The 57,425-nt window shown below is 51.1% G+C and carries 58 protein-coding genes and 1 other annotated feature (2 of these 59 only partly in view); of the genes, 29 read left to right on the forward strand and 29 right to left on the reverse strand.

Translation table 11 applies throughout. From position 1 onward, the window contains the following. Both HV261_RS13555 and trpL read right to left on the reverse strand, forming a co-directional pair. On the reverse strand, positions 1–1,179 hold the 5' portion of the coding sequence (locus tag HV261_RS13555) for an anthranilate synthase component 1 (protein ID WP_202038510.1). The gene continues 384 nt to the left of window position 1, outside the view; the window shows 1,179 of its 1,563 coding nt (coding positions 1–1,179); the start codon lies at positions 1,177–1,179; its stop codon lies off the left edge, out of view. Positions 1,180–1,202: 23 nt separating this feature from the next. After that, positions 1,203–1,297, reverse strand: a sequence feature (Trp leader region). Continuing rightward, a complete protein-coding gene (trpL, locus tag HV261_RS13560; RefSeq protein ID WP_212734703.1) occupies positions 1,274–1,318 on the reverse strand; it encodes a trp operon leader peptide in 45 nt (14 codons plus the stop codon). Its footprint overlaps the feature before it by 24 nt. A 135-nt stretch (positions 1,319–1,453) precedes the next feature. Between trpL and rnm the strand changes: the two genes are divergently transcribed. From rnm to rluB, 3 genes are all read left to right on the forward strand, one after another. Beyond that, the gene (gene rnm / locus HV261_RS13565) at positions 1,454–2,332 is read left to right on the forward strand and encodes an RNase RNM (protein WP_202038511.1); all 879 of its coding nucleotides are present in this window, start codon (positions 1,454–1,456) and stop codon (positions 2,330–2,332) included. Then, the gene (locus HV261_RS13570; RefSeq protein ID WP_202038512.1) at positions 2,329–2,949 is read left to right on the forward strand and encodes an L-threonylcarbamoyladenylate synthase; all 621 of its coding nucleotides are present in this window, start codon (positions 2,329–2,331) and stop codon (positions 2,947–2,949) included. Before rnm ends, HV261_RS13570 begins: the two co-directional genes overlap by 4 nt. A gap of 100 nt (positions 2,950–3,049) precedes the next feature. Further along, complete coding sequence (gene rluB, locus HV261_RS13575) at positions 3,050–3,925, forward strand: 23S rRNA pseudouridine(2605) synthase RluB (RefSeq protein ID WP_202038513.1); 876 nt, start codon at positions 3,050–3,052, stop codon at positions 3,923–3,925. An 81-nt stretch (positions 3,926–4,006) separates the two neighbouring features. On the opposite strand, the gene cobO is transcribed toward rluB, so the two are convergent. Continuing rightward, positions 4,007–4,597 carry a cob(I)yrinic acid a,c-diamide adenosyltransferase gene (cobO, locus tag HV261_RS13580; RefSeq protein WP_137381716.1) on the reverse strand — a complete coding sequence of 197 codons (591 nt, stop codon included), beginning with the start codon at positions 4,595–4,597 and terminating at the stop codon, positions 4,007–4,009. Then, positions 4,594–5,355: a YciK family oxidoreductase gene (locus HV261_RS13585; protein WP_202038514.1), complete on the reverse strand. Its 762-nt coding sequence runs from the start codon at positions 5,353–5,355 to the stop codon at positions 4,594–4,596. Before HV261_RS13585 ends, cobO begins: the two co-directional genes overlap by 4 nt. A gap of 221 nt (positions 5,356–5,576) precedes the next feature. On the opposite strand from HV261_RS13585, the gene sohB reads away from it, so the two are divergent. Next, on the forward strand, positions 5,577–6,623 hold the full coding sequence (gene sohB, locus HV261_RS13590) for a protease SohB (RefSeq protein ID WP_202038515.1): 1,047 nt from the start codon (positions 5,577–5,579) through the stop codon (positions 6,621–6,623). Between the two features lie 108 nt (positions 6,624–6,731). Here sohB and HV261_RS13595 read toward each other — a convergent pair whose 3' ends face one another. Further along, the gene (locus tag HV261_RS13595; RefSeq protein WP_003020616.1) at positions 6,732–6,983 is read right to left on the reverse strand and encodes a YciN family protein; all 252 of its coding nucleotides are present in this window, start codon (positions 6,981–6,983) and stop codon (positions 6,732–6,734) included. Positions 6,984–7,381: 398 nt separating this feature from the next. Between HV261_RS13595 and topA the strand changes: the two genes are divergently transcribed. The 5 genes from topA (at position 7,382) to acnA (ending at position 14,764) form a co-directional block, all read left to right on the forward strand. Beyond that, the gene (topA, locus tag HV261_RS13600; RefSeq protein WP_202038516.1) at positions 7,382–9,979 is read left to right on the forward strand and encodes a type I DNA topoisomerase; all 2,598 of its coding nucleotides are present in this window, start codon (positions 7,382–7,384) and stop codon (positions 9,977–9,979) included. A 208-nt stretch (positions 9,980–10,187) separates the two neighbouring features. Next, positions 10,188–11,162: an HTH-type transcriptional regulator CysB gene (cysB, locus tag HV261_RS13605; protein ID WP_042308079.1), complete on the forward strand. Its 975-nt coding sequence runs from the start codon at positions 10,188–10,190 to the stop codon at positions 11,160–11,162. Between the two features lie 290 nt (positions 11,163–11,452). Then, positions 11,453–11,614 (forward strand): YmiA family putative membrane protein, encoded by a 162-nt coding sequence (locus HV261_RS13610; protein ID WP_202038517.1) that lies wholly within the window; start codon positions 11,453–11,455, stop codon positions 11,612–11,614. 3 nt (positions 11,615–11,617) lie between these two features. Further along, positions 11,618–11,788 (forward strand): YciX family protein, encoded by a 171-nt coding sequence (locus HV261_RS13615; RefSeq protein ID WP_202038518.1) that lies wholly within the window; start codon positions 11,618–11,620, stop codon positions 11,786–11,788. A 300-nt stretch (positions 11,789–12,088) separates the two neighbouring features. After that, complete coding sequence (gene acnA, locus HV261_RS13620) at positions 12,089–14,764, forward strand: aconitate hydratase AcnA (protein ID WP_202038519.1); 2,676 nt, start codon at positions 12,089–12,091, stop codon at positions 14,762–14,764. Between the two features lie 54 nt (positions 14,765–14,818). On the opposite strand, the gene ribA is transcribed toward acnA, so the two are convergent. Next, complete coding sequence (gene ribA / locus HV261_RS13625) at positions 14,819–15,409, reverse strand: GTP cyclohydrolase II (RefSeq protein ID WP_202038520.1); 591 nt, start codon at positions 15,407–15,409, stop codon at positions 14,819–14,821. Positions 15,410–15,605: 196 nt separating this feature from the next. On the opposite strand from ribA, the gene pgpB reads away from it, so the two are divergent. From pgpB to yciH, 5 genes are all read left to right on the forward strand, one after another. Next, complete coding sequence (gene pgpB / locus HV261_RS13630; protein WP_202038521.1) at positions 15,606–16,364, forward strand: phosphatidylglycerophosphatase B; 759 nt, start codon at positions 15,606–15,608, stop codon at positions 16,362–16,364. A 155-nt stretch (positions 16,365–16,519) separates the two neighbouring features. Beyond that, positions 16,520–16,828, forward strand: coding sequence for a LapA family protein (locus HV261_RS13635; RefSeq protein ID WP_005126452.1), 309 nt, complete (start codon positions 16,520–16,522; stop codon positions 16,826–16,828). A gap of 6 nt (positions 16,829–16,834) precedes the next feature. Continuing rightward, complete coding sequence (gene lapB / locus HV261_RS13640) at positions 16,835–18,004, forward strand: lipopolysaccharide assembly protein LapB (RefSeq protein WP_137381724.1); 1,170 nt, start codon at positions 16,835–16,837, stop codon at positions 18,002–18,004. A gap of 189 nt (positions 18,005–18,193) precedes the next feature. Beyond that, positions 18,194–18,931 (forward strand): orotidine-5'-phosphate decarboxylase, encoded by a 738-nt coding sequence (gene pyrF / locus HV261_RS13645; RefSeq protein WP_202038522.1) that lies wholly within the window; start codon positions 18,194–18,196, stop codon positions 18,929–18,931. Further along, the gene (gene yciH, locus HV261_RS13650; RefSeq protein ID WP_202038523.1) at positions 18,932–19,258 is read left to right on the forward strand and encodes a stress response translation initiation inhibitor YciH; all 327 of its coding nucleotides are present in this window, start codon (positions 18,932–18,934) and stop codon (positions 19,256–19,258) included. A gap of 91 nt (positions 19,259–19,349) precedes the next feature. Here yciH and osmB read toward each other — a convergent pair whose 3' ends face one another. The 7 genes from osmB to fabI form a co-directional block, all read right to left on the reverse strand. Further along, on the reverse strand, positions 19,350–19,568 hold the full coding sequence (gene osmB, locus HV261_RS13655; protein ID WP_003020583.1) for an osmotically-inducible lipoprotein OsmB: 219 nt from the start codon (positions 19,566–19,568) through the stop codon (positions 19,350–19,352). 266 nt (positions 19,569–19,834) lie between these two features. Then, positions 19,835–20,587, reverse strand: coding sequence for a DNA-binding transcriptional regulator YciT (gene yciT / locus HV261_RS13660; protein ID WP_005126460.1), 753 nt, complete (start codon positions 20,585–20,587; stop codon positions 19,835–19,837). 96 nt (positions 20,588–20,683) lie between these two features. After that, entirely contained in the window at positions 20,684–20,866 is a 183-nt protein-coding gene (yciZ, locus tag HV261_RS13665) for a YciZ family protein (protein WP_202038524.1), read from the reverse strand. A gap of 194 nt (positions 20,867–21,060) precedes the next feature. Next, positions 21,061–23,052, reverse strand: a complete 1,992-nt coding sequence (gene pdeR / locus HV261_RS13670; RefSeq protein WP_202038525.1) for a cyclic di-GMP phosphodiesterase — start codon at positions 23,050–23,052, stop codon at positions 21,061–21,063. A 261-nt stretch (positions 23,053–23,313) separates the two neighbouring features. Then, a complete protein-coding gene (locus tag HV261_RS13675) occupies positions 23,314–25,248 on the reverse strand; it encodes an exoribonuclease II (RefSeq protein WP_202038526.1) in 1,935 nt (644 codons plus the stop codon). Between the two features lie 89 nt (positions 25,249–25,337). Continuing rightward, the gene (locus HV261_RS13680) at positions 25,338–26,483 is read right to left on the reverse strand and encodes a carboxymuconolactone decarboxylase family protein (protein WP_202038527.1); all 1,146 of its coding nucleotides are present in this window, start codon (positions 26,481–26,483) and stop codon (positions 25,338–25,340) included. A gap of 216 nt (positions 26,484–26,699) precedes the next feature. After that, a complete protein-coding gene (gene fabI, locus HV261_RS13685) occupies positions 26,700–27,488 on the reverse strand; it encodes an enoyl-ACP reductase FabI (protein WP_005126472.1) in 789 nt (262 codons plus the stop codon). Positions 27,489–27,999: 511 nt separating this feature from the next. On the opposite strand from fabI, the gene HV261_RS13690 reads away from it, so the two are divergent. Beyond that, entirely contained in the window at positions 28,000–28,689 is a 690-nt protein-coding gene (locus HV261_RS13690; protein ID WP_202038528.1) for an EAL domain-containing protein, read from the forward strand. A gap of 44 nt (positions 28,690–28,733) precedes the next feature. On the opposite strand, the gene sapF is transcribed toward HV261_RS13690, so the two are convergent. The 5 genes from sapF to sapA are packed head-to-tail and all read right to left on the reverse strand — an operon-like array spanning position 28,734 to position 34,016. Continuing rightward, the gene (sapF, locus tag HV261_RS13695; RefSeq protein ID WP_005126478.1) at positions 28,734–29,540 is read right to left on the reverse strand and encodes a peptide ABC transporter ATP-binding protein SapF; all 807 of its coding nucleotides are present in this window, start codon (positions 29,538–29,540) and stop codon (positions 28,734–28,736) included. A 1-nt stretch (position 29,541) separates the two neighbouring features. Then, positions 29,542–30,534: a peptide ABC transporter ATP-binding protein SapD gene (sapD, locus tag HV261_RS13700; RefSeq protein ID WP_003020556.1), complete on the reverse strand. Its 993-nt coding sequence runs from the start codon at positions 30,532–30,534 to the stop codon at positions 29,542–29,544. Beyond that, complete coding sequence (gene sapC / locus HV261_RS13705; RefSeq protein ID WP_005126480.1) at positions 30,534–31,424, reverse strand: peptide ABC transporter permease SapC; 891 nt, start codon at positions 31,422–31,424, stop codon at positions 30,534–30,536. The genes sapD and sapC overlap by 1 nt, the downstream gene beginning before the upstream one ends. Continuing rightward, positions 31,411–32,376, reverse strand: coding sequence for a peptide ABC transporter permease SapB (gene sapB, locus HV261_RS13710; RefSeq protein ID WP_202038529.1), 966 nt, complete (start codon positions 32,374–32,376; stop codon positions 31,411–31,413). Before sapB ends, sapC begins: the two co-directional genes overlap by 14 nt. After that, positions 32,373–34,016 carry an ABC transporter substrate-binding protein SapA gene (sapA, locus tag HV261_RS13715; RefSeq protein ID WP_202038530.1) on the reverse strand — a complete coding sequence of 548 codons (1,644 nt, stop codon included), beginning with the start codon at positions 34,014–34,016 and terminating at the stop codon, positions 32,373–32,375. The genes sapB and sapA overlap by 4 nt, the downstream gene beginning before the upstream one ends. Positions 34,017–34,561: 545 nt before the next feature. Here sapA and HV261_RS13720 point away from each other — a divergent pair. After that, positions 34,562–35,014, forward strand: a complete 453-nt coding sequence (locus HV261_RS13720) for an SgcJ/EcaC family oxidoreductase (protein WP_202038531.1) — start codon at positions 34,562–34,564, stop codon at positions 35,012–35,014. Between the two features lie 66 nt (positions 35,015–35,080). Here HV261_RS13720 and HV261_RS13725 read toward each other — a convergent pair whose 3' ends face one another. The 7 genes from HV261_RS13725 to pspF form a co-directional block, all read right to left on the reverse strand. Next, positions 35,081–35,725, reverse strand: coding sequence for a quinolone resistance pentapeptide repeat protein QnrB98 (locus tag HV261_RS13725; RefSeq protein ID WP_149691965.1), 645 nt, complete (start codon positions 35,723–35,725; stop codon positions 35,081–35,083). A gap of 75 nt (positions 35,726–35,800) precedes the next feature. Further along, the gene (locus HV261_RS13730) at positions 35,801–36,442 is read right to left on the reverse strand and encodes a helix-turn-helix transcriptional regulator (RefSeq protein WP_202038532.1); all 642 of its coding nucleotides are present in this window, start codon (positions 36,440–36,442) and stop codon (positions 35,801–35,803) included. A gap of 126 nt (positions 36,443–36,568) precedes the next feature. Further along, a complete protein-coding gene (locus HV261_RS13735) occupies positions 36,569–37,537 on the reverse strand; it encodes a threo-3-hydroxy-L-aspartate ammonia-lyase (protein ID WP_202038533.1) in 969 nt (322 codons plus the stop codon). A gap of 26 nt (positions 37,538–37,563) precedes the next feature. Continuing rightward, a complete protein-coding gene (locus tag HV261_RS13740; RefSeq protein WP_202038534.1) occupies positions 37,564–37,959 on the reverse strand; it encodes a RidA family protein in 396 nt (131 codons plus the stop codon). 374 nt (positions 37,960–38,333) lie between these two features. Then, entirely contained in the window at positions 38,334–38,906 is a 573-nt protein-coding gene (locus tag HV261_RS13745) for a TetR/AcrR family transcriptional regulator (protein WP_137381739.1), read from the reverse strand. Between the two features lie 85 nt (positions 38,907–38,991). Continuing rightward, positions 38,992–39,855: an arginase family protein gene (locus HV261_RS13750; protein WP_202038535.1), complete on the reverse strand. Its 864-nt coding sequence runs from the start codon at positions 39,853–39,855 to the stop codon at positions 38,992–38,994. Positions 39,856–40,068: 213 nt separating this feature from the next. Beyond that, positions 40,069–41,058, reverse strand: coding sequence for a phage shock protein operon transcriptional activator (pspF, locus tag HV261_RS13755; protein ID WP_202038536.1), 990 nt, complete (start codon positions 41,056–41,058; stop codon positions 40,069–40,071). Positions 41,059–41,213: 155 nt separating this feature from the next. Here pspF and pspA point away from each other — a divergent pair, with 155 nt between their 5' ends. The 8 genes from pspA (at position 41,214) to tyrR (ending at position 47,435) form a co-directional block, all read left to right on the forward strand. Beyond that, entirely contained in the window at positions 41,214–41,882 is a 669-nt protein-coding gene (gene pspA, locus HV261_RS13760; RefSeq protein WP_003020532.1) for a phage shock protein PspA, read from the forward strand. Positions 41,883–41,936: 54 nt separating this feature from the next. Further along, the gene (pspB, locus tag HV261_RS13765; protein ID WP_048211519.1) at positions 41,937–42,161 is read left to right on the forward strand and encodes an envelope stress response membrane protein PspB; all 225 of its coding nucleotides are present in this window, start codon (positions 41,937–41,939) and stop codon (positions 42,159–42,161) included. Beyond that, positions 42,161–42,520, forward strand: a complete 360-nt coding sequence (gene pspC / locus HV261_RS13770) for an envelope stress response membrane protein PspC (RefSeq protein ID WP_137381742.1) — start codon at positions 42,161–42,163, stop codon at positions 42,518–42,520. Before pspB ends, pspC begins: the two co-directional genes overlap by 1 nt. A gap of 8 nt (positions 42,521–42,528) precedes the next feature. Beyond that, positions 42,529–42,750: a phage shock protein PspD gene (gene pspD, locus HV261_RS13775; RefSeq protein WP_137381743.1), complete on the forward strand. Its 222-nt coding sequence runs from the start codon at positions 42,529–42,531 to the stop codon at positions 42,748–42,750. A gap of 76 nt (positions 42,751–42,826) precedes the next feature. Further along, positions 42,827–43,144 (forward strand): thiosulfate sulfurtransferase PspE, encoded by a 318-nt coding sequence (gene pspE / locus HV261_RS13780; RefSeq protein WP_202038537.1) that lies wholly within the window; start codon positions 42,827–42,829, stop codon positions 43,142–43,144. A gap of 142 nt (positions 43,145–43,286) precedes the next feature. Beyond that, positions 43,287–44,684 carry a YcjX family GTP-binding protein gene (locus HV261_RS13785; RefSeq protein WP_202038538.1) on the forward strand — a complete coding sequence of 466 codons (1,398 nt, stop codon included), beginning with the start codon at positions 43,287–43,289 and terminating at the stop codon, positions 44,682–44,684. Further along, on the forward strand, positions 44,681–45,742 hold the full coding sequence (locus HV261_RS13790) for a TIGR01620 family protein (protein ID WP_202038539.1): 1,062 nt from the start codon (positions 44,681–44,683) through the stop codon (positions 45,740–45,742). Before HV261_RS13785 ends, HV261_RS13790 begins: the two co-directional genes overlap by 4 nt. A gap of 145 nt (positions 45,743–45,887) precedes the next feature. Next, on the forward strand, positions 45,888–47,435 hold the full coding sequence (gene tyrR, locus HV261_RS13795; RefSeq protein ID WP_137381747.1) for a transcriptional regulator TyrR: 1,548 nt from the start codon (positions 45,888–45,890) through the stop codon (positions 47,433–47,435). 788 nt (positions 47,436–48,223) lie between these two features. Here tyrR and tpx read toward each other — a convergent pair. Then, positions 48,224–48,730: a thiol peroxidase gene (gene tpx / locus HV261_RS13800; protein ID WP_202038540.1), complete on the reverse strand. Its 507-nt coding sequence runs from the start codon at positions 48,728–48,730 to the stop codon at positions 48,224–48,226. Between the two features lie 115 nt (positions 48,731–48,845). On the opposite strand from tpx, the gene ycjG reads away from it, so the two are divergent. Further along, a complete protein-coding gene (gene ycjG, locus HV261_RS13805) occupies positions 48,846–49,832 on the forward strand; it encodes an L-Ala-D/L-Glu epimerase (protein WP_137381748.1) in 987 nt (328 codons plus the stop codon). On the opposite strand, the gene mpaA is transcribed toward ycjG, so the two are convergent. Then, positions 49,807–50,514, reverse strand: a complete 708-nt coding sequence (mpaA, locus tag HV261_RS13810) for a murein tripeptide amidase MpaA (RefSeq protein WP_048211525.1) — start codon at positions 50,512–50,514, stop codon at positions 49,807–49,809. The genes ycjG and mpaA overlap by 26 nt on opposite strands. A 183-nt stretch (positions 50,515–50,697) precedes the next feature. On the opposite strand from mpaA, the gene mppA reads away from it, so the two are divergent. Together mppA and HV261_RS13820 are read left to right on the forward strand one after the other, a co-directional pair. Further along, positions 50,698–52,311 carry a murein tripeptide ABC transporter substrate-binding protein MppA gene (gene mppA, locus HV261_RS13815; RefSeq protein ID WP_202038541.1) on the forward strand — a complete coding sequence of 538 codons (1,614 nt, stop codon included), beginning with the start codon at positions 50,698–50,700 and terminating at the stop codon, positions 52,309–52,311. Between the two features lie 428 nt (positions 52,312–52,739). Further along, a complete protein-coding gene (locus HV261_RS13820) occupies positions 52,740–55,235 on the forward strand; it encodes an autotransporter family protein (RefSeq protein WP_202038542.1) in 2,496 nt (831 codons plus the stop codon). A gap of 170 nt (positions 55,236–55,405) precedes the next feature. Here HV261_RS13820 and HV261_RS13825 read toward each other — a convergent pair whose 3' ends face one another. Further along, positions 55,406–55,969 carry a MarR family winged helix-turn-helix transcriptional regulator gene (locus HV261_RS13825; protein ID WP_202038543.1) on the reverse strand — a complete coding sequence of 188 codons (564 nt, stop codon included), beginning with the start codon at positions 55,967–55,969 and terminating at the stop codon, positions 55,406–55,408. A gap of 115 nt (positions 55,970–56,084) precedes the next feature. Here HV261_RS13825 and HV261_RS13830 point away from each other — a divergent pair, with 115 nt between their 5' ends. Together HV261_RS13830 and HV261_RS13835 are read left to right on the forward strand one after the other, a co-directional pair. Continuing rightward, positions 56,085–56,315, forward strand: a complete 231-nt coding sequence (locus HV261_RS13830) for a glutaredoxin family protein (RefSeq protein ID WP_005126617.1) — start codon at positions 56,085–56,087, stop codon at positions 56,313–56,315. A gap of 67 nt (positions 56,316–56,382) precedes the next feature. Next, a complete protein-coding gene (locus tag HV261_RS13835) occupies positions 56,383–56,652 on the forward strand; it encodes a Rho-binding antiterminator (protein ID WP_202038544.1) in 270 nt (89 codons plus the stop codon). A 28-nt stretch (positions 56,653–56,680) separates the two neighbouring features. Here the strand turns inward: HV261_RS13835 and HV261_RS13840 are convergent, their stop codons facing one another. After that, positions 56,681–57,425, reverse strand: partial view of a DeoR/GlpR family DNA-binding transcription regulator gene (locus tag HV261_RS13840; protein WP_202038545.1) — the 3' portion only. 26 nt of this gene lie beyond the right edge of the window; only the last 745 of its 771 coding nucleotides appear in the window; the start codon falls outside the window, past its right edge — the gene reads right to left on this strand; the stop codon is at positions 56,681–56,683.

A 57,425-nucleotide genomic window follows, 5' to 3' on the forward strand; every position in this document is an offset into this window, starting at 1 on the left:
GTAACGGTCGACTTTGGTCAGGTCGGCAACATAGCGGCTACCTGGGGTGCAGATACGTGCGAGATCGTTACGAGCCAGGTCGACCAGCATCAGGTGTTCGGAAAGTTCTTTATGGTCGGTACGCATTTCCAGCTCGATACGACTGTCGAGATCGCGGTCCAGCGAACCGTCCGCACGGCGACCACGCGGGCGGGTCCCGGCAATCGGGTAAATTTCAATCTGACGGCTGGTGGCGTCGTATTTCAACGAGCTCTCTGGCGACGCGCCGAACAGGGTGAAATCGTTATCCTGCATGAAAAACATGTACGGGCTGGGGTTACTTTTCTTTAGCACATAGTAGGCTGCCAGCGGCGACGGGCAGGGCAGCGAGAAACGACGAGATGGAACCACCTGGAAAATTTCACCTGCGCGAATCGCTTTTTGCAGGCCGCGTACCACGGCGCCGAACTCTTCGTCGCTCTGATTGCATTCGCATTGCATCTGCGGGATTTCAGTGACGGGCAGCGGCGGTGCGGGTTCGGTGAGCTGTTGGCTCAACTGTGCCAGGCGGGCGTTCAGTCGCTGTTTTTCCTCGTCATTTGGCGTAAAGATGCTGGCCTGAATGCGGGTGCTTTTTTTCTGGTGGTCGATAACCATCAGTGTTTCTGCCAGATAGAAGCAGTAGTCCGGGCAACGGTTACCCGCTTCAAGCTGGGGTAAATCTTCAAATCCAGCAACCAGGTCGTAGGAAAACAGACCGCCGAAGAACATGGCTTCACGTTCTTGCGCCGGAACATGGACCAGCTCCTGCAACAAACGGAACGCGTCAAATACAGAAAGTGAGCATAAACGGGCGTCTTCATCCAGCAGCGGGCTTACGCTGGGGAAGGTCAACTGACGAACGTTCGGCTGTTTATCGTTGTCAACGCCTGCGGGCAGGGCGGCGTCCAGCAGAGGAAGCAGCGACGCGCCATTTGCCGACAATGCCTGAATGGTGACAGTGTCACCCAGGGCGGTAATACGCAACGCGCTGTCTACCAGCAGCAGGCTCTTGAGATCGTCCTTGCTGTCGATATCGGCGGATTCCAGCAACAACGTTGCCGGTCGTGCGCCACACACCTGATGAAACAGCGCCGTTGGGTTCTCACGGTAGGCGGCATCGCAGGCGAGCAGTTCAAGTGTTGGTTTTTGTGCTTGCATCGTTCTTCTCATTAATTTTGTTCAAAAAAAAGCCCGCTCATGTGGCGGGCCGGGTATCTGGTTGCATAGTGCAGACGTAAGACACTGCCCGAAATCAGGAAGTGCGCCACCAACCGTGCAGAACAAAACGTGCTTTCATCTCAGATACCTTCTTCATGTGAACTTGCGTACTAGTTAACTAGTTCGGTGGGGTAAAGTCAACACCTGATTTCAGTTAATTTGTCGAAACCGCTATGATGATCGTGATACGACATTTATTGAAACGGGAGACGCCTTGAGCGACACGAATTACGCAGTGATTTATGACCTGCACAGCCATACGACAGCCTCCGATGGGCGATTGACGCCAGAGGCCTTAGTACATCGTGCGGTAGAGATGCGAGTCGGTACACTGGCGATCACCGATCATGACACCACGACAGGTATTGCGGCGGCAAGAGAAGAAATTTCACGTTCGGGGCTAGCGCTAAATCTAATCTCGGGTGTAGAAATTTCAACGGTCTGGGAAAACCATGAGATCCATATTGTGGGTCTGAATATTGATACCGCACATCCTATGATGTGTGCGTTTTTGGCACAGCAAACGGAACGCCGCCAGCAGCGCGCGCGCCTGATTGCAGAACGGCTGGACAAAGCGCATATTCCGGGGGCGTGGGAAGGGGCTTTGCGTTTGGCTGACGGCGGGGCCGTCACGCGGGGCCATTTTGCGCGTTTTCTGGTGGAATGCGGAAAAGCCACAACCATGGCGGGTGTCTTTAAAAAATATCTTGCCCGTGGGAAAACCGGTTACGTTCCGCCACAGTGGTGTACAATAGAACAAGCTATTGATGTCATTCATCATTCTGGCGGTAAGGCAGTTCTGGCTCATCCTGGGCGGTACGATCTTAGCGCTAAGTGGCTGAAAAGACTGGTTGCACATTTTGCTGAACATCACGGTGACGCGATGGAAGTGGCACAGTGCCAGCAGTCTCCCAATGAACGCACCCATCTGGCGACGCTTGCGCGCCAGCATCAGTTGTGGGCATCGCAAGGGTCTGATTTTCATCAGCCGTGCCCGTGGATTGAACTGGGGCGCAAACTTTGGTTGCCTGCCGGCGTCGAAGGCGTGTGGCAGCTTTGGGAACAGCCCGAGATCACAGAGAGGAAAGTATGAGCCAGTTTTTTTATATTCATCCCGAAAACCCACAGCAGCGGTTGATCAATCAGGCCGTTGAAATCGTGCGTAAAGGTGGGGTGATTGTCTATCCAACCGATTCCGGCTATGCGTTGGGTTGCAAAATTGAAGATAAAGGCGCGATGGAGCGTATTTGTCGTATCCGTCATCTGCCGGACGGCCACAACTTTACGCTGATGTGCCGCGATTTGTCAGAGCTGTCTACCTATTCATTTGTCGACAACGTGGCCTTTCGTTTAATTAAAAACAATACGCCGGGCAACTATACTTTTATCCTGAAAGGGACGAAAGAAGTTCCACGCCGACTGCTGCAGGAAAAACGTAAGACTATTGGCTTGCGTGTTCCGTCGAATCCCATTGCGCTGGCGCTGCTCGAAGCCCTGGGTGAGCCAATGCTTTCTACTTCACTGATGCTTCCGGGCAGCGAGTTTACCGAGTCCGATCCTGAAGAGATCAAAGATCGTCTGGAGAAGTTGGTCGATCTGATCATTCACGGTGGTTACGTTGGTCAACAACCGACGACGGTCATCGATTTAACCGATGATTCCCCGGTGGTATTGCGCGAAGGTGTTGGTGACGTTAAACCTTTCTTATAAGGGCGCGAACCGCTATACTACGCGGCCTTAAAATGGCGCTGACTGGCGCCGTTGATTCTCCTGTTCGACGCCTGTGAAGGCGACACCTAAAGGAAGCTCTATGAGCGAAAAGTTACAAAAAGTGCTGGCGCGTGCCGGCCACGGTTCTCGCCGTGAAATTGAATCCATTATTGCCACGGGTCGTGTGAGCGTTGATGGCAAAATCGCCACGCTTGGCGATCGCGTTGAAGTGACGCCGGGTCTGAAAATCCGTATCGACGGCCATCTGATTTCGGTGAAAGAATCTGCAGAACAAATCTGCCGCGTTCTGGCTTATTACAAGCCGGAAGGTGAACTGTGTACCCGTAACGACCCGGAAGGTCGTCCAACCGTTTTTGACCGCTTGCCAAAGCTGCGTGACGCGCGCTGGATTGCCGTAGGTCGTCTGGACGTCAATACCTGTGGTCTGCTGCTGTTTACCACCGATGGTGAACTGGCGAATCGTCTGATGCACCCGAGCCGTGAAGTTGAACGCGAGTACGCGGTGCGTGTGTTCGGTCAGGTTGATGATGCTAAACTGCGTGATCTGAGCCGTGGCGTACAGCTGGAAGATGGTCCGGCTGCGTTTAAAACCATCAAGTTCAGCGGTGGTGAAGGGATTAACCAGTGGTATAACGTCACGCTGACTGAAGGCCGCAACCGCGAGGTTCGTCGTCTGTGGGAAGCGGTAGGCGTGCAGGTAAGTCGTCTTATCCGCGTACGTTATGGCGATATTCCATTGCCGAAAGGTCTGCCGCGTGGCGGCTGGACGGAGCTTGATCTTGCACAGACCAACTATCTGCGTGAACTGGTGGAGTTGAAACCGGAAACCACGTCTAAAGTCGCTGTCGAGAAAGACCGTCGTCGCATGAAAGCGAATCAGATCCGCCGTGCGGTGAAACGTCACTCTCAGGTCGGCAGCAGCCGTCGCCCGGGTGGACGCAGCAATAACGGTTAATCGTGAACAGGCCTGATAAGCAAAGCGTTATCAGGCGTTAGTGGAGCCGGATGCGGCGCAAGCGCCTTATCCGGCCTGCTGTTAGTAATCAATCCCCATTTGGGCTTTAATGCCCGCCTCAAAAGCATGCTTGACCGGACGCAACTCGCTGACCGTGTCGGCTAACTCCAGAATATCGCGATGACATCCTCGACCCGTAATAATGACCGTCTGCTGGGCTGGGCGCGCGTTTAAGGCGTTGAGCACCTCTTCAAGCGGGAGGTAGTCGTAGGCCACCATATACGTCAGTTCATCCAGCACAACCATGTCCAGCTCAGGATCGGCCAGCATTCGCTTACCGTGTTCCCATACGGCCAGACAGGCGGCGGTATCAGCTTCACGATTCTGTGTTTCCCAGGTAAACCCGGTCGCCATCACCTGAAACTCTACACCATGAGGTTCGAGCAGGTTTCTTTCGCCGTTTGGCCATGTACCTTTAATGAACTGCACTACACCGACTTTTTTACCGTGGCCCACTGCGCGAGTCGCTGTACCGAACGCAGCGGTAGTTTTACCTTTTCCATTACCGGTAAAAACGATGACAATTCCACGCTCGTCCCTGGCGGCCGCAACACGTGCGTCAACCCGGTCTTTTACGCGCTGTTGGCGCTGCTGATAGCGTTCTTCACTCATTGGGCAATTCCTGGTTTACGGCCCGGCTGGGCATCAAAAGTCATACCGGTTTTACGGCGGCTGTCATCGCCCATCAGCCACAGGTACAGCGGCATAATGTCGGCGGGGGTTTTGAGTTTTTGCGGATCTTCCGTCGGGAATGCGCTGGCACGCATGCCGGTACGCGTGCCGCCTGGATTAATGCAATTTACGCGCAGATGGCGATTCTGGTATTCGTCTGCCAGGACCTGCATCATCCCTTCGGTAGCAAATTTCGAGGTGGCATACGCTCCCCAGTTAGCCCGTCCCTGGCGACCAACGCTTGAAGAAGTAAAGACCAGCGATCCTGAATCTGATTTGAGTAACAGCGGCAGCAATGCCTGAGTCAACATAAACGTCGCGTTGACATTGACCTGCATGACATCCTGCCATACCTGCGGATTTTGTTCGCTCATCGGGCAGATATCGCCGAGCAGCCCGGCGTTATGCAACACCCCATCCAGACGCGGATAATGTGCAGCGAGGCGTTGCGCCAACTGGTGGCACTCTTCGGAGGTACAGGTCAGCAGATCCAGTGTAAACCATTGTGGTTGTGCTCCGTTTTCATCGGCGACGGTCTGGGCAACCTGACGCAATTTTTCTTCATTACGTCCAAGCAGGATAACGGTCGCACCGTAGCGTGCGTAGGTAAGCGCGGCTTCACGCCCGATGCCATCACTGGCACCGGTGACCAGAATAATGCGATCCTGTAACAGGTCTTGTTTAGGTTGGTAATGCACGGCTACTCCTCGGCGACGCTTTGGCCATCTCGTTCGCGATAACTTTTCGGCTTTATGCCTTAAACACTGGTGTTTTTCAATCAGCCAAAGGCAATAACACCGCAAAATGAACACTTTGTCATGCTTTTTGCCGATTCAGCATCGGATGGATGAAGCAAGACGGGTTTACACGCCTGTTGTACACTGAGCGAAAGTAGCGTTGTTTAACCAAGGTGGGTCTCGTGGAATTGTTGTCTGAATATGGGCTGTTTTTGGCAAAAATTGTCACTGTTGTGGTGGCTATTGCAGTGGTGGTGATGCTGATCGTAAACGCGACACAACGCAAACGTCAGCGTGGGGAATTGCGGGTTATTAACCTCAGCGATCAATATAAAGAGATGAAGGAAGATCTGTCGCTGGCCTTATTGGATGGGCATCAGCAAAAATTCTGGCATAAGGCGCAGAAAAAGAAACAGAAGCTGGAGGCGAAGGCCGCCAAGGCAAAAGCGAAACTGGGTGACAGCACGTCATCAGATAAACCTCGTGTATGGGTGCTTGATTTTAAAGGCAGTATGGATGCCCATGAGGTCAGCGCATTACGCGAAGAGGTGACGGCGGTGCTGGCGGTTGTTAAACCTCAGGATCAGGTGGTGGTTCGTCTGGAAAGCCCGGGTGGTGTGGTACATGGCTATGGCCTGGCTGCATCGCAATTGCAACGTCTGCGCGATAAGCAGATACCGTTAACCGTCACGGTGGATAAAGTCGCTGCGAGCGGCGGATATATGATGGCCTGTGTAGCGGATAAAATTGTCTCAGCGCCGTTTGCCATTGTGGGCTCGATTGGCGTGGTGGCGCAGATCCCGAACTTCAACCGTTTCCTGAAAGGCAAGGATATTGATATCGAGCTGCACACGGCGGGACAGTACAAACGTACGCTGACACTGCTTGGCGAAAATACGGAAGAAGGGCGACAGAAATTCCGTGAAGATTTGAATGAAACCCATCATCTGTTTAAAGATTTTGTGCAGCGTATGCGTCCAACTCTGGACATCGAACAGGTTGCTACCGGTGAACACTGGTTCGGGCAACAGGCGCTGGCAAACGGGTTGGTCGATGAGATCAATACCAGTGACGAAGTGATTCTGGGGTTGATGGATGGTCGTGAAGTGCTAAACGTCCGCTATATGCAGCGCAAAAAACTGATGGACCGTTTCACTGGCAGCGCGGCAGAAAGTGCAGACCGCTTACTGATGCGCTGGTGGCAGCGGGGACAAAAGCCCCTGATGTAAAATGGCAATTGCCGGATGGCGATGCTCACGCATCTTATCCGGCCTACAGGTTCAGAGCATCGTAGGCCGGATAAGGCAGCGCCGCCACCCGGCAAATCATTTCTCGCGTTAATCGATCAAGTGGTACTTTTCAGAAAGCACATGCGCCAGGTGTTTAAACATATTAAATACCGCAGTGCTTTTGGGCGTTGGTAGCCCTTGCTCGTCTAAAAAGTAATCTCCGCTGAAAACCAGCACGCCGTTTCGCTGCGTTACGCCGGTGGCGACAATCCCCGCCAGCGTGTCCTCATGCTCACGAATGATTTTGTTGGCTTCAATCAGCAGTGTTTCGCGATCGATGGGTTGAGTGTCTTTATGCATGATTTACTCCTTAAACAAGGACATTAGTCTACGCCGAGCCCAGCTTATGGGCAAATATTCCCTGACTTAAATGAAGGCTATAGGATGGGATTGCAACTGGCGAGATTTGTTTTTGCATGCTAATAAAGTTGCGTAACGCATTTTATCAGGTACAGTGTGACGCTTTCGTCAATCTGGCAACAGATTTGCTTGACATTCGACCAATACTCCGTCGCGCTAAAGCGTTTGTGTGCGAAAAAGCCTGTTAACTCAGTTACATGAGAGTTACATTACAAGCGCAAATCAGTTTAAGGGGTTGATATCCGCCGACGCAGAGACCATATCGATGTCTCGTCGCCAGTGGAAGGTGAATCAACGTGCGACGCATTCTGGAAGAATCAAATTAGGTAAAGGTGAATATGGGTAAAGCTCTTGTCATCGTTGAGTCCCCGGCAAAAGCCAAAACGATCAACAAGTATCTGGGTAATGACTACGTGGTGAAATCCAGCGTCGGTCATATCCGTGATTTGCCGACCAGTGGCTCAGCAACTAAAAAGAGCGCCGACTCAACCTCAACCAAAACGGCTAAAAAGCCCAAAAAGGATGAACGTGGCGCTCTCGTCAACCGCATGGGCGTTGACCCGTGGCACAACTGGGATGCGCGCTATGAAGTGCTGCCTGGTAAAGAGAAAGTTGTCTCTGAACTGAAACAACTGGCTGAAAAAGCCGACCACATCTATCTCGCAACCGACCTTGACCGCGAAGGGGAAGCCATTGCCTGGCACCTGCGGGAAGTTATCGGTGGCGACGACACCCGCTACAGCCGCGTGGTGTTTAACGAAATTACTAAGAACGCTATCCGTCAGGCGTTTGAAAAACCGGGCGAGCTGAACATCGACCGCGTAAATGCACAACAGGCTCGCCGCTTTATGGACCGCGTTGTCGGCTATATGGTGTCGCCGCTGCTGTGGAAAAAAATTGCCCGTGGCCTGTCTGCCGGCCGAGTACAGTCGGTTGCCGTGCGTCTGGTTGTTGAGCGCGAGCGTGAAATTAAAGCATTCGTCCCCGAAGAGTTCTGGGAAATTGATGCTAATACCACGACGCCAGCCGGTGATGCATTGCCGCTGGAGGTCACTCACCAGAACGATAAACCGTTCCGCCCGGTAAATCGCGAGCAAACACTCGCGGCAGTAAGCCTGCTGGAAAAAGCACGTTATAGCGTTCTGGAACGCGAAGATAAGCCAACCAGCAGCAAGCCTGGCGCGCCGTTCATCACCTCCACGTTACAGCAGGCTGCCAGCACGCGTCTGGGCTTTGGCGTGAAGAAAACCATGATGATGGCACAGCGCTTGTATGAAGCAGGTTACATCACCTATATGCGTACTGACTCCACCAACCTGAGTCAGGATGCTGTGGCGATGGTCCGTGATTACATTAGCGATAATTTTGGCAAGAAGTATCTGCCAGAAAGCGCCAACCAGTACGCCAGCAAAGAGAACTCGCAGGAAGCGCACGAAGCTATCCGTCCTTCTGATGTCGCCGTGCAGGCGGAATCGCTGAAAGATATGGAAGCCGACGCCCAAAAACTGTATCAGCTGATTTGGCGTCAGTTTGTTGCCTGTCAGATGACGCCAGCCAAATATGACTCCACCACACTGACCGTAGGGGCTGGTGATTTCCGTCTCAAGGCGCGTGGTCGTATTTTGCGTTTCGATGGTTGGACGAAAGTGATGCCTGCGCTGCGTAAGGGTGATGAAGACCGCATTTTACCAGCGGTGGATAAAGGCGATACGTTGACGCTTATCGAACTGACGCCTGCGCAGCACTTCACCAAACCGCCTGCACGTTTCAGTGAAGCTTCGCTGGTTAAAGAACTTGAAAAACGGGGTATTGGTCGTCCGTCAACGTATGCCTCGATCATCTCTACGATTCAGGATCGCGGTTATGTTCGCGTTGAGAACCGTCGCTTCTACGCTGAAAAAATGGGTGAAATTGTCACCGATCGTCTGGAAGAAAACTTCCGCGAATTGATGAACTACGATTTCACCGCGCAGATGGAAGACAGCCTTGACCAGGTGGCGAACCACGAAGCCGAGTGGAAAGGTGTGCTCGACAACTTCTTCAGCGATTTTACTCAGCAGTTGGATAAAGCCGAGAAAGATCCCGAAGAAGGCGGCATGCGTCCGAACCAGATGGTACTGACCAGCATTGATTGTCCGACATGCGGACGCAAGATGGGTATCCGTACCGCCAGCACCGGTGTATTCCTTGGGTGTTCCGGCTATGCGCTTTCACCGAAAGAGCGTTGCAAGACCACCATTAACCTGGTGCCGGAGAATGAAGTCCTGAACGTACTGGAAGGGGATGACGCCGAAACTAACGCCTTGCGCGCGAAGCGTCGCTGCCAGAAGTGTGGTACGGCGATGGACAGTTATCTCATCGATCCAAAACGTAAGCTGCATGTCTGTGGTAACAACCCGACCTGCGATGGTTACGAAATCGAAGAGGGCGAGTTCCGCATTAAGGGTTATGACGGTCCTGTCGTTGAGTGCGAGAAATGTGGTTCTGAAATGCACCTGAAAATGGGGCGTTTCGGTAAATACATGGCATGTACTAACGACGAGTGTAAAAACACCCGTAAGATCCTGCGTAACGGCGAGGTGGCTCCGCCGAAAGAAGATCCTGTTCCGTTGCCGGAACTGTCGTGTGAAAAATCGGACGCGTATTTCGTGTTGCGTGATGGCGCAGCAGGTATTTTCCTTGCCGCCAACACCTTCCCGAAATCACGTGAAACCCGTGCGCCATTAGTGGAAGAGTTGTATCGCTTCCGCGATCGTCTGCCGGAAAAACTGCGTTATCTGGCCGATGCGCCGCAGACGGACCCCGATGGTAATAAGTCGATGGTTCGCTTTAGCCGTAAAACGAAGCAGCAGTATGTCGCTGCGGAAAAAGACGGCAAAGCAACCGGGTGGTCTGCATTTTTCGTTGACGGTAAATGGGTAGAAGGGAAGAAATAACAGCGTTCCGGCTGAATTTCTCCTCAAAGGGTCGCGTAAGCGGCCCTTTTTGTTTCTGGCGTATTATTTTTTTTCATCCCTATACAGCGTACATATAAATGATATAGTGGTTATAGTTAACAGGCTTTTTATTATTAAATCGTATTAGCAGCGCGTGTGAGTCTGCTTTTAAACGATGTTCTGATGGCACAAATCTGGATGGCTTAACATGAAATTACAGCAGCTTCGCTATATCGTTGAGGTGGTAAACCACAACCTTAATGTTTCCTCAACGGCCGAAGGACTCTATACCTCCCAGCCAGGGATCAGTAAGCAAGTTCGTATGCTGGAAGATGAGCTTGGCATCCAGATTTTTGCCCGTAGCGGTAAGCACCTGACGCAGGTGACTCCGGCAGGGCAGGAAGTTATTCGTATTGCCCGCGAAGTCTTGTCTAAAGTGGATGCCATTAAGTCGGTTGCTGGTGAACATACCTGGCCCGACAAAGGTTCGTTGTATATTGCTACCACACACACTCAGGCACGTTACGCGCTGCCCAACGTGATTAAAGGTTTTATTGAGCGTTATCCTCGCGTTTCGTTGCATATGCATCAGGGATCGCCGACGCAAATTGCCGAGGCCGTGTCGAAAGGGAATGCTGATTTTGCCATCGCGACGGAAGCACTGCATCTGTACGATGATCTGGTGATGCTGCCATGCTATCACTGGAACCGTTCGATTGTTGTTACGCCAGACCATCCGTTGGCGGGCAAAGCCTCCGTATCCATTGAAGAGCTGGCGCAATATCCGTTGGTGACGTACACCTTTGGTTTTACGGGGCGCTCAGAGCTGGATACCGCGTTTAATCGCGCGGGTCTTGAGCCACGTATTGTTTTTACCGCAACCGATGCTGATGTGATAAAAACCTATGTCCGACTGGGGCTGGGCGTGGGCGTGATTGCCAGCATGGCAGTTGATCCTGTCTCTGATCCGGATCTGGTGCGTGTTGATGCTCATGATATTTTCAGTCACAGCACCACGAAAATTGGTTTTCGTCGCAGCACGTTTTTACGCAGCTACATGTATGATTTTATTCAGCGTTTCGCACCGCATCTGACACGCGATGTGGTGGATACGGCGGTGGCACTGCGTTCCAACGATGATATTGAAGCTATGTTCAAAGATATTAAATTGCCAGAGAAATAATAACGGAAGTTGCCTCGTTGGTATCCTGGTTCTCCAGCCATACCAGCGGGGCGGTTGAATGTATTCATGATTTTTTATTTGTCTATTATCCCTATATTATTTATGGAAAATATTCTCCAAAGTAGTTTCAAATGAGTCAGCCTGCCAAAATCCCTTTCAAATATTTATAACCGATCAAACAATTAAGTTATTTATAAAGCTGGTTTCGAAAATTAGCTGGCTTTTTCAGGACGTTTTTATTAGGATTCCTCTTATCTGATGATTAATTGTACCGATTGTTTGGTGCCTAAATGATAAGTGATTTCGATAGTATGAGGTTAGCAATGCCTTCTGGAAACCAGCCTGCGCGCAGAGATCCCGTGATGAAACGTAAAGCATGGTTCACCGTGTTTCTGGGCTCCGCCGTGTTCTGGATCGTGGTTGCTCTGGTGGTCTGGAAAGTGTGGGGGTAATTGATGTCCACACAGGAACAACGCTCCAGTGCTACACCTGCTCATCATGATAATGAGCAAGCGAATGAAACCGTTGTAGAAAAAAAACAGGATATTCCCGCTTCGTGGGATCTTTCACCTGAGCAACGGGCATTTATTGATCTGTTCATTGAAGATGATAAGCAGGAACAATAAACAATACGTTTTTTATAATAATAAGTATTAACATGCTTATTGAATTCAGTATGAATAATCACACGCAATCGTGGTACGCCATCTAAACAGCGTATTGTCGGCTGCATCGATGTATCGGGTCCATTCATTTACCGTACTTCAATCTTATTCCCCGCCGCGTGCATAGTTCGTTACCTTTTTGTCGTTCTCCTCTTTTATCAATTTGAGTTGTTATCAAAGCGTTACATTTTGTTTGTGTTATCTTTAATACTAACCCTGAGGAGAGTCAGGGGATCAAACCCTGTCATTTAAGGAGGAGCTATGTCGTCTACCCTACGAGAAGCCAGTAAGGACACATTGCAGGTTAAAGATAAAACCTACCGCTACTACAGTTTGCCCCTGGCTGCCAAATCACTGGGTGATATCACCCGTTTACCTAAATCACTAAAAGTATTGCTGGAAAACCTGCTTCGCTGGCAGGACGGTGACTCTGTTACCGAGGAAGATATTCATGCTCTGGCGCAATGGCTGAAAACGGCTCATGCCGATCGCGAAATTGCCTACCGACCCGCTCGCGTTCTCATGCAGGACTTTACCGGCGTTCCGGCGGTGGTCGACCTGGCCGCCATGCGCGAAGCGGTTAAACGCCTTGGCGGGGATACCGCAAAAGTGAACCCGCTTTCACCTGTTGATCTGGTTATTGATCACTCCGTTACGGTCGATCGTTTTGGTGACGATGATGCTTTTGAAGAGAACGTTCGCCTGGAAATGGAGCGCAACCATGAGCGCTATGTATTCCTGAAATGGGGGCAGCAGGCGTTTAGCCGATTCAGTGTTGTTCCACCGGGAACAGGAATTTGCCACCAGGTAAACCTCGAATACCTGGGTAAAGCGGTGTGGAGTGAGCTGCAAAACGGCGAGTGGGTAGCTTACCCCGACACGCTGGTCGGTACCGATTCCCATACCACAATGATTAATGGTCTCGGCGTGCTGGGCTGGGGTGTCGGCGGGATTGAAGCAGAGGCCGCCATGTTGGGGCAACCGGTTTCAATGCTGATTCCGGATGTCGTGGGCTTCAAACTCGTTGGTAAACTTCGCGAAGGGATCACCGCTACCGATCTGGTACTGACCGTTACGCAGATGCTGCGTAAACACGGTGTGGTCGGTAAATTTGTTGAGTTCTATGGTGATGGGCTGGACAGCCTGCCGCTCGCTGACCGGGCGACCATTGCTAACATGTCGCCGGAATACGGCGCAACCTGCGGCTTTTTCCCGATTGACGGGGTAACGCTTGAGTACATGCGTCTGAGCGGGCGTAGCGAAGAGCAGGTTGAATTAGTCGGTGCTTATGCTAAAGCACAGGGGATGTGGCGTAACCCAGGTGATGAGCCTGTGTTTACCAGTTCACTGGAGCTGGACATGGGCACTGTGGAAGCCAGCCTGGCCGGGCCGAAGCGCCCACAGGATCGTGTCGCATTGGGGGATGTGCCGAAAGCATTCGCCGCGAGTAATGAACTTGAAGTGAATAGCTCGCAAAAAGATCGTCAGCCGGTCGACTATGTTATGAGCGGTCATCAATATCAGCTACCCGATGGTGCTGTGGTGATTGCAGCGATCACGTCATGTACCAACACCTCCAACCCCAGCGTTCTGATGGCGGCTGGATTGCTGGCGAAAAAAGCGGTCACGCTTGGTCTGAAGCGCCAGCCGTGGGTGAAAGCGTCGCTGGCGCCTGGGTCAAAAGTCGTTTCTGATTACCTGGCGCAAGCAAAACTGACGCCGTACCTTGATGAGCTGGGGTTTAACCTTGTTGGTTATGGCTGTACTACCTGTATTGGTAACTCTGGCCCGTTGCCTGACCCTATTGAAACGGCGATTAAAAAAGGCGATCTGACGGTAGGGGCGGTGCTTTCCGGCAACCGTAACTTTGAAGGGCGTATCCACCCGCTGGTGAAGACCAACTGGCTGGCTTCTCCGCCGCTGGTGGTGGCTTATGCGCTGGCCGGGAATATGAATATTGATCTGACGAAAGATCCGCTGGGTCATGACAGAAAAGGCGATCCTATCTATCTGAAAGATATCTGGCCGAGTGCGCAGGAAATTGCCCGTGCTGTGGAACAGGTCTCTACCGAGATGTTCCATAAAGAGTATGCCGAGGTGTTCGAAGGCACGCCGGAATGGAAGTTGATTAATGTTGATCGTGCAGATACCTATGGCTGGCAGTCGGACTCAACCTACATCCGGTTATCACCGTTCTTTGATGGTATGCAGGCGAAGCCGGACCCGGTACAGGATATCCATGGTGCACGTATCCTGGCGATGCTGGGCGATTCCGTCACTACCGATCATATTTCTCCTGCGGGGAGTATCAAGCCAGATAGCCCAGCCGGGCGTTATTTGCAAAACCACGGTGTTGAACGGAAAGATTTTAACTCCTACGGTTCTCGCCGTGGAAACCACGAAGTAATGATGCGTGGTACGTTTGCCAATATCCGTATCCGTAACGAAATGGTACCGGGGGTGGAAGGGGGGATGACGCGTCACTTGCCGGGTACAGACGTGATGGCTATCTATGACGCCGCCATGCAATACCAGCACGAGAAGACCCCACTGGCGATTGTTGCCGGTAAGGAGTATGGGTCGGGTTCCAGCCGGGATTGGGCTGCAAAAGGCCCGCGTTTGTTGGGTATTCGCGTCGTGATCGCCGAGTCCTTTGAGCGAATCCACCGTTCTAACCTGATTGGCATGGGGATCTTGCCTCTGGAATTTCCGCAGGGGGTTACACGTAAAACTCTGGGGTTAAACGGGGAGGAGGTCATTGATATTACGGACTTACAAAATATTAAACCGGGAGCGACTATCCCGGTGAATATGGTCCGCGCGGATGGGCAAAAAGAGGTGATTTCGTGTCGCTGCCGTATTGATACCGCGACAGAGCTGACCTATTACCAAAACGATGGTATTTTGCACTATGTTATTCGTAATATGTTGAATTAAATTATAAAAAAGCCTGCGTAAGCAGGCTTTTTGTATCGTCAGCAAGCGAGAATGTCACTCGCTTAGCAGATGTCCCATCTTAGCGGCTTTGGTATCCAGATAGTGCTCATTCTTCGGGTTACGGCCAACAATCAGCGGCACACGCTCCACAATATTGATCCCAGCTTCGGTCAGAATTTCCACTTTCTTCGGGTTATTGGTCAGCAGACGGACTGCATCCACGCCCAATAATTTGAACATATCAGCACACAAGGTAAAGTCACGCTCGTCTGCCGCAAAGCCTAACTGATGGTTGGCTTCGACGGTGTCATAGCCCTGATCCTGCAACGCATAGGCGCGGATCTTATTCAGCAGGCCGATGTTACGTCCTTCCTGACGATGGTAGAGCAGAATACCACGTCCTTCTTCAGCGATATGCATAAGCGCCGCTTCCAGCTGGAAGCCACAATCGCAACGCAGACTGAACAGCGCATCGCCGGTCAGACATTCGGAATGAACACGTGCCAGGACAGGCGTCTGGCCTGAAATATCGCCAAAAACCAGTGCGACATGATCGTGTCCGGTTGCCAGTTCTTCAAATCCCACCATCAGGAAATCACCCCAGGGGGTTGGCAGTTTGGCTTCTGCCACACGTTTAAGCTGCATGTAATTCTCCAGATTATGCTGGCACTGTGCGTGCCGTCGCCTGTTGGCTTCTGTATTGCGCTATTTTGCCATAAGGCAAGGGTGTTCACCTAATTGCAGCAACGCATTCATTTCCGAATGGCACAAAATTGTCAATTTTCCCGGTGTGCGGATTTTTCAGTTATGATTGTGGGACTTATCGACGAAAGGAGACGCAATGCTGTCCATTGCCAAGCGAACCACTGTAGGCGCAGCACTGTTATTGATTATGCCGGTTTCCGTATGGATATCTGGCTGGAGCTGGCAGCCTGGGCAGAATGTCTGGTGGTTAAAATCCTTATACTGGGTAACTGAAACGGTGACGCAACCCTGGGGGATTATCACCCATGTTGTTCTCTGTGCGTGGTTTTTGTGGTGCCTGCGATTTCGTCTGAAGGCCGCAGTTATGCTATTTGCGATCCTGGCGGCGGCTATCTTAATTGGCCAGGGGGTGAAATCCTGGGTGAAAGAGCGGGTGCAGGAGCCCCGACCCTTTGTTCTGTGGCTGGAAAAAACGCACCATGTTCCGGTAGATGAGTTCTACACTTTAAAACGTAAAGACCGTGGGCACTTAGTAAAAGAGCAGTTGTCCGGGCAGCAGGATATTCCACCTTTTTTACGTAAGCACTGGCAAAAAGAGACCGGTTTTGCTTTCCCTTCCGGGCATACCCTGTTTGCCGCCAGTTGGGCGTTACTGGGCGTCGGGTTGTTATGGCCACGCAGGCGCACGCTGACGATTGTGTTCTTACTCATCTGGGCGACTGGCGTAATGGGCAGTCGTTTGCTTCTGGGCATGCACTGGCCGCGCGATTTGGTTGTTGCGACGCTGATTTCGTGGTTGCTGATTACGCTGGCAACATGGCTTGCACAGAGAATATGTGGACCTCTGACACCGCCCGTCCAGGAGACAAAGGAAATAGCGCAGCGTGAGCAATAACGCAGCCCGTGATTGATTTTTCAAATTTAGCCCTCAAATCATACAGCGTAAGGCGCTTTTCCGTTTCGCACTTGTCGTGAAAATGGTAATTTAAAGGGCTTAACGCGGTAAGTTGTACACGATTTATTCGCTCAAACCACATAACGGGAAGTAATGTGAAATATTTACTCATTTTCTTACTGGTGTTGGCGATTTTTGTTATTTCGGTGACATTGGGTGCGCAAAACGATCAACAGGTTACGTTTAATTACCTGCTAGCTCAGGGTGAGTATCGTATCTCCACGCTGCTTGCTGTATTGTTTGCTGCAGGTTTTGCGATTGGTTGGTTAATTTGCGGCCTGTTCTGGCTGAAGGTTCGTGTGTCTCTTGCGCGTGCCGAACGTAAAATTAAACGCCTGGAAAACCAGCTTGCGCCTGCGACCGACGTTGCGGTAACTGCCGACTCGTCGGTTGTGAAGGAATAATTATTTATGTTGGAGTTGTTGTTTCTGCTTTTACCTGTAGCCGCTGCCTATGGGTGGTATATGGGTCGCAGAAGTGCGCAACAAACAAAGCAGGATGAAGCTAACCGCCTTTCGCGTGACTATGTCGCCGGGGTTAACTTCCTCTTGAGCAACCAACAAGATAAAGCGGTGGATCTGTTCCTCGATATGTTGAAAGAGGATACCGGCACCGTTGAGGCCCATCTCACCCTCGGAAACCTGTTCCGCTCACGCGGTGAAGTCGACCGCGCTATCCGTATCCACCAAACCCTCATGGAAAGTGCTTCGCTGACTTACGAGCAACGTTTGTTGGCTGTACAGCAGTTGGGACGTGACTACATGGCTGCCGGATTGTATGACCGTGCGGAAGACATGTTCAATCAGCTGACTGATGAAACGGATTTCCGTGTAGGGGCATTGCAACAACTGCTGCAAATCTATCAGGCAACCAGCGAATGGCAAAAAGCCATTGATGTTGCAGAACGTCTGGTGAAACTCGGCAAAGATAATCAGCGTCTTGAAATCGCGCATTTTTACTGTGAACTGGCCTTACAGCAAATGGGCAGCGACGATATGGATCGCGCCATGGCATTGCTGAAAAAAGGAGCCGCTGCAGACAAAAACAGTGCTCGCGTCTCGATTATGATGGGGCGCGTTTATATGCTGAAGGGAGATTACGCGAAGGCCGTTGAATGCCTGCAACGCGTTATCTCCCAGGATAAAGAGCTGGTCAGTGAAACGCTGGAAATGCTGCAGAGCTGCTATCAACAGCTGGGTAAAAACGATGAGTGGGCGGAGTTTCTACGCCGTGCGGTTGAAGAAAACACCGGTGCTGCCGCGGAGTTGATGCTGGCTGATATTCTTGAGGCGCGTGAGGGTACTGATACTGCGCAGGTTTATATTACCCGTCAGTTGCAACGTCATCCGACGATGCGCGTGTTCCATAAACTGATGGATTACCACCTTAATGAAGCGGAAGAAGGACGTGCAAAAGAGAGTCTGATGGTCCTGCGCGATATGGTTGGCGAGCAGGTGCGCAGCAAGCCGCGCTATCGTTGCCAGAAGTGCGGGTTTACTGCGTATTCGCTGTACTGGCACTGCCCATCGTGCCGCTCCTGGTCAACCATTAAGCCAATTCGCGGTCTGGACGGGCTCTAATTTTTAAAAAAACCTCATTTTAGTTACAACATACTTCATTATTTTTCTTCACCCTGCGCTCAGGCTCCTGCGCCACATCGCTTCGCAGAAATGTAAACGCGCCTGTTAATTTTCTATTACCACAGGTAGAATGCACGCCGTTTACCCATTTTGCGCCTTTCGTGCGCCCATCATCAAGAAGGTCTGGTCATGACGTTTACTGCTTCATCTTCTTCCCGTGCTGCTACTGATTCTTCCGTCGTTGTCGCGTTGGATTACTCAAATCGTGATAAGGCATTAGCGTTTGTCGACAGAATTGATCCCCGTGATTGCCGTTTGAAAGTGGGCAAAGAAATGTTCACGCTTTTTGGACCTCAGTTGGTTCGGGATCTGCAACAGCGTGGCTTCGACGTCTTTCTGGATTTGAAATTTCATGATATTCCCAACACCACGGCGCATGCCGTCGCGGCAGCTGCTGACCTTGGCGTCTGGATGGTAAACGTGCATGCTTGCGGTGGGGCTCGAATGATGACCGCCGCCCGCGAAGCATTACTGCCTTTTGGTAAAGATGCGCCGCTGTTAATTGCAGTGACGGTCCTGACCAGTATGGAAGCCAGCGACCTTGCCGATCTTGGAGTGACGTTGTCACCTGCTGAGCATGCTGAAAAGCTGGCGCGTTTGACGCAACATTGTGGGTTGGACGGGGTAGTATGCTCGGCGCATGAAGCGGTGAGGTTCAAGCAAGCGTTTGGTCAGGCATTTAAGCTGGTGACGCCAGGCATTCGTCCTGAAGGTAGTGATGCGGGTGACCAGCGCCGTATTATGACGCCACAGCAGGCGCAGGCCGCTGGTGTGGATTACATGGTGATTGGTCGTCCAGTCACGCAGTCGGAAGATCCGGCGCAAACGCTGAAGACGATCAACGCCTCTCTGAATCGAGGTGCATAAATGAGAGACTCAAACTCTCGACTGGTTTATTCAACGGAGTCCGGGCGAATTGATGAACCCAGAGTGGTAGCAGAGCGTCCGAAGGGTGATGGCATTGTGCGCATCCAGCGCCAGACCAGCGGTCGTAAAGGTAAGGGCGTTTGCCTGATTACTGGTATTGATCAAGATGACGCTGCACTGATTAAATTGGCCGCAGAGCTGAAGAAAAAATGTGGTTGTGGTGGGGCAGTGAAGGACGGCGTAATTGAAATTCAGGGTGATAAACGCGACCTGATAAAATCGCTGCTGGAAGCCAAAGGAATGAAAGTTAAGCTGGCCGGCGGCTAATAAAAAAGCCACGGAGAGCATCCGTGGCTTTTCTAATAATACAAACCTGAAAAAGTAAACGTATTATTATATCGAGCCGTTCAACCGTAAATTATTTACCCACCTGGTGGCCGATAATACCACCCACTGCAGCACCACCCAGCGTACCCAGCGTGCTGCCGTCAGTCAGGACTGCACCGCCTATCGCACCTGCACCAGCACCGATCGCAGTGTTACGGTCACGTTTGGACCAGTTAGAGCAGGCACTCAAAGACATTGCCAGTGTAATCGCCAGAATGGCAGCGGTCATTTTTTTGCTCGTTACTAACATAATACTTTCTCCTGAATTATTGAATCACGGAATCCAGTTCACTTTAATGATAGCGCCAAAATAGGACGACTAAAGATATTTCCGCGAAACCGTTTAGCGCAGGGCATTACAATCAAATCCTGAGGTGACTGTTCGCTCCTGTTATATCGCTAACATTAATTCTACGACTTTATCCTGTTAACGACAGGTAAAAAGTCTTAATTGGACTGTCGGATAAGTCTCAGAGAGAAGATGATCTGCCCGTAGACAAATCATCTGCTGAAGTATTATGCGTGGGCATCAATGATATTGACGGTTAAACCCGAGTGCTCAAGTTGCATTTGCACACTGGCGCTGAGTCTGGAGTCCGTGACTACGCGACTGAATCTGTCCAACGGGCCCAGCGTGTAGGGATGAATGGCCTCAAATTTAGAGCTATCGGTGAGTACAATCACCTCAGCGCCTTTTTCCAGAACCGCATTAACCACATCAGAGCGCATCATATCACGCCCGGTGAAGCCGGTGTCGGCCTGCCAGCCATCAATACCGATAAAGGCTTTACTGAAATGTACCTGCTGAATAAATTGGCGAGTCAACGGTCCGACCATGCTCTCGCTTTTTTTCTGATAGATCCCACCGAGGAGAATGACTTCACACGGTGTTTCTTTGAGCAGGTGCGCGATGTAGCTACTGACCGTGATGATGGTGACATCTTTTTGTTCCGCCAGCGTTCTGGCCAGCAGCGCATTGCTGCTGCCATTTTCAATAAAGACGGATTCACCTGGATTAACCAGCGACGCCGCAAATTCGGCCAGTTCACGTTTAAGGGGGAAATTGGTCATCATGCGCGTTTCGACATCATCACTGTTCAGTGACACCGCAAAACCGTGCGCACGGCGCAAGTAGCTCTGTTTTTCCAGGGTGTTCAGATCCTGTCGAATCGTCACTTCGGAGACACCGGTGATTTTAGCCAGGTCGGCCACGCTCATCTGACCTTTATCGATCACCATCTGCAAAATAGATTGTTGTCGGGAATTCATAGTATTAATTTTTATAGCGATATCGTATCGGAAATTAAACGGTAGCTGCGTTATCTGAAATCTGATGTCTACAGCGACATAACGTGAGTGAGGTTATCAGATCTCCCACGGGGCCTTCGGTTTTTTTGACACAGATGCTGCATCCTCTTTGACCGTATCTAACAGTTCAGCCTTGAGAATTTCGAGATTGTGGATAGCTGAGTGGTAATCGCCTGCAACGAGAATATCCAGCACGGTATCAATGCGCTCGGCCAGACGTTGTGCGTCGATATCAGACATGGTCATCATCCTAATGTCAAAATGGTTTGAATTTCATGATGCAGAAATTCATGCCAAAAGAGAAGGGAAAAATAGTATTAACATGAATGATTGGAGAATATTATATATTCTGTGATTACATACAGATATGATCATCACGCAGTGTCCATTTTTGGCTATTTTTCACGTTTATCCCTTCCACTTTTCTTGTCGCGTTATCGCAATTTTTTATTCAGATGACGCTTATACCAACGTTCAAACGCAGCGGCGGGCATTGGCTTAGCGAACAAAAAACCCTGACGTTCATTGACGCCATTTTTGGTCAAAAAGGCATCCTCTTTGGTACTTTCAACGCCTTCAGCTATCACCTGTAGGTTAAGCGCCTGCGCCACCGCGACAATGGCGCGCACCAGCGACTGTGAAATGGGTTGCTTATGAATATCCCTGACGAACGCCTGGTCCAGCTTAATGGCATCAAGTGGGAAGCGGGCCAGTTGAGATAATGAGGAATAACCCGTCCCAAAATCATCTAAATGGATCTGTGCCCCAAGCTGGCTAAATTGCTGAATAACGGACAGTGCCAGCTGTTCGTTTTCAATTAAACTGCTCTCGGTCAGTTCGACATCGATAGGGCAATATTCAAAATTGAGGTCGTGAAGCACCTGTTTCAGGTCGGTAAACAGCGTCTGATCGGCAAGCTGGCGAGCAGAAACGTTCACGGCCACTCGCAGATTAATCCCTTTATCGCGCCACTTTGCGACCTGACGAACAACGTCGAGAATAACCCAGCGCCCCAGCGGCACAATCAAGCCTGATTCTTCAGCGTAGGAGATAAACTCCAGCGGAGGAATGAGACCACGTTCAGGGGACTGCCAGCGCACCAGCGCCTCCAGACTACGTACTTCACCACGCCATGTTATTTTCGGCTGGTAATGAATCAACAGTTGATCGTTTTCCAGCGCCTTACGCAAGTTGGTATCGAGCCAAAGATACTCAAAGACTCGCTGGTTCATTTCCGGAGAGAAAACGCAGAATTGTCCACGTCCGCCTTCCTTTGCGGTATACATGGCGGTATCGGCATTGCGAATAACACTCTCGCAGTCGTGTCCATGCTGTGGTGCAAGGGAAATTCCAATCGAACAACCGGTATAAACTTCAATCAGGCCAATTCGGAAGGGCTGGCGCAAACGGGTCAAAATACGTGACGCCGTGGCTTCCAGCGCCACTTGAGATGTTTGAGTCGCGAGCACAATAAACTCATCGCCACCAAAGCGGGCCAGTAACTGGTTATCATCAAGACAGCTGAGAATCGCCAGCGATACGCTTTGCAACAGTTGATCGCCGAACATATGTCCGTAGGCATCGTTTACTTTTTTGAAATTATCCAGATCGAGGTACACAATACCAACCTGGGTATCGCCTGCATTCTCAATGGCTTCAGTGATCAGTTCATGAATCGCATTCCGATTAGGTAATCCGGTAATGGAGTCGGTATTTGCCAGAACTCTCAGGCGTTCCTGAGCACGCCGTTCTTCGGTGATATCAGTACCTGAGCAGATCAGAAATATTTCGTTCTTACCGCTACCGTTGTGCACAAATTTATTGCGAAACAGAAACAGTCGCTGACCTTTACAGGTATTCACCCAACGTTCGACTTCATATGAGTTACCTTCGCGAAAGAAAACATCGATGTTGCGTCTGGAGGCTGCGGCTTCGCGTCGACTCATAAACAGCGTGAAGACACTTTGACCAATCACTTCGCGTTCTTTGAGTCCGGTATATTCCTCACACAGACGATTGAAACGCTGAATGTTGCCCATGCGGTCAAGGATGACAATAACGGAGTTGGCTTCAGAGACCACCTGTTCGGCAAAGGAAAGGCCTTGTGCCAAATCACGGGCGACCGAGGGAGTATCATCCCAGGCGGATGCACTTCCGGCCCATTCGCGTTTATTGATTTTGCGCCCAACCAGATGAACAGGGATATCGTCGTCTTCAATCGACAGTGTCATTAACAGGCTTGACGTGATGACCGTCATCTCCCGAATGCGGTCGGCTTGCTCAGGTGATAATTCGATGTTCTGGTTCGTTTCTGCCGCTTCGTCAATAGCGAAATGCAGGATGTCGCAATCCTCTGACAAACGCCAGTAGGGGGTATGGGTGCCCACATAGCTATACAACGTAGCCAGCTCCCGAACGTCTTTCATGATGTGTACTATCCCGTTTAAAGCGCATAAAGCCTCAAAAGTAAGGGTAGCCATAATTCAAAGGGTGATGATGGCTGAACGTATTGTTTTATTTATATATTTATGTGTAATCCAGATTCAGGAAAAAGCAAAGCTGGCGAACGGAAAATAGTAAAAAATAAATCTGACTGGATGAAAGAAGTGTAGTGCGTGGCAGGCAATTGGGCGGGAAAAAAGAAAACGACCTTTCACAAAAGAGAAAGGTCGTTGAGTTAATGCGTATTATACGGCAGGGCGTGCGATGACGCTGCGGGTTTCCATCCGCACTTCGGCGATGGTGACGTCAATGACATCGGTAACTTTGTAAACCACTTCACCTTTGATCTGGACCGTACCACTTTCCTGGCTACACACCAGTTCATCACGAACCGCGTGCAGGAAGGGGGCCGGAATAAAGGCTACCGCGCCGTTATCAATTAAACGTACACGCATACCACCACGGCTGACATCAATAATCTCGGCCGCAAAGCGGGTGTCGGTACCGGCTTTGTCATTCAGAAAACGTGCATACAGCCAGTCACCCACATCACGTTCAGCCATGCGGTTCAGGCGGCGACGTTCAGCCATCTGCAGAGTCGTATCATCCTGCGGGCGGGAAATTGTCTCACCTTTGATGACGGCCTTCAGCAGGCGATGGTTAATCATGTCGCCATACTTACGGATAGGCGAGGTCCAGGTGGCATAAGCTTCCAGGCCCAGACCAAAATGCGGGCCTGGCTCGGTGCTGATCTCAGCGTAGGACTGGAATCGGCGGATGCGGCTGTCGAGGAAACCGGAAGGCTGCGCATCCAGTTCACGACGCAGTTTACAGAAGCCTTCCAGCGTCAGGACCTCTTCAGCATCAACGTGCATACCATGGGTTTTCAGGAGGGCAGCCAGTGCTTCTGCGTTCGCCGGATCGAATCCCATATGCACGTTATAAATACCGAAGCCCAGCTTGTCGCGCAGTACGCGGGCGGCACAAATGTTCGCCGCAATCATGGACTCTTCCACAATGCGGTTCGCGATGCGGCGCGGCTCAGCGACGATGTCCAGTACTTCACCTTTTTCACCGAGAACGAAACGGTAATCCGGGCGATCTTTAAATACCAGAGCATGATTATGGCGCCACTCACCACGGCTCAGACAAATGCGGTGTAGCAGGCGGATCTGCTGTGCAATTGCGTCATTCTCCGGCTGCCAGTCACCCGTGCCTTCAAGCCAGTCAGAGACGTTGTCGTAGGCCAGCTTCGCTTTCGATTCAATCGTTGCTGCGAAGAAGGTGATATTGTCTTCGATCGTGCCGTCAGCAGTGATGCTCATGCGGCAGGCCAGAACCGGGCGAATTTCGTTAGCGCGCAGAGAACACAGATCGTCCGAAAGCTCGCGCGGCAACATTGGGATGTTGAACCCCGGCAGGTAGTTGGTAAATGCACGAATTTTTGCAATGTTATCCAGCTTACTGCCTTCAGCAATCCAGGCGGTAGGATCGGCAATCGCGACGGTTAACTGCAATTTACCATCCGTTTGTTCTTCGGCGTAAAGCGCGTCATCCATGTCCTGCGTACTGGCGCTGTCGATGGTGACGAAGTTCAGTGCGGTTAAGTCCTCACGCACCAGGCCCTCATCCAGCATCTCAGTGGCGACGCCATCGGGTGCTTCTTTTTCCAGATTATGGCGAGCCAGTGTGACCCACCACGGAACGAAGTGATCGTCAGCGAAGGTAATAAATTGGGTTAACTCGGCGTAGAAGGTGCGGTCGCCTTTTAACGGGTGGCGGCGCATTTCTGCTACAGCCCAGTCACCTTCTTTAAATTCATGTTCAACGCCACGCGCGGCGCGGCAGGGAATCGCATCTTTCAGCAGCGGATGATCCGGCACAATGGACAGGCGGTCATTCTTACCCTGAACTTTGCCCACGAAGCGCGTCAGGAACGGCTCGATCAGTTCTTCCGGTTCGGCAGATTCGCGATCTTTTTCCGTATGGATAACCGCCACAATGCGGTCGCCATGCATCACTTTTTTCATCTGCGGCGGTGGAATGAAATAGCTTTTTTGTGCATCGACTTCCAGGAAGCCAAAGCCTTTTTCCGTGGCTTTTACCACCCCTTCAGCACGTGGCGTCTGGGAATGTAGTTGCTGTTTAAGCTGCGCTAGCAGCGGGTTGTCCTGAAGCATAATTGTCTATTTTCGTGGCTGAAAGAGCGGCTGACAGTTTTACGCGAATCTGCCAGTCGCAGCAAGCGCTCTTTCAGCAAGTGGATCGGTTAATACGTCTCGCCCAACGCGATCTTCAAACGATTTAGCCATCCGCACAATCCGCTCCAGGTCAGCACGTTAATTGCCTGTTCTGAAGGTATACCCTGATCGAGCAACGGGGTAAGCAGTGCGGCGCTAAAGCGATCGGGCGCCCGGGTTAGCCATTGTACCGCCTGCAGGGTGACGCGCTCAACCGGATGTCGTTGCTCCCAGCGCTGTATTTGGCGCTCATCCTGGCGAAGTACGGTAATCATCTCAGTGAGCTCAGTGGCTGAGCGGGCGTACTCATTGAAGCAGGACACGCTACCGTTAATCCGCGATGTGAGCAGCGAGGCCAGAGAAAATGTCCGTGAGTGCTCATCGCTGTGTAATGTGCTGGTAAAAAGCGCTTTAAATAACGCCAGTTCGTCAGGTGAGTGTTGCAGTAATGGCCTCAGCGTTTGCAATACAGTGGGAGTATGGCTGACATGTGTTTCTGCGCTGGCAAGATGTTTTTCAATCGGCAGGTCGGCGGTGTGCCACTGTGCTTCTTCTGCACTAAAGGGGGATGCCTCGGCAAATTGCTGAATATCAAGGCCTGGAATGCGGCGCACAGGATGGCCAAACCAGGCCTGAAACAACGCAACGGCGCGGGCCTGAAAGCCGACAAAACCAACGATTTGATTCATCAGAACAGTGTCGCTGGTCGTGAGGCCAACCGCCTCCAGATGCTGGCGATCGCGTGAGCCGATGACGTCAGGAGAGCTGGCGAGTTGGCGAGCATATTGGGTGATTTGCGCCAGTCGATGGTTGCTTTCCCTGGATGAATTAGGGCCAGGAAGGGGGGCCAGACGTGCAGCATAATGATTACATAAACGCTGTACGCCACAAACCTGTGCGACGGTTAAAGCGGTACTCATCCGCTCATAGGCGCTGAACGTGTGCATTGAGTCCAGAGCAACATGCACAGGGAAGAGAAGGTGAGCAAGTTTACGGGCAGGTTCTAACCAGGACTGAAAGGGTAAAAGCGCAACGGCAGGTATCGCCAGATCCAGCAAAAATCGGTCCTCGACGTGTGCGGCTTCGGGCACCAACGGTAGAACATCTTGCGGATATGTACTGGATTGTGTCTCATGATACCAGTGGCTTTTGCCTTCAATTCGGCGTTGTTCCATGGGCGTTCCTTGGTCGAAAAAGTGGCGACCCGGATACGTCGTCATACCTGTACGCCGGATCGTTTGCGCTGCGATATCCTGACGTAAGCGAATGAGGTGATGAAAGATTGTTAAGTGATAATAAATATCAGAAAAGCATATATAGCGACGGGCGAGGGAGAAGGGAGAGGAAAATAATGGGCGACGGAGCGTCGCCCATAGAGGAAGTCTGAAAGATTATTTCAGTTCCAGTTCGTTCATTGCGGCGATGCTGAAGCCGCCGTCAACGTGAACGACTTCACCAGAGATACCGGCGGACAGGTCTGAGCACAGGAATGCCGCAGAGTTGCCCACATCTTCAATGGTAACGGTACGACGAATCGGCGTAACCGCTTCGCAATGTGCCAGCATTTTACGGAAATCTTTGATACCGGAAGCCGCCAGAGTACGGATTGGGCCGGCGGATATTGCGTTCACACGTACGCCTTCAGGACCCATCGCGTTAGCCATATAACGAACGTTGGCTTCCAGAGAGGCTTTCGCCAGACCCATTACGTTGTAGTTCGGGATCGCGCGCTCTGCACCCAGGTAGGACAGCGTCAGCAGTGCAGAACCAGGGTTCAGCATGGAACGGCATGCTTTTGCCATTGCAACAAAGCTGTATGCGCTGATGTCATGAGCAATTTTAAAGCCTTCGCGGGTGACCGCATTCACGTAGTCGCCATCCAGCTGGTCAGCAGGTGCAAAACCGATGGAATGTACGAAACCGTCGAATTTCGGCCAGACTTTGCCCAGTTCAGCGAACATGGTGTCGATGCTGGCGTCTTCAGCCACATCACACTGCAGTACGATGTTGGAACCCAGCTGAGCGGCAAATTCTTCCACGCGGCCTTTCAGTTTGTCGTTCTGGTAGGTGAACGCCAGTTCAGCGCCTTCGCGGTGCATCGCCTGAGCGATACCATAGGCGATGGACAGTTTACTGGCAAGACCGGTCACCAGAATGCGCTTACCGGAAAGAAAACCCATAGCTTTAATCCTTATAGTCATTACTTATTTTTTTAGCAATCAATGAGTTATGATTGCAATTTCAAGGTCACTCGAAATTGGTGTGAAATTATATCCCACTCTTTGCCCCTTGTGTCACGATCTTTCTCTGCTATTCACCCGTCGGGGAGCAGCAGTAAACGGCATTTCAAAGGGCAGGGAATTGTTGTCAGCACCTGGTGGCCTGTCACTATTCATTGCACGTGAGGAGTATATCACTCCCCCCTGGTTCTGCCTCATCCAACCAGAGAAGAGCCGGGGGATAAGGTGAAAGTACAAGGCGTCAGAGGGTTAAAATGGTATGATCTGACCTCTAGTCGATGTTTTAAAACATATCAATGTAAGAACATTCTTAAAACAAAAAATATGACCATATTCATTTAGTTATGATATATTGTTTTTATCGATCAATATCGATTCATTGATCGATATTATTGATTGATTCTGATTAGAAGTGCATTATCAGGACGTTATGATCAATTGGAGTGGTCTTATGCACTATCATTTCATCGCGGAACCGATGAGAGACACAACAGATAAGTTGCTGGGTGTTGAGATGCTCGCCCGCTTCACCTCTGAGACGGTTCATCCGTTACATGCAGATTCCATCATTTCGGCATGGAGTAGCGAACAAAAACGTAATTTCATGCTGGAACAAATTCGGTTAATTGCAGAAAAACGTGATTGGTTCGAGAACAATAATCTGCTCTGTACGCTTAGCCTTATTGATGAAATGGCGCTATTAGCCATTGGCGATCCCGTCATTAAGTCGGCCCTACATTCCATGCCCTTTATTGCGCTGGAACTCTCAGAACGTTTTCTGTCGAATACAGTTTGCCTGAACAACCTACTGATTAATTCGCTGAGTGATGGCCCAAATGCCTTGTGGCTGGGCGATCTCGGCTCTGGCAGTATTGGCGCGAGTCCGCTGGTGTGCGGCCGTTTTGACGTTGTGAAAATGGATCGCGACTTCTTCCTGTCACAGGTAGAAAAAACAATATTCCCGGTGTTGATTAAAAATATCAGGGGGTATTGCGACCGCGTTGTGGTTGAGGGGGTAGATACGACCCGTCTTATCGAGGAGGTCTGCACCGCCGGCGTTTGGGCGATGCAGGGTGAAATTTTCCCGTCAGTCACGTTCTCTGAGGTTGACGCGCTACTCTTGCCCCGGTTTTGCCACTGATGACTGAACGGATAGCCCTCCCGTCCTGGTGGGCTATTATTTCATTAACGATCTTTCCGCCAGGCATCGGCGGTAAGCGCCTCGCCAAAATGACCTGCAATCAGACGACGAGTCAGCTCATGCAGCGGAGAGGCCAGCACATCCGCCGTACTGCCGCGCTCGACAACTTCGCCCTGATGCATGACTAACACCTGGTCGCTGATGTGTTTCATCATCCCAATGTGTTGGGTCACATAGATATACGAAATCCCCTGTTTTTCCTGTAATTCCAGCATCAGGTTGATGAGCTGCGATCGCATCGACATATCCAGAGAGGCTAGCGCTTCGTCAGCGATAATCACTTTGGGGCGCAAAATCAGCGCACGGGCAAGTCCCAGGCGCTGTTTTTGCCCTGGCGCAAGCATATGCGGATAGTAGCTAACATGATCGGGTAGCAGACCCACCATACGCATGGTTTCCACAATCTGTTTGCGGCGCTGTTCTGGCTCCAGATCGGTATTCAGGCGTAACGGAAAATCGAGGATCTGCGAAATACGTTGGCGCGGATTAAGCGACGTGGACGGATCCTGGAAAATCATACGAATACGCTGACTACGAAATGAATAATCGCCATATTTTAGCGGATGATCGTCAATCAGCAGCTCGCCGCTGCTCGGTTCAACCATCCCAGCCAGCATTTTTGCCAGCGTGGACTTGCCTGAACCGTTCTCGCCAATAATGGCGAGCGTCTGGCGTTCACGCAGCGTAAAGCTAAGCGGTTTAACGGCTTCGACGGTCTGGCGGCGAAATAATCCCGTCCGGTAGCGAAAGGTTTTGCTCAGATTGCGAACTTCGAGCAGGGTTTCTACCATCTCACTCTCTCTCCATGTTCAGGGGGAAATGACAGGCGTAGAGATGATTCTTTGCTCCGGTCAGTCTTGGGGTTTCAATGCATTCGCGCTGCGCATAAGGGCAACGCGGCCCCAGACGACAACCGATAGGCAACTGTTCTAACAACGGAATTGCTCCTGGCATGGTATTCAGGCGGCTTTTATGCGGCATTGCGCTACCAAAATCAGGAATGGCGCGAATCAACGCTTGCGTATAAGGGTGATGGGGTATCGTCACCAAATCTTTACTGGGCGCGGTTTCCACCGTTTGTCCGCAGTACATTACGTTGATTTTGTCTGCCCATTGGCTGAGCATTTGCAGGTCATGGCTGATCAACAAAATGGTGGTATTGCTGTTTTGATTCAGTCGGGTCAGCAGACGAAAAATTTGCGCCTGGGTTGTGGGTTCCATCGCATTGGTGGGTTCATCTGCAATCAGCAGGCGAGGTTGGTTTGCCAGTGCAATGGCGATCATGACCTTCTGGCACTCGCCGTCGGTCAGTTCATAAGGGAAACTGCGCATTGCATCTTTATGATCTTTGATCCCAACGCGGTGTAGCAGTTCAATCGCGCGACGTTTGCGCCAGCCAATACGTTGCCACCAGCGCCCCTTGTATGTCCAGGCGGGAATGTTTTGCATCAGTTGGCGTCCAATACGTTCGGACGGATCCAGACAAGACTGCGGCTCCTGAAAGATCATGGACACGTTATGGCCTACAAGCTTACGTCGCTCGCGGGCGGAAAGGCGCAACAGGTCGATATCATCAAAACGCATGCGGTCCGCGGTAACGCGCCAGTTATCTTTGGCGACGCCGCAGATGGCCTTAGCGATCAAACTTTTACCTGAACCCGATTCACCGACCAGTCCACGGATCTCACCTTCGTTTAGCGTCATGCTGACGCGGTCAACCGCTTTCACCCAGTCGTCACCGGTCCTGAACTCGATAGTCAGGTTGCGGATATCCAGTAATGGCATTATTCCACCCCCGCAATAATTGCGCGGCGTACGCCGTCACCTAACAGGTTTACCAGCAGCACACTTATCATAATTGCCGCTCCGGGCAGCATGACTGTCCACGGCGCAACATAGATCAACTCCAGCGCATCGCCGAGCATGGCACCCCATTCTGGGGAGGGCAGTTGTGCGCCGAGATCAAGGAAGCCCAGGGCGGCGATATCCAGAATCGCCATTGACAGTGCTCGGGTGATTTCAGTGATAAGACCGGCAGTGATATTCGGCAGAATCGCGAACCACAGGATATTGAGCGTGCTCGCGCCATCCAGACGAGCGGCAATGACATACTCTTTTTCCAGCTCGTCATGCACCATGCTGTAGACGGAGCGCACCATACGCGGCAGTAAAGCCAGCCAGACGGCGAACATCGCATGCGTCAGATGTGGCCCGGCAAAAGCCACCACAATAATGGCCAGCAGTAGCGATGGAATTGACAGCAGGGTGTCCAGAATATGGTTCAGCACCGCTGAACGTAGTCCGTGCGTTGCCCCGGCAACCACGCCCAGCAACAGACCGCAGAGTGTGGCGGCGAGGGTAACGACAAACGCGCCGCCAACGGTCGGGGCCGCGCCGCTGAGCAGACGACTTAATACGTCGCGGCCCAGATCGTCGGTCCCGAGGAAGAATGACACTTCGCCATAACGTGACCAGGACGGTGGCAACAGTTGGTAGCCAAGAAATTGCTGATCGATGCCGTAAGGGGCAAACCAGCCACCAAACACACACAGAATGACCAGTCCCGCACAACCGTACAGACCCACCATCGCAGAAGCATCACCATAAAAATTACGCCACGCGGTGCGTAGCGTTCCGGGCGGGCGCTTCTCGCTATATACGCTATCGTAAGGCATACCATTCCTTATGTTTCAGAGGGTTAGCCATAGCACCCAAAATATCAGAGATGACGTTAACGATAATAACCAGGGAGCCAATCACCATCACACCCGCCGAAATAGCGGCGTAGTCTTGCTGGCGAATCGCGTTAATCAACCAACGCCCCAGCCCTGGCCAGCTAAAGACCATCTCGGTGATCATCGCCAGCGTCAGCATGGTGGAAAACTGTAATCCAAGACGAGGAATGACCGGCGGAAGGGCGTTGTGCAATACGTGGCGACGCAGAATGGTGAAGCGTGACAAACCGCGCGTGGCTGCCGCTTTAACATAGTTCTGATCGAAGACCTCAATGGTGCTGATACGCATCAGACGGATGACCTCCGTCGTGGGCGCGACAGAAAGCGTCAATACCGGAAGCACCATATGACGGATTGCGCTGACCAACATTTCGTCGCGCCAGGGGGAGTCAGAGATCCATGCATCAATAATGGCGAAACCGGTCACCGGTTTTACTTCGTAAAGCAAATCGAAACGTCCCGAAACGGGTAACCAGCCTAGAGTCAGTGAGAAGAGGAGCGTCAGCAGCAGCGCCAGCCAAAAAACGGGAATGGAAAACCCCATCAGAGCCAATGCGCTGATGCAGCGATCCTGCCATTTATTACGTGTGATGCCGGCCAGCATACCAACGGGGATCCCGACCATCAGCGCAAACCCAAAGGCCAGAATACACAGCTCCATCGTGGCTGGGAAAACCTCTTTCAGCTGTTCTGAGATTAACTGACCGTTAATACTGGAAACGCCAAAATCCCAGTGAATCAGACCGTTGAACCAGAATATCCAGGCGTTCCACAGCGATGCGCCTTGTAACGGCGCATGGGGGGTGAAGTAGCTCAGGCTGAACCCAATGAATGTCAGGAAGAACAGGGTGACCAGCAGCAATAAGAAGCGGCGCAGGGTGAAGATAATCATGGTTTTTTCACCTCATCAGTCTTTTCCCTGGAAACGCCGGCAAAGGAGGCATTCCCGAACGGACTTAGCACCAGACCTTTGATGTCATAGCGGTAAGCCTGTAGACGCAATGATGAGGCCAACGGCAGGATCGGCAACTCTTGCGCCAGGATATTTTGTGCTTCGTCATAGGCGTCAATACGTGAGGAGAGCTGCTGCGAAGACAATGCCTTGCGCAGTATGCTGTCGAACTGCGGATTACACCAGTGCGCGAAGTTGGTCTGTGAGTTGATGGCGGCACAACTGAGCAGCGGTCGGAAAAAGCTGTCAGGATCGTTACTGTCCGTCGCCCAACCGGATAACGTCAGATCATGGTTCATATCCATTAATCGCGCCTCCTGAAAACGACCTTCAACCGGGATGATCTTCACTTTCACACCCACCTGCGCCATATCTGCCTGGATCAGTTCCGCTGTTTTCAGCGGACTCGGGTTCCAGGCCTGAGAGCTGGTCGGGACCCACAGTTGCAACGTCAGGTTCTCCAGTCCCAGTGCTTTTAACTGCTCACGGGATTTAGCCGGGTTGTATTCAGTAATCTTAGCTTCGTTGTCATAAGCCCACGAGGCGCGGGGCAAAATAGATGCTGCAGTTTCTGCCGTACCGTAGTAGATAGACTGCATCAGACGCTGGTTGTTAATGGCCAGCGCCAGCGCATGCCGCACTGCAGGGTTATCCAGCGGCGGCTTATTGGTGTTGAATGCCAGATAGGCAATGTTCATTCCAGGGCGCAGCGTCAGGCGCAAACGTGGGTCATCACGTAAAATGGTGAGCTGACTGGCCGCGGGCCAGGCCAGAACGTCGCACTCCCCGGTCAGGAGTTTTGATAACCGTCCGGTTCCGCCTGAACCGAGATCCACAACGACCTGTGGCATCAGGGGCGTGCCGCGCCAGAATTTTTCGTGGCGTTGTAGCCGAATATATTGTCCCGCGCGGTTTTCTGAAAGCAGGAACGGTCCGGTGCCGACGGGCTGCCTGTCGAGTAATTCCTGGCGATCCTGTTTGGCCAGTTGTGTGGCATATTCAGCCGACATTACGGAGGCATAGTGTGTCGCCAGATGCCACAGGAAGGAGGCATCTGGCTGAGTCAGACGAAATTCAACCGTGTTGTTATCCAGTTTACGCACGCTTTGCACGTTGTCAGCGAATTGCAGGCTATCGAAGTAGGGAAAGCTGCTGCCATTGACGTTGTGCCACGGATGGTGGCGGTCAAAGATGCGCTCGAAGGTAAACACCACATCGTCTGCATTTAGCTTACGGGTTGGCGTAAACCAGGCCGTCTTTTGAAACGAGACGTCGCGGCGCAAGTGGAAACGGTAGGTTGCGCCGTTGTCCAGCACTTCCCAGCTCTCAGCCAGTTCTGGCACCAGTCGGTAGGTGTACGGGTCCACATCAAGCAGCCGGTCATAGAGTTGGGCAGCCAGGGTGTCGACAATCAGGCCGCTGCTCGCTTTCTGTGGGTTGAATGTATTGACTTGCCCGCTGACGCAATAGACGAAGCCGCTGTCACGAATATCAGCGTGCGTGGTCTGCAGAGGCGCGGCAACAGCCTGACCACTCAGAAGTCCAGCCATCACGATCAGAGTTGATAAAACCAGGCGCATAATTTTAAGGGACTATGAATAAAGAAGCTATCTTACTAATATTTAATGACATTCGCCATTACCGTTTGAGTTTGGGGGCAACCATACAGTTAGTTGCAAATTCAACGTTGCGGCCTGGTCAATATTCATACCAGCGCTCCACTTTGAATATAACTCATAAACTATCTTAGCATTTTCATGCCTCATCTGACCCGTAATAAACAAAGCGCGAGCCTCGTGAGGGTACAGCTATGCCAAATTTGTGCTCTGGAGTGTTGCAAGTGCCGAAACTTAAGGAAGGGATAGCGTTAAAGAGAATCTGGAAGGGGACAGAAATCATATGCATGCTGAACTATAATCATTCAGGTAGTGGTTTATGTTAATTACAGAGCGATAATGCCAAAATATCTAATTATTTCATCGTATTACTTATTCATTTTTTCTGACGTCTTTATTTTCTACTCCCGGCGTATGTTAATGGTTTCTATTGGTTATTACAGGTGATTTGACTATCCGGTTATCAATGACCTTCTTGTGGACATCTAACCATTAATGGAATGATTACTATGAAGAAATTACTTGGTTTTGCTGTTTCACTGATCCTGTTATCGGGCCCCGTTTTTGCGACTCCGGCTCCAGAATGTGTGAAGGTGGACAAAGCACAAATCGAAGCGCTATTCGACAAGTGGAATGAATCACTGAAAACGGGTAACGCGAAGACGGTATCCGAAAATTATCTTAGTGATGCCGTATTACTTCCCACGGTATCGAATAAAGCCCGGTTAACAGATGCTGAACGTGAGGATTATTTTGAACATTTCCTGGCGAAGAAACCGACCGGGAAAATTGACAGTCGAACTATTCGCCTTGGCTGTAATAAGGCGATTGATGCTGGTACTTATACCTTCACCTTCGCAGATAAATCGACCGTTTCGGCCCGTTATACGTTTACTTACGCGTGGGATGGGAAGGCGTGGAAAATTTCCACCCACCATTCTTCAGCAATGCCTGAGGGGTAACAGAACAGATACACAGGGGCGGGGATTCACCGCTCCCTGGTGTATTGCGGGCTTGCTTAGCCTGGGCTAACCGATAATGGCAATCCCAAGCCGTTCCATGATCAAAGAGGCCTGGTAGCTATCTATCTTAACGCCTTGTAAATCGACGCCCCGAACATCTAAATCACCCAATTCAGAATTGGTCAGATCGCAATGCGTGAAGTTCGCAGCTCGCCAGTCGAACGACGTAAACTCACCACCAGAGAGATCGGAGCCGCTAAATGTTGCGCCGAGTATCTGCGTGCCAATCCAGCGGTTTTCCCATAGCTCACACTTTTCTAACACGACTTTTGAAAAATTGGCGTAGCTCAGGTTAGTGTTGGTGATATATGCGCTGCAGAACCAGGTGCGCGTGGTTATCATATTCATAAAACTTGCGCCGCGAAAATCCGCACCTTGAGCGCGGCATCCACGGATTTCAACACCCAATGCGCTGACATTCCTGAAGTCTGCCATTGATAAATCACAGCTTTTAAAGATGGCATCCTTCAGGATGGCCCGGCTGAAATGACACCCTTTTTGGCTCTCACGGTCGTAAAACTGACAACCGATAAATTCAGTGCCACTAAGGTCGGTGCCAGAAAAGTCGCAGTTAAAAAACGTGCTGTTTTCAATTTTCGCCCCGGTAAAGCGGTTCCTGTCAATTTTTTCGCCCACTAACGCTAGAGTCATAATGCTAATCCTGTTTTTTTATACAGTACTTGCATCATGGTAAACTGATTCCCGTCCTCGCGTCAAACGACCAACTTATTCGCCGGTAGCGTTAGACTGACGGGCGTACAGGTAGGCGGTTGCTCTGGACACGCCCAGATGCTGCGCCACCGTATCCATGGATTTTCGTACGTTCAGTAAACCTTCTTTACGCAATTGTTGAATCAGTACCTTTCTGTCTTCTGTTTTTAACGCTCGCGCCGTTGTTGCACGTTTAGCGGCAAAGTCATCAATACGCTGGCGAATCACTTCATTACTGCCAGGGTCGAGGTGTTCGCTGACAGGCGAGCACTCGGTTTCAGTAAACCGTGCCAGCGCACTCTGCATCCCGCGAAATAGCGTCATATCAACATTCAGGCATAGCGCTGCGACGTATTTGCCTTGTTCGTCTTTGATACCAATAGAGGTGCTTTTTACCGGGCGACCATCCGCAAACTGATTGCTGTAGTTGGCAACGATGTTGGGAAAATCAGCTGATGCGATCCGCGCCAGCCCAAGCTCCGTTGCGGGCTGGCCAGCTTTGCGGCCGGACAGATTATTGTGTATGGACAAGATCGCATGCTCAGGGTTCTTGAGGTCATGAACCACAACCTCGCAAAACGGAGAGAAGGTGTCGCTCAGTCCTTTGGCGATGATATCAATTTGATTGAGTAGCGAGTTATCGTTGGTTTTTGGCATGCCAGTCTCCTGCAGTGATGCCTGTTGCCATTATGGCGGCCAGTTTACAGCGTCCTGGGGCTTCTTTTCCAGACTGGAACAGGCGCATAGCGATAAGGTATCCGCACCGCAGATACCTTAATGAGATTACCCGGCAAGAAATTCACTGTAGCGGCTGATATCAACATTGCCACCACTGATGATAATGCCGATTTTCTTTCCTCTAAGGTCCGCTTTTCGTGCTCTTGCGGCGGCAAAACCAAGACAGCCCGTTGGCTCCACGACCATTTTCATTCGTTCCGCGATAAATTTCATTGCGGCAATTAATTCATCATCTGAAACCGTCAGAATATCGTTAACATGTTTCTGGATCAGTGGAAAAGTATGCTGTCCAAGATGTTGGGTTTGCGCGCCATCAGCAATGGTTTTCGGCGTATCGATATGCACAATTTTGCCACTGCGAAACGACTGTTGACCGTCGTTGCCTGCCTCAGGCTCTACACCATAGATAAGACAGTCAGGGGACAAGTGTCGTGCGGCCAGTGCGGAACCCGATAGCAGACCGCCACCGCCCAGACAAACAAAAAGGGCATCCAGAGCACCAACTTCTTCAATCAATTCTTTCGTGGCGGTACCCTGGCCTGCAATAACGTGTGGGTGATCGTAAGGTGGGATCAGCGTCAGTCCCTGTTTTTCTGCCAGATCCCGGCCAATTTTTTCACGATCTTCAGTGTAACGGTCGTACATCACGACATGTCCGCCATATCCTTTCGTGGCAGCAACTTTAGCGGCTGGCGCGTCGTGCGGCATGATAATTGTCGCCGGAATACCCAGCAATTTTGCGGACAGGGCAATTGCCTGAGCATGGTTTCCGGATGAAAAAGCCACAACGCCGGCGGCTCGCTGCTGTGGCGTAAACTGGCGCAAAGCATTCATCGCGCCGCGAAACTTAAATGCCCCCATCCGCTGGAAGTTTTCGCATTTAAAGAAAACGTCAGCGCCAAACTCTTCATTCACCGTTCGTGATGTCATAACCGGTGTCTTGTTAGCATAACCTGCGATGCGCTCAGCGGCCGCGGCAACATCGTGGTAATCAGGTAGTGTCATTTCAGTCATTGTTTTTCACCTGTAGCAGTTAAAAGTCACACTTGTTGTGCTAACGCGATGGCTTCAATTTCTACGGCAAAGCCATAATGAAGCTCTGCAACGCCAGCGACAGCACGGGCTGGACGGGAATCACCAATCCATTCGCCGTAGATCCGATTAAACGTCGGCCACTGCTTAATGTCCGTGACATAGACGCGTACCGATACCAGTTGCTGACGAGCAACGCCGGCTCCTGCCAGGCAAGCATCAACATTCTGGAGAGCCAGTCTGGTCTGTTCTTCAAAAGACGCATCCGCTTTTCTTTCGCCATTAGCCGTGACAGGTAGCTGTCCGGAAATGAAAACGAATCCTCCGGCAGTCACACTATGTGAATAATGGCCTGCTGGCGGGAAGCTATCCGTCGTTGTGTTCAGGGTAATATTGGTGGGCATGGTTCAGTCTCCGGCTTAAGTAGTAATGATTCATTTAGTATAAAACAATACTGTTTGTATTATTCTATACACCATCGTCATCCAGGTATCCAGTCTCTTTTTTCAGCGACACGGCCCTGTGAGCGACGTAAAACGCTCGGCATATCCGCTGAAATACTTGTATAACGTTAGGGTTTTTGGCTGTAAGGTCGGGTAGGAATGATGAGATCGCAGAAATGATTTTTTGCTGTTACTCGTGGTCGGGAGCTCAGATGCAATTCACCGTTAAATGTATAAGTTGATACATAATGTATTGGTATTTTCGATGCCCGTAATGCCCACTTCTGGCGCGAAGTGGGCAGGGAAAAGATCAGAAAGCAGGCGAGGGAAGTATTTTATTTGAGCAACTTTGACATTAAATCAGGGAATGCAGGTACATCTGTGGCCAATGAAAACGCAGGGTTAATAGCCTTACGGGCAATCAGCCCGTCAATAAATGCAAACAGAATGATGGTGATCGCTTCCGGGTCAATATCCCGACGAAACTCTCCTGCGGCGATACCTTGCGCAATTATTCCCGCAATGCTTTGCCGCATGATGTTATCACTGGCGATAAACGCTTCCCTGAGCTCCGGGTTGCGTGCCGATTCGGCCATGATTTCTACCCAAAGGTGGTGCGTGACAGGGTAACCGACATCGCTAATGCAAGAAACGACCTGCTTGCAAAGGCGATCAAAAAACGATCCGCTACAGGGCTCATTATGGGCAGCCAGCGCAGTGTTTTGCTCTTCCAGAACGATTGCCCGTATAAGCTCATCCTTACTTTTGAAGTAAGTGTACATGGCTCCCTGGCTGATACCTGCACGCGTGGAAATTTCGCGCACGCTGGTAGCACTGAATCCTTTCTCAGCAAAACAGGCAGCCGCAGCGGTAATCAGCTTATGGTAGGTTTCAGTATTCTTTAGCATATCGACCTTTATCTTTGAATCTATGGCGAAACTTTACCGTGCTTTGAGGCCTGGAACCAGCGATGAGATTTATCGATATCTTGCGTTACTTCATGAGAGGTAATGCGCTGAGCATATTCTTGAGATTCACCATATCCCACGGCAGATGTTCAGCAATGGTAAGCCCGACCGCCTCGGCGTTTGCCGTGGCAAGATTAACCAGTTTAAGCACCTCTTCAATAGTCAGTTTACCCTCGGCCACATCGCCAAAATCATGTTCCCCTCGGCCTGGTTTGGCGAACAAAACAGAACGGAAAAGTGACGGGTCCAGAACATCCAGATCAATATGAATCGCCAGATATTCAATGTGCTCGCGGGCAATCCACGCCATAACCTCGTTAGCACTAGTTTTGACATCATCAGGGCCAGCCGTCGCAATCCGCTGATGCGCCAGATAGTCGCTTTCGTATTTAAGCGGATCGTGAATACCGGCAATCATAATTTTTGACGGAGAAACCTTGTGTGTGACGTGGTCCACTAAATCTTTATCGCCCGTGCCGATCAGCGCGCCAAGAACATGGGCATGCGCATTTGGATACTGTTCAGCCGTCTGCACGTCGGGGTGAGAGTCGATCCACAGCACGCCCAGCTTATCACCGTACTTATGCAGCAGATGCGCGAAGGGCACCAAAGAAACCAGGCAGTCACCGCCCAATACGACAATCGCGTCGGGATCGTGTTTTTCAATACGCGTCGCGGCATCGTTCAACTGTTTAAGGATCTGTGGTTTACCAGTAATGCCATCGATTACACCCAGCGGTTCACTTTCTGGTAAAGCAACGGGAACATCCTCGACGGGGCCTTTTGCTTCAGGCGAGAGAAAGGACAACAGAAGTGATCCGAGATGATAGGGGGGATTGTTGCCTCCCTGCCACTGGGGGAATGAAAGTCGAAGCGTTTTTTTGGCCATAATTTACCTGCCGTCAGTTTCTAAAGAGGAGCGTCAAGGCGTATCCGTGTTGGTCGCCTTGTGATGATTATATGAATGAACATTCATTCATTGCAAGGCAGTATGAAACTTATGCAAGAATGGTGATATGCGGGAACCGTTAAACGGTACTATTTCAATGTGCGTTGTGGAGGATTTTGCACATGAAGGCGCTTAACGGTCGGTAATGCATCGCTAAATCTGGTGTTTTTTAAGCAACGCACGTAGCTGATGGTATGTCAGCCCCAGCAGTTCGGCGGCCTTTTTCTGGTTGAATTTTGCCTGTTGTAGGCTGGTTTGCAGAAACGTCTTTTCTTGCTGCTGCTGGAATGCGCGGAGATCCAGCGGTAACGTTGCCGCTGTAGGGGGGGGGTCCTGCTGCTGAACGTCTGTGGTGTGGCGCTTAAACGGATCTATCACTACCTCGTCCAGCGGATATTCGCTGGTACCATGGCGGTATACCGAGCGTTCAACAACGTTTTTCAATTCACGGATATTACCCGGCCAGCGATAGTGGAGAAGTGTTTCTCTGGCTTGTGCGCTAAAACCGGGAAACAGCGGTAATCCAATCTCGCGACACATTTGAATCGCAAAATGTTCGGCCATCAACATGATGTCGCTTTTACGCTCCCGTAAAGGTGGAAGTTGCACGACATCAAAGGCCAGTCGATCCAACAGGTCTGCGCGGAAAGTACCTTCACTGACCATTCCTGGTAAGTCGGCATTGGTGGCACAGACCAGGCGCACGTTAACCTGTAGCGGCTGGCTACCGCCTACGCGCTCGAGTTCTCCATACTCAATAACGCGCAGTAATTTCTCCTGTACCAGCATCGGCGCAGTTGCCAGTTCATCAAGAAAAAGTGTGCCACCGTCGGCACGCTCGAAGCGACCAGGATGGCGTTTTTGCGCCCCGGTAAAAGCGCCAGCTTCGTGGCCGAAGAGTTCGGAATCGAGTAAATTTTCGTTCAGCGCCGCACAATTAAGCGAAATAAACGGTCCTTGCCAGCGCGTGGAAAGGTAGTGCAGACGGTTGGCGATTAGCTCTTTTCCTGTGCCACGCTCACCGATAACCAGCACGGGTTTTTCCAGAGGGGCCAGATGGGAGACTTGTTCCAGCACTTCAATGAAGCTGTTTGCTTCTCCCAGAAGAGTATCTTTGTATCCTGCCATGATGAAATTCACCATTTGTTAGTGTTATTCACCAATTTACCCTAATTCTCTCGTCAGGTAAAATTAGATATTATCTTTAAAATCAATAAGATAAAAAGTTGGCACGACAAGTGCATTATGGAAGCAGCAGGGCATTGCCCGATATCAGAACAGTAAGTGAGGATTACATTATGGGTATTTTTTCTCGTTTTGCCGACATCGTGAACGCCAATATTAATGCGTTGCTGGAAAAGGCCGAAGATCCGCAGAAACTGGTGCGGTTGATGATTCAGGAAATGGAAGACACGCTGGTTGAGGTTCGATCTAACTCAGCGCGTGCACTGGCAGAAAAGAAACAGCTGTCCCGCCGGATTGAACAGGCCAGTGCGCAGCAGGCGGAGTGGCAGGAAAAAGCGGAGCTGGCGCTGCGTAAAGAGAAAGAAGATCTGGCGCGTTCTGCATTAATTGAAAAGCAGAAACTGACCGATTTAATTGCCTCTCTGGAACATGAAGTGACGCTGGTTGACGATACGCTGGCGCGGATGAAAAAAGAGATTGGTGAGCTGGAAAATAAACTCAGTGAAACCCGGGCTCGCCAGCAGGCATTGATGTTGCGTCATCAGGCGGCGAGTTCTTCCCGCGATGTCCGTCGTCAGTTGGATAGCGGCAAACTGGATGAAGCAATGGCCCGCTTTGAATCTTTTGAGCGCCGCATTGATCAGATGGAAGCGGAAGCCGAAAGCCATAACTTCGGTAAGCAAAAATCTCTGGATCAGCAATTTGCTGACCTGAAAGCAGATGATGAAATCAGCGAGCAGCTGGCGCAGCTTAAAGCCAAAATGCAGCAAGACAAGCAATAATAACTACTGGCGGCGCCCGAACGCGCCGCCGCTCATCACCTGTAAGGAGTACTCATGAGCGCGCTATTTCTGGCCATTCCGTTAACTATCTTTGTGCTGTTCGTTTTGCCGATCTGGCTGTGGCTGCATTACAGCAACCGTTCCAGCCGTGGTGAACTGTCGCAAAGCGATCAGCAACGTCTGGTAGAACTCAACAATGATGCACAGCGTATGCGTGAACGTATTCAGGCGCTGGAAGATATCCTTGATGCCGAACATCCAAACTGGAGGGACCGCTAATGGGGGGCGTTAACCTGAACAAAAAACTGTGGCGTATCCCGCAGCAGGGCATGGTTAAAGGGGTCTGTGCCGGTATTGCGCACTATCTTGATGTCCCCGTGAAGCTGGTAAGGATCCTGGTGGTACTGTCAGTCTTTTTTGGTCTGGCCTTTTTCACCGTAGTTGCCTACATCGTGTTGACGTTTGTGCTGGACCCAATGCCGGACAACGTCGCATCTGGCGAACAACAGCCATCGAGCGGAGAACTGCTGGATTCCGTCGATCGTGAACTGGCCGCGAGTGAAAAGCGTTTGCGTGAAATGGAGCGTTATGTGACATCGGATACCTTCACATTGCGCAGTCGTTTCCGTCAATTGTGAGGATTGAAATGAATAATCGCTGGCAACGAGCCGGGCAAAGGGTTAAGCCGGGCTTTAAAATAGCAGGCAAGCTGGTGCTTCTTACTGCACTTCGCTACGGCCCTGCGGGCGTTGCGGGGTGGGCGGTGAAATCCGTAGCCCGCCGTCCGTTAAAAATGTTGCTGGTGTTGGTACTGGAGCCCTTATTGAGCAAGGTTGCCAGGAAAATTTCCCAACGCTATAGCCAGTGATAGTACGCTCGCAATATTTCCTTAAGATCAAGTATATAGTGTTAGGTGACTTTCCATCATTTAACGGAACGATACTATGTTGAAAAAAAGCGTATTGGCGCTGGCGCTGGTCATCGGCATGCCGGTGTTTGCGGCGGAGCACTGGATTGATGTTCGTGTTCCTGAACAATATCAGCAGGAACACGTTCAGGGTGCCATCAACATCCCTTTAAAGGATTTGCAGGCACGAATTGCGGCAGAAGTCCCTGATAAGACCGACACCGTGAAGCTGTATTGCAACTCAGGTCGTCAATCCGGGATGGCAAAAGATATGCTGACCGGGATGGGCTATACACAGGTAACCAACGAAGGCGGTATCAGCGGGATTAATCTTCCTAAAGTAGAGAATAAATAATCCGCATGCTTTCTCTTAGCTAAAGGCGACATGAACGATGTCGCCTGATTTCTTTCAGGGAGTTGATAACTCAGTATTAAACCTTATGTTTACTCCCTGTTTGTTATAATTTCTTCGGTTCCTTCAGCATAACGGGATGGCGATGAAGCGACTTAAAAATGAACTCAACTCGCTGGTTAATCGCGGCGTAGATCGGCATCTGCGCCTGGCTGTCACCGGACTTAGCCGCAGCGGTAAAACGGCGTTTATTACCGCTATGGTAAACCAGTTACTCAATATTCATGCCGGTGCTCGTCTGCCGTTGCTCAGTTGTGTGCGTGAAGAGCGTCTGCTTGGCGTAAAGCGGGTTCCCCAGCGCGATTTTGGTATTCCGCGCTTTACCTATGACGAGGGACTGGCCCAGCTTTATGGCTCTCCGCCAACCTGGCCGACGCCGACGCGTGGCGTCAGTGAAATTCGCCTGGCGTTGCGCTACAAATCCAACGACTCTTTGCTGCGTCACTTTAAAGATACGTCCACGTTGTACCTGGAGATCGTCGATTATCCGGGGGAATGGCTGCTTGATTTACCAATGCTGGCCCAGGATTACCTTGGCTGGTCACGGCAAATGACCGGATTATTGCAGGGGCAGCGAGGTGAATGGTCGGCCAGATGGCGGCAGCTATGCGAGGGGCTTGATCCACTGGCGCCTGCTGACGAAAACCGTCTGGCGGAAATCGCCGCGGCGTGGACAGATTATCTGCATCAGTGCAAACAGCAGGGATTGCATTTTATTCAGCCCGGGCGCTTTGTGCTGCCGGGGGACATGGCTGGCGCACCTGCGCTGCAATTTTTCCCGTGGCCGGATGTTGATGCCTTTGGTGAGTCAAAACTGGCACAGGCGGATAAACATACCAACGCAGGCATGCTGCGCGACAGGTTTAATTACTACTGCGAAAAGGTCGTGAAAGGGTTCTACAAGAATCACTTCCTGCGCTTTGATCGCCAAATTGTGTTGGTCGATTGCCTGCAACCGCTTAACAGCGGACCACAAGCGTTTAACGATATGCGTCTGGCGCTGACACAACTGATGCAAAGCTTTCATTATGGGCAGCGCACGTTGTTCCGCCGGTTGTTCTCGCCGGTAATCGATAAGTTGCTGTTCGCTGCCACCAAGGCCGACCACGTTACGATCGATCAACATGCCAATATGGTGTCGTTGTTGCAGCAATTGATTCAGGATGCCTGGCAAAATGCTGCGTTTGAAGGCATCAGTATGGACTGTCTGGGACTGGCATCGGTGCAGGCAACCACCAGTGGGCTGATTGATGTGAAGGGCGAGAAGATCCCCGCGCTGCGCGGCAATCGTCTGAGCGATGGCGAGCCGTTGACCGTCTATCCGGGAGAAGTCCCTGCGCGTTTACCGGGCCAGGCTTTTTGGGATCGCCAGGGTTTCCAGTTTGAAGCCTTTCGCCCGCAGGTCATGGATGTGGATAAACCCTTACCGCATATTCGCCTGGATGCCGCGCTGGAGTTTTTAATAGGAGATAAATTGCGATGAGCGAGCCGTTAAAACCGCGTATCGATTTCTCAGGTCCACTGGAAGTGGAACCAAACACGGCATTTAAAGCACAGCAAATGTTCAACGATACCGAAGCGCAGACATTTTCTCCGGCGACAGTGGATGAGCCGCTGGAAGACGAAGGTCAGGCTGAAGCCGTTATTGATGCCGCGTTACGTCCTAAACGCAGCCTGTGGCGCAAAATGGTGATGGGCGGGCTGGCACTGTTTGGTATCAGTGTGGTTGCTCAGGGCGTGCAGTGGACGATGAACGCCTGGCAGACTCAGGACTGGGTCGCGTTGGGGGGCTGTGCTGCGGGCGCGCTGATTATTGGCGCAGGCGTGGGGTCGGTGGCAACCGAGTGGCGTCGGCTGTGGCGTTTACGTCAACGCGCGCACGAGCGTGATGAAGCGCGTGATCTGTTACACAGTCACGGAACCGGAAAAGGCCGCGCATTTTGTGAGAAGTTGGCGCAACAGGCGGGTATCGATCAGTCTCACCCTGCGCTACAACGCTGGTATGCCTCTATCCATGAAACGCAAAATGATCGGGAAGTTGTGAGCCTGTATGCCCACCTGGTGCAGCCAGTGCTGGATGCGCAAGCACGACGTGAGATCAGTCGTTCTGCGGCAGAATCCACGCTGATGATTGCGGTCAGCCCGTTAGCGTTGGTGGATATGGCGTTTATTGCCTGGCGAAATCTGCGGTTGATTAACCGTATAGCGACGCTGTATGGCATCGAACTCGGCTATTACAGCCGCCTGCGTCTGTTTCGTCTGGTACTGTTAAATATCGCTTTTGCCGGGGCCAGCGAGCTGGTGCGGGAAGTGGGGATGGACTGGATGTCGCAGGATTTAGCGGCCCGGTTATCCACGCGTGCCGCGCAGGGTATTGGCGCGGGCTTGTTAACCGCGCGTCTGGGGATTAAAGCGATGGAGCTGTGCCGTCCATTACCGTGGATTGATGATGATAAACCGCGACTGGGGGATTTCCGCCGTCAGTTGATCGGTCAGGTGAAAGAGACCTTACAAAAGAACAAATCCCCGCGTGAAAGTTGAGTAAAACGGGTGCCGATCGTATAACTTTACGCCCCGGCGCCCAATTTTCCAGCGTGCTGTCAATATTTGTTGACAGAATCCTTCCTGCTAACCCAATACTGGCTTATCATCTAACACATGATCCCTTGTCCAGGTGAAGGTTCCTATGCGTTTGGAAGTCTTTTGTGAAGACCGTCTTGGTCTGACCCGCGAATTGCTCGATTTACTGGTGCTGAGAAGCATTGATTTACGCGGTATCGAGATTGACCCCATCGGGCGAATTTACCTTAATTTTGCGGAACTGGAGTTCACTAACTTCAGCAGCCTGATGGCTGAAATCCGCCGCATCGCAGGGGTAACGGACGTCCGAACCGTGCCCTGGATGCCTTCCGAACGCGAGCATCTGGCGCTTAGCGCGTTGCTTGAAGCACTGCCTGAACCCGTTCTTTCCCTGGATATGAAAAGCAAAGTGGAGATGGCAAACCCGGCAAGTTGCCAGCTTTTTGCCCATCCCCAGGAGCGGATGCGCAACCACACGGCGGCACAGCTCATTAATGGGTTTAACTTCCAGCGCTGGCTGGAAAGTAATCCGCAGGATTCCCATAGTGAACATGTTGTGATTAACGGGCAAAACTTCCTGATGGAGATTACGCCAGTCCATTTGCAGGGTGAAAACCAGGAGCAGATGCTGACGGGAGCCGTTGTCATGTTGCGTTCCACCCTCCGCATGGGCCGTCAATTGCAAAACATGACCACCCAGGATCTGAGCGCATTCAGCCAGATTATTGCCGTTAGCGCCAAAATGAAACACGTTGTTGAACAGGCTCGCAAGCTGGCGACGCTGAGTGCACCGCTGCTGATCACCGGAAATACTGGCACCGGCAAAGATCTCTTTGCACATGCCTGCCATCTGGCGAGTCCACGTGCGTCAAAACCCTATCTGGCGCTGAACTGCGCGTCTATTCCTGAAGATGCGGTAGAAAGCGAACTGTTTGGCCACGCCCCGGAAGGTAAAAAAGGGTTCTTTGAGCAGGCGAATGGCGGTTCAGTGCTGTTGGATGAGATTGGCGAAATGTCGCCGCGCATGCAGACGAAATTGCTGCGCTTCCTTAATGACGGGACGTTCCGTCGCGTGGGCGAAGATCATGAAGTTCATGTTGATGTTCGTGTAATCTGCGCGACGCAAAAGAACCTGGTGGAACTGGTGCAGAAAGGTCTTTTCCGTGAGGACCTCTATTATCGCCTGAATGTCCTGACGCTTAATCTGCCGCCGCTACGCGATTGCCCACAAGATATTATGCCGCTCACCGAGCTGTTTGTGGCACGTTTTGCCGACGAGCAGGGCGTACCGCGTCCGAAGTTGTCTGCCGATCTCAGCACGGTGCTCACCCGCTACGGCTGGCCGGGTAATGTGCGTCAGCTTAAAAATGCTATCTATCGGGCGTTAACTCAGCTTGAAGGCTATGAACTGCGTCCGCAGGATATCTTATTGCCGGATTATGATGCAGCGACAGTTGCCGTCGGAGAAGAGGTGATGGAAGGGTCGCTGGATGAAATCACCAGCCGTTTTGAACGTTCCGTGTTGACGCAGCTTTATATGAATTATCCCAGCACGCGTAAACTGGCCAAACGCCTGGGGGTTTCACATACCGCGATCGCCAATAAGTTACGCGAGTATGGTCTGAGTCAGCAGAAAAAAAGCGAAGAGTCATGATGCAAATAAAAATGCCTCCATCCGGAGTAATGCCAGTCAGTTAAGCATGTCTGGAGAACGTTTTACTCTGGATTAGTTTCCGTTCACCTTATGTTCATCGCTTCTCTGATATCGCTATACACGTGAACGTGCAAGGGAGGCTCACCGCCGCCTCCCTTGCATCCCAGGCTCCCGGCGGGAAAATCGTCGCTGTGCGAGCTATTCGTCTTATGCCGCCTGCCTGTCGGGTCGGGGTCGAGCCTGCGTCCCTGCAGGCCGTCCCCTCTGCCCGCATCCCTGCGGGCAGCCCCGGTCAGCCGTCAACACCTCATCGATTTTCAGCCGGACCAGAGACATCGCTTCAACTCTCTGATTTTCAGTTAAATTTGTTTTGCTGTTCAAACATGTTCAAATAAAAATACAGGTGGTCAGGCGTGGCTGGTCCGGCTGAAAATTGCCGACGTGTTTTCGTAAGGCCGGGAGAACCCGCAGGGATGCGGGTTCAGGGTGCGTGTGACAGGGATGTTGCAACGCGCCCGGCCCGGTAGCCTGGAGGAATAAGCGGAGGGGATTGCGCAGCAACAATTTTCCGTGCCGGGAGCCGGGATTGTTAAGGGTGCGGCGATAGCACCCTTAACACGTTCACTGGCGTTCAGTGTACAGAGAAGCGATGAACATGAGGTGAACGGAACCCTTTCTCAGAGAGAGCATGTTCATTACCCCGCCAACACATGTTGATGCTTTCTGAAACTAAAATGTTAACTGAACAGCATTACTCCATCCGGAGGCATTTTTGTATTCAGGGCAACTTAGGCTTTCAGCACGGCCAACGCTGCATCATAGTCAGGCTCGTTGGTAATTTCATTTACCAGTTGGCTGAACACGATGTTGTCATTTTCGTCGATAACGACAACGGCACGAGCAGCCAGACCTTTCAGCGGACCTTCGGCAATTTCAACGCCGTAGTTTTTCAGGAATTCAGCGTTACGCAGGGTGGACAGCGTGATAACGTTGCTCAGGCCTTCTGCGCCGCAAAAACGAGAGTGGGCGAATGGCAGATCGGCTGAAATGCACAGTACGACGGTGTTGTCGATTTCTGTCGCCAGTTGGTTAAACTTACGTACTGATGCCGCGCACACGCCGGTATCGATGCTTGGGAAAATATTCAGCACTTTGCGCTTGCCTGCGAACTGGCCCAGCGTAACGTCAGACAGGTCTTTAGCCACAAGGGTAAAAGCCTGAGCTTTGCTTCCAGCCTGAGGAATGGAGCCGGCGACGGCAATCGGGTTGCCCTGGAAATGAACGGTTTGTGACATGGTTATCTTCCTGTTTACATATAGTTAACGTCAAGGCTAGTTTATGCCATCAGCAGTTAACACGGCAAACGCTATTTGCGGATATCCGCTTCAGGGGCTGCAATAAGGAAAACAAATGAGATCAGTTAAGGTGTATGAGGAAGCCTGGCCGTTACACACTCCCTTTGTGATTGCCCGCGGGAGCAGGACCGAAGCGCATGTGGTGGTGGTTGAACTGGAAGAGAATGGTGTAAAAGGGATTGGAGAATGTACGCCTTATCCTCGCTATGGCGAAAGCGATGCGTCGGTACTGGCTCAAATCATGAGTGTTGTGCCGCAACTGGAGCACGGTTTGACGCGTGAAGCGCTGCAGGCATTACTGCCCGCGGGGGCGGCGCGTAATGCCGTTGACTGTGCGCTTTGGGATCTCAATGCACGTCAGCAACAACAGTCTCTGGCCGACTATGTTGGCACTGAACTGGATGCAACAGTAACGACCGCGCAAACCGTCGTGATCGGCACGCCAGAGCAGATGGCGGCGAGCGCGACCGCGCTATGGGATAACGGTGCCCGATTGCTGAAAGTCAAACTGGATGCACACTTAATCAGCGAAAGGATGGTTGCAATCCGGGCGGCTGTGCCTGAGGCGACAATCATTGTCGATGCTAATGAGTCCTGGCGTGCTGAAGGGCTGGCCGCACGCTGCCAGTTAATGGCGGATTTAGGCGTTGCGATGCTGGAGCAGCCTCTGCCGGCTAATGATGATGCCGCGCTGGAGAATTTCGTGCATCCGCTGCCTGTCTGTGCCGATGAAAGCTGCCATACCCGCAGCAGTCTGAAAGCGCTGCATGGCCGCTATGAAATGGTGAATATTAAACTGGACAAGACAGGTGGTCTGACGGAGGCGCTGGCGCTGGCGACTGAAGCTCGCGAGCAGGGATTTGCGTTGATGCTCGGCTGTATGTTGTGTACATCCAGGGCGATTGGCGCTGCATTGCCGCTTACGCCACAGGTCAGCTTTGCCGATCTGGATGGCCCAACCTGGCTGGCCCGGGACGCGGAGCCTGCCTTGCATTTTACCACCGGACAGCTTCATCTCAAGGATGCCAGCGCAAAAGATTAGACATTGCCAGCAGGTATTTTTCGCTCGCTTCATCCGATGAAATGGGCGGAAATTCTGCAGTAATGCAATGTAGGTTTAGATCGGCGCACCAGCTACCAAAAGAGCCTGGCGTTTCATAACCGACGCTGGTTACCAGCGGCAATTCGAACGACTGCGCCAACCACGCACCTAATTCGCTGTGTCTGGGATCTTCAATACAGGCCAGCGGATCGTGGAAAGAAACTACCCATGCAGGATGAATGTGGTGAATAAGTTGGCATAGTGCCTGGGTCTCAGGCTCTGATCCCGGATGATCGCCGGTTAATAACACCACATCACGCTCTTCTGCGCTGCTGTTCCAACGATATACCGTTTCACCGGATTTCCAGTTTGCCGCCGGAAAGTTACGGTTAAGATCTACGCCGTTTGCATTTGCGCGCAGGCCCAACTGGCAACCGTCAGGGTTAACGGCCAGCACGACATGATGACGACGCAGGGAAGGGTTGAGCGTACGTAAGGCACAGGACAGGGTGACGACTGATGAGTTTTCATCACCGTGAGTACCAGCCAGTATCAAACCGCTTTCACGATCGGCTGCCGGCGCCGGGAACCAGATTAGCGGTGCGCCCAATAGTGAACGTCCGTAATGTTCAGTTCCTGGCGGAAATGCGCCGCGCTCGGCACGGGGACGGGTAACGGTCATAGTCATCTCTGAATGCTGAATGGTTACTCGCAGTGTTGTGCAAAATGTATGGATAATCAAATCGTTTTCACACACTTATCTTTTCAGGTGTAATATCACTTTCCTGTCGGAAGTTAATTGCATTTCCTGCTGGCGATACAAATAATTACTCATTCACTTAGTGGCCAGATTTGAGGGTATTTTATGAGGCATTCTGTTTCAGTAACCTGTTGTGCGCTGTTGGTTAGCAGCATTTCTTTATCCTATGCTGCGGATGTTCCCAGCGGAACGGTACTGGCAGAAAAGCAAGAACTGGTGCGCCATATAAAAGATGAGCCAGCGTCACTCGATCCGGCAAAAGCCGTTGGGCTTCCAGAAATTCAGGTTATTCGCGATTTATTCGAAGGGCTGGTAAACCAGAATGACAAGGGTGAGATTATTCCCGGTGTTGCCACACATTGGAAGAGTAATGATAACCGCATCTGGACGTTTACGTTGCGCGATAATGCACAATGGTCCGATGGTACGCCGGTAACGGCACAGGACTTTGTCTACAGTTGGCAGCGTCTGGTGGACCCGAAAACACTGTCGCCGTTTGCCTGGTTTGCCGCGCTTGCAGGGATCAACAATGCCCAGGCGATCATTGATGGCAAAGCCACACCCGATACGTTAGGCGTCAGCGCGGTGGATGCGCATACCTTCAAAGTGCAGTTGGACAAACCGCTCCCCTGGTTTGCCAACCTGACAGCGAGCTTCGCGTTTTATCCCGTCCAAAAAGCGAATGTTGAAAGCGGTAAAGAGTGGACAAAACCCGGCAACCTTATCGGTAACGGTGCCTATGTGCTGAAAGACCGCGTGGTTAACGAGAAACTGGAAGTTGTGCCGAACACACATTATTGGGACAACGCCAAAACGGTGCTGCAAAAAGTGACTTTCCTGCCGATTAACCAGGAGTCTGCTGCGACCAAACGCTATCTTGCTGGCGATATTGATATTACAGAGTCCTTCCCGAAAAATATGTATCAGAAGCTATTGAAGGATATTCCAGGCCAGGTTTATACCCCGCCGCAGCTTGGTACTTATTACTATGCGTTTAATACGCAAAAAGGGCCGACCGCCGATTCACGCGTGCGTCTGGCTCTCAGTATGACTATCGATCGGCGTCTGATGGCGGAGAAAGTATTAGGGACTGGAGAAAAACCCGCATGGCATTTCACGCCGGATGTGACGGCAGGATTTATCCCGGAACCTTCTCCGTTTGAACAAATGAGTCAGGAAGAGCTTAACGCTCAGGCGAAAACGCTGCTGCGTGCGGCGGGTTATGGTCCACAGAAACCGCTGAAATTGACGCTGTTGTATAACACCTCTGAAAATCATCAGAAGATTGCTATTGCTGTGGCTTCCATGTGGAAGAAAAATCTTGGCGTGGATGTGAAACTACAGAACCAGGAATGGAAAACGTATATCGATAGCCGTAATACCGGTAATTTTGATGTGATCCGTGCATCCTGGGTGGGCGATTACAACGAGCCATCCACATTCCTGTCGTTATTAACCTCGACCCATACGGGCAATATTTCTCGCTTTAACAATCCGGCATACGATAAAGTGTTGACTCAGGCGACGCTGGAAAATACAGAGAAAGCACGGAACGCCGATTATAACGCAGCAGAAAAAATCCTAATGGAACAAGCGCCTATTGCGCCGATTTATCAGTACACCAACGGGCGTTTAATTAAACCGTGGCTGAAAGGGTATCCGATTACCAACCCGGAAGATGTGGCCTATAGCCGCACAATGTATATTGTTAAGCACTAGTTGCGTACATTCTCCTGTTAACCTTCGTTACCCTCGCCAAAAACCAGAACTGGCGCTGATTTCAGCGCCATCACCTCTCGTTAACCTTTATTAACCGCTTCAGGAAACCCCATTTTTTTGACGGTATAAATGACGTATTAAACGAATCACCGTCATAGTCCATCATCAATAACGGTATTTATTGATACGGGATACCGTCAATGCTTACCGATACAAAGCTCAACAACCCACCGCACTGGCGCAGCGTGAAAATTCGACATGTATGAAAGCGGCAGGGGGGAGAATTTATAAACTATGATTGTTTTTATGATTACTAAGCTGACGAAGTATTAGGTCTGATGTATTATTAAATAATATTAACATCCCCAAACTATCAGGTGATGTAATTAAATTAATTATAAATGTTATCTTTATATTAAGGAACCAGTTTGAAAAAGAAAACTAGTTGTTTAGTTATTAGCAGTATCCTGGGTAGTGCGGGAATGTTGACTTCGCCAGCGGTTTGGGCTGACTGTACAGACCCCACTGGTGCGACGGTAACGTGTAATAACAACGTGACGGTACCACAACAGTTTCAAACTTATCAGCAACGCGTGATTATTGAGTCAGGCACGCAGTTTAAAACGACGGGAGGGAGTGCAGCTGTCCACTTTTCCAGTCATGAAGCAAATCTACAGAATAACGGCAGCATTTCTTCAGACGACGACGGTATCCAGTTCTTTTCCACAAATCAGTCGCAGGTCATTAATAGCGGTACAATTAGTACCCCAGCTAACAATAAAAATGCCATAAACGTGGCAGAGGTATCCGATAGCGCGCTGGAGAATAAGGGGACGCTGACCACGACCGGCGCCGCTGGTAATGGGATCTTGCTGAATGCTGTCTCGCGGATGTCCGTTAAGAACTCGGGGAGTATCACCACATCAGGTGCTGGCGGGGATGGCATTCACGCGAACTCCACTGGAAGCAGCCAAATCGCCAACCAGGGTAATATCACCGTTAATGGAACTGGCAGCAACGGTATTTATGTCGGGAGTAAGGTCAAGGATACGACCATTCAAAACCTTGATGGCGGTGCTATTTACGCGCCAAATGGGAATGGTATTACCGTTGACGATTCAGCGGCGATTAGTACGTTGCTCAATACGGGTATCATTGATGGCGGCGTTGCCGGCGTATATCTTGGCGGAACGTCTCAGACCGGTACGCTAGTCAATATGGGGACGATTATTGGCGGCGACAGTGGCAACGCGGTCGTGTTAGAGAATTCTTCCGTGGTAAATCAGTTCGAAAATAAAGGATTGATAGGCGCGTTAACCGGTGATGCTATTCAAGTGGCCAGTACAAGCACAATAGTGGGCGGTATCAATAACGAAGGGATTATTATTGGGCGTGTTAATGCCCCGAACAGCGCGATGAGTAACAGCGGTATTTTCGAGTTACTCAGCAGCCAGCAGCCCTCAACCGTAAATACTTACGTACAAAATAACAACGGTGTCCTGGCCTTGCAGGCAGACAGCACCAGCAGCTATGGTCAGCTGAATGTTGCCGGTAACGCGGCACTGAATGGACGGACGCTGGTGATAACCCAGGGTAGCACTAGCTTCGCTGATGGCGATGAGTTGGTTGATGTCGTTACGGCCAGTAAGATAACAGGCACACCCTCGGCGGTACTGGATGATTCGCTTCGTTATCAGTTTATTTCGGTGCAAACCGGCACCAGCTACTCGCTGAAAATTGCCGAGACGAATCTGACTACCGTCGGTAATGCCATTGATAAAACCAGTGATAATCCATCATTAGTCGGCGTCGGGACCGTGCTGGATAACCTCATTAATAATAGTTATACCGCGCCTCAGAACTGTACCGGTGCGCTGGCGAGTACCGTATGCGCGATCACCTCGTCATTTAATGCCAGTCAGGTTCACAAAAATGTGGTTCAACTTGCCCCGTTGATGGATGGCAGCATGCCGTACATTGAAATGAATAATCTGCGTGCGTTTGGCGACATCGTCAGTGGTCGTCAGGAGTCCGTACGCGGTCAGGGTTATACCAACGAGTTTAATCCGGAGAAATATCTGTGGATACGCCCCGTTGGGCGCTGGGATAACCAGTCCAGCCGTGGAGATTACGCTGGGTATAACGCAGATACACGTGGGTTCGCCATTGGTGCCGATGGTCTCATTTTAGAGAGAACCCGACTGGGTCTGGCTTTGGGCATGAGTCGCACAGATGTTAACGATAATTCTGACGATATCAGACATGACGCACGTGTGGACAGCTGGAACCTTCTTGCATATGGCGGATATGACTTTACCCCAGATACGGGGATGACCTGGCAGACTGGCTTCGGGCGAAATAATACAACGGGTAACCGTTACCTGAATATTGAAAACCCTAACGATGGCAGCACTGCTTACAATGGTGTGGCGCATTCTGACTACGATAGTGATACCTTCCAGGCCGGGCTTGGATTCCAGAGCACCTTCCACCCGCAGGACAATGTGATGCTCACTCCTGAGCTGCGTACAGATTACTATCGCGTGAAGGATAAAGGTTATCAGGAGAGTGGCGCAGAGGATGTTGGGCTGAAAGTAGGTGGGACCACCACCGAAGCGCTGGTGGTTTCTGGTAAGTTGAAAGCGGGCATTAAGCTATCGGAGATTGTTGATGTGCACGGTTATGTTGGGGCTGGTTACGATACAAAGAACGATCGCAGCAAAACCACGATGGCATTTATCGGAGCCGCCGACTCGCCATTTACCTATCACGGGATGAGTGAAAGCCCCTGGATTGCTATGGCGGGTGCTGGGGTAACGGCAAAGTTCAGCGATGCGCTTGACGGCACGGTACAATACGATGCCAATCAGCGAACTAAATTCACCAGTCAGAGCATTAGTTTGAAGCTTCGTTACGCGTTCTGAATGCCGTTGAACGCAATGATTAGCCAGCGACTGATTCTCGCTGGCTTTTTTATTTGATGACTCTACTCTGCATATTTAAGCCGTAATATCGACGCGTCAAATGCCAGGAGCGAGTGGTTATCCTGGAAAGCGGCTACCCGACCACATTGAAGACACTAAACCAGAGAAGATCATACGTCCGGGGGCTGATGCTCCCGACAAATTAACATCGAATCATCCTCACTCAACGGTTCTTTTGTTAAATTACAAAATCCCTGACCATTCACTTTTTGGTGGAATCGACAGCTCTGGCACAGACCAAATCCCGGCACATTACTGGTGCGCTGAATGCCTCGCAGGAGATCGAAGAGTAGCTCCTTGAGTAAACCTGCGTGCTCACCCATTGCCGATTCGCCCGTCACCAAAAATGAGGGGGGAAGCAGGGCATCCAGCAGATTTTTGGCCGATTCGGTGAGCTGCAGATGAACGCTACGCTTATCCCTGGCATCCTGCGTGCGTACCACCAGTCCTTTTGATTCCAACAACTTTAGCGATTGTGACACCGTTCCTTTGGTGAGGCCGAGGTAGTCCGTCACGGCGAGAGGCGTATTGGAATAGCGATTACAGCGTGCGAGATACATCAACGCACTGAGCTGTACTGGCTGAAGATCCGCCAGTAAAGGATGCTGGCGAAACCACATCCGCGTCAGACCAGACAGCCGGTCCAGTACGTCAAAAAGCGACATGTCATGCATAACAAAATCCTCCTTGGCATATAGTATCGACTAAAAACTATATTGACAAAGCATAAAACTGGCGTAGCATAAATTATAGTATCGAGTCGATACTATAATTTAAAGGAGAGGTATCATGACCAAAGCCCGTTTTTATCATGCTGGTTGCCCGGTTTGCGTTTCCGCAGAAGAAACACTGCTGCAGCATCTGTCCCCGGATGTGGAAATCGAGGTTATTCATTTGGGGGAACAACCCGATCACGTTGCAGAGGCGGAGCGAATCGGAGTGAAATCTGTTCCTGCGCTGGTGATCGACGGCAATGTGCTGCATATCAACTTTGGCGCACCTATTGAAGCGCTGAAATAGCGTCGCATGTTCGGGAAGTCGCGTGAGCTATTTCCCGAACCGGTGTGGACATGGGAAGGGGGCATTTATGTGTGCTGCAGAAAAGTACCATCCTGTCGATTGCGATCTGCATGACTATCTGGAGATCGCCTGTCTTTATCACTATTTGCTGCACATTGAACTGACCACAGGGGAACACTTTGATGCCTGGGCCGTGACGACGTGTACCACAGCAGACAAAGAGGAATTCTTGTTTGTGGAGTACCATAAACGCCATCATAGAATTCGCCTGGACTCTCTGTCAGCCATTACCCCATTGACGGCTGGCGCCACTTTTAGCACCGTGATATTCCGTTGAATCTGTACGTAAAAAGACTGCGCTACCGTTATACGGTGTAAATGCGGATGTCATGCGCCTGAAAAGCGGTGCCGTACTGTTTGCTGATGTTTTCCTCCACGACAATGACATCGATGTTACTACTGGCGGTGACAACATAACGTGCGACTGCAGGGATCTTATCCGCCGTCAGTGCGACGATAGTTTCGTTACACTGCTTAATTACCGCTTTTTTAAACTCACAATCGGCGTAATCAAACCCGGTTAATCCGGATTCCGGAGCCATCGCACAACCACCAATAAAACCTTGATCAAATAAAATATCCTGTACCTGGGCAATGGCTGTCGGACCTACGCACCCACCGGACGATCGCTGCACTGGCCCACCTAACATGATGACCTCGAATAGCGGTTTTTTCAGCAGTACGGCGGCAATATCGGGTGAATTTGTCACGACGGTTAATGCCAACTCAGCGGGAAGGGCTTCAGCCATTGCCAGGTTGGTTGTTCCTGTGTCGATAAAAATACAGCTCCCGGATTTCACTAGCCGGGCGCATCTTTGCGCGATACTGCTCTTTTTCGCGGTATTAATATTCTTGCGTACTGCGATGTCCGCTGAATCTGGTAGTGAAATGACAGCCCCGCCATAGACTTTCTTGCAAACACCTTCTTTACACAACTCATGTAAATCACGGCGGATCGTATGTTCTGACACCCCCAAACGGGCGGCCAGTTCAGTACAGATCACTCTGCCGTTTTCCTGCAGGATCTGATAGATAAGCGCCTGGCGTTGA

Origin of the sequence: Citrobacter sp. RHBSTW-00671, assembly GCF_014103415.1 — a bacterium.
Taxonomy (GTDB): Bacteria; Pseudomonadota; Gammaproteobacteria; order Enterobacterales; family Enterobacteriaceae; genus Citrobacter.

Bases quoted from the DNA above. Each gene is read 5' to 3' on its own strand.
- osmB (WP_003020583.1), bottom strand. From the start codon at position 19,568: ATGTTAGTAACGAGCAAAAAAATGACCGCTGCCATTCTGGCGATTACA.
- yciT (WP_005126460.1), bottom strand. From the start codon at position 20,587: ATGAATTCCCGACAACAATCTATTTTGCAGATGGTGATCGATAAAGGT.
- pdeR (WP_202038525.1), bottom strand. From the start codon at position 23,052: ATGAAAGACGTTCGGGAGCTGGCTACGTTGTATAGCTATGTGGGCACC.
- sapA (WP_202038530.1), bottom strand. From the start codon at position 34,016: ATGCGCCTGGTTTTATCAACTCTGATCGTGATGGCTGGACTTCTGAGT.
- pspD (WP_137381743.1), top strand. From the start codon at position 42,529: ATGAATAATCGCTGGCAACGAGCCGGGCAAAGGGTTAAGCCGGGCTTT.
- pspA (WP_003020532.1), top strand. From the start codon at position 41,214: ATGGGTATTTTTTCTCGTTTTGCCGACATCGTGAACGCCAATATTAAT.
- sapD (WP_003020556.1), bottom strand. From the start codon at position 30,534: ATGCCATTACTGGATATCCGCAACCTGACTATCGAGTTCAGGACCGGT.
- HV261_RS13595 (WP_003020616.1), bottom strand. From the start codon at position 6,983: ATGCATAAAGACACTCAACCCATCGATCGCGAAACACTGCTGATTGAA.
- HV261_RS13570 (WP_202038512.1), top strand. From the start codon at position 2,329: ATGAGCCAGTTTTTTTATATTCATCCCGAAAACCCACAGCAGCGGTTG.
- sapF (WP_005126478.1), bottom strand. From the start codon at position 29,540: ATGGTAGAAACCCTGCTCGAAGTTCGCAATCTGAGCAAAACCTTTCGC.
- yciZ (WP_202038524.1), bottom strand. From the start codon at position 20,866: ATGTCTGATATCGACGCACAACGTCTGGCCGAGCGCATTGATACCGTG.
- HV261_RS13720 (WP_202038531.1), top strand. From the start codon at position 34,562: ATGAAGAAATTACTTGGTTTTGCTGTTTCACTGATCCTGTTATCGGGC.
- rluB (WP_202038513.1), top strand. From the start codon at position 3,050: ATGAGCGAAAAGTTACAAAAAGTGCTGGCGCGTGCCGGCCACGGTTCT.
- HV261_RS13690 (WP_202038528.1), top strand. From the start codon at position 28,000: ATGCACTATCATTTCATCGCGGAACCGATGAGAGACACAACAGATAAG.
- tyrR (WP_137381747.1), top strand. From the start codon at position 45,888: ATGCGTTTGGAAGTCTTTTGTGAAGACCGTCTTGGTCTGACCCGCGAA.
- HV261_RS13735 (WP_202038533.1), bottom strand. From the start codon at position 37,537: ATGACTGAAATGACACTACCTGATTACCACGATGTTGCCGCGGCCGCT.
- pspE (WP_202038537.1), top strand. From the start codon at position 42,827: ATGTTGAAAAAAAGCGTATTGGCGCTGGCGCTGGTCATCGGCATGCCG.
- sapC (WP_005126480.1), bottom strand. From the start codon at position 31,424: ATGCCTTACGATAGCGTATATAGCGAGAAGCGCCCGCCCGGAACGCTA.
- HV261_RS13680 (WP_202038527.1), bottom strand. From the start codon at position 26,483: ATGGAACAACGCCGAATTGAAGGCAAAAGCCACTGGTATCATGAGACA.
- HV261_RS13835 (WP_202038544.1), top strand. From the start codon at position 56,383: ATGTGTGCTGCAGAAAAGTACCATCCTGTCGATTGCGATCTGCATGAC.
- mppA (WP_202038541.1), top strand. From the start codon at position 50,698: ATGAGGCATTCTGTTTCAGTAACCTGTTGTGCGCTGTTGGTTAGCAGC.
- pspF (WP_202038536.1), bottom strand. From the start codon at position 41,058: ATGGTGAATTTCATCATGGCAGGATACAAAGATACTCTTCTGGGAGAA.
- acnA (WP_202038519.1), top strand. From the start codon at position 12,089: ATGTCGTCTACCCTACGAGAAGCCAGTAAGGACACATTGCAGGTTAAA.
- cobO (WP_137381716.1), bottom strand. From the start codon at position 4,597: ATGAGTGAAGAACGCTATCAGCAGCGCCAACAGCGCGTAAAAGACCGG.
- HV261_RS13615 (WP_202038518.1), top strand. From the start codon at position 11,618: ATGTCCACACAGGAACAACGCTCCAGTGCTACACCTGCTCATCATGAT.
- HV261_RS13790 (WP_202038539.1), top strand. From the start codon at position 44,681: ATGAGCGAGCCGTTAAAACCGCGTATCGATTTCTCAGGTCCACTGGAA.
- lapB (WP_137381724.1), top strand. From the start codon at position 16,835: ATGTTGGAGTTGTTGTTTCTGCTTTTACCTGTAGCCGCTGCCTATGGG.
- HV261_RS13825 (WP_202038543.1), bottom strand. From the start codon at position 55,969: ATGCATGACATGTCGCTTTTTGACGTACTGGACCGGCTGTCTGGTCTG.
- ribA (WP_202038520.1), bottom strand. From the start codon at position 15,409: ATGCAGCTTAAACGTGTGGCAGAAGCCAAACTGCCAACCCCCTGGGGT.
- pgpB (WP_202038521.1), top strand. From the start codon at position 15,606: ATGCTGTCCATTGCCAAGCGAACCACTGTAGGCGCAGCACTGTTATTG.
- HV261_RS13675 (WP_202038526.1), bottom strand. From the start codon at position 25,248: ATGCTTCAGGACAACCCGCTGCTAGCGCAGCTTAAACAGCAACTACAT.
- tpx (WP_202038540.1), bottom strand. From the start codon at position 48,730: ATGTCACAAACCGTTCATTTCCAGGGCAACCCGATTGCCGTCGCCGGC.
- HV261_RS13610 (WP_202038517.1), top strand. From the start codon at position 11,453: ATGATAAGTGATTTCGATAGTATGAGGTTAGCAATGCCTTCTGGAAAC.
- pspB (WP_048211519.1), top strand. From the start codon at position 41,937: ATGAGCGCGCTATTTCTGGCCATTCCGTTAACTATCTTTGTGCTGTTC.
- topA (WP_202038516.1), top strand. From the start codon at position 7,382: ATGGGTAAAGCTCTTGTCATCGTTGAGTCCCCGGCAAAAGCCAAAACG.
- HV261_RS13740 (WP_202038534.1), bottom strand. From the start codon at position 37,959: ATGCCCACCAATATTACCCTGAACACAACGACGGATAGCTTCCCGCCA.
- mpaA (WP_048211525.1), bottom strand. From the start codon at position 50,514: ATGACCGTTACCCGTCCCCGTGCCGAGCGCGGCGCATTTCCGCCAGGA.
- sapB (WP_202038529.1), bottom strand. From the start codon at position 32,376: ATGATTATCTTCACCCTGCGCCGCTTCTTATTGCTGCTGGTCACCCTG.
- ycjG (WP_137381748.1), top strand. From the start codon at position 48,846: ATGAGATCAGTTAAGGTGTATGAGGAAGCCTGGCCGTTACACACTCCC.
- fabI (WP_005126472.1), bottom strand. From the start codon at position 27,488: ATGGGTTTTCTTTCCGGTAAGCGCATTCTGGTGACCGGTCTTGCCAGT.
- pspC (WP_137381742.1), top strand. From the start codon at position 42,161: ATGGGGGGCGTTAACCTGAACAAAAAACTGTGGCGTATCCCGCAGCAG.
- HV261_RS13730 (WP_202038532.1), bottom strand. From the start codon at position 36,442: ATGCCAAAAACCAACGATAACTCGCTACTCAATCAAATTGATATCATC.
- cysB (WP_042308079.1), top strand. From the start codon at position 10,188: ATGAAATTACAGCAGCTTCGCTATATCGTTGAGGTGGTAAACCACAAC.
- yciH (WP_202038523.1), top strand. From the start codon at position 18,932: ATGAGAGACTCAAACTCTCGACTGGTTTATTCAACGGAGTCCGGGCGA.
- HV261_RS13745 (WP_137381739.1), bottom strand. From the start codon at position 38,906: ATGCTAAAGAATACTGAAACCTACCATAAGCTGATTACCGCTGCGGCT.
- pyrF (WP_202038522.1), top strand. From the start codon at position 18,194: ATGACGTTTACTGCTTCATCTTCTTCCCGTGCTGCTACTGATTCTTCC.
- HV261_RS13785 (WP_202038538.1), top strand. From the start codon at position 43,287: ATGAAGCGACTTAAAAATGAACTCAACTCGCTGGTTAATCGCGGCGTA.
- HV261_RS13750 (WP_202038535.1), bottom strand. From the start codon at position 39,855: ATGGCCAAAAAAACGCTTCGACTTTCATTCCCCCAGTGGCAGGGAGGC.
- HV261_RS13725 (WP_149691965.1), bottom strand. From the start codon at position 35,725: ATGACTCTAGCGTTAGTGGGCGAAAAAATTGACAGGAACCGCTTTACC.
- HV261_RS13830 (WP_005126617.1), top strand. From the start codon at position 56,085: ATGACCAAAGCCCGTTTTTATCATGCTGGTTGCCCGGTTTGCGTTTCC.